Raw genomic sequence first — 43,432 nt, 5'->3', positions numbered from 1 at the left:
ACGACCGAATTCCGCAAGGGTGATGTCTTTGACGATATAGTCCGTGGCCATGGGGCGGTTCCTTACAAATACACTAAACGCGCAATAGCATTCCGAAGCCGTCCCGGCAATCAATCAGAAAATTAGCACCAACGACTGACGACCCTGCCTGGCTTCCGGTTATTGCGCCATACGCAGAGCAGCAGTCACGATCTTCTTGGTGGTATCGCGGAAAATGACCTGTTCCTGCCCACATGTGACAACTGAATCCGTGCCATCCTTACGCACAATCAACTGATCAATGTTATTCCAGTCACTGATATCCAGCACATCATTGGTAAAACCTTCGATGAGCTGCGGCAGCCCGGTTCTTTGCAAGATCAAGGTATTTGTCCCTGCCCCCAGCAAAACGGTATTTGTTCCACCTTCGATCACCACCCGGTTATCACCCCGGCCCGTATCAATAATATTCGCACCCTGACCTGAATGAATTGTGTCATTGCCAATACCGCCATAAATCACAGTGTTGCCACTGCCCCCATGGATCAGATTGCTGCCGGCAACCAGATGCACAGTATCCCGTCCGGTGCTTGCATAGATCTGACTGTCAGAGGCCCCGGCCTGCACAAGACTTTCCCCCGCACCCAGGTGAGCGATCAGATCATCATTCTGAGTAATGATCCGGTCAAACCCGGCCCCGCCTGTGACCTCCAGCAAAAAACGTTTATGTCCGGCGAAGAAATAGATCCGGTTGCCCAGGTCGTTACAGTGAACTCTGAAATGGCTGACACCACCGTTAGAGTCAGACGCAAACAGAAGTTCCCGTACCGCATCAGAAATCTTCAGCGTGCCATCTTCCTTCAGAGTCGCGAAATGCTTGCGGTACCCCGGCGTATCATGGCCGGGCTTAATATCGCCCACGGAAATAATTCCGTCTGCCGGCAGGCTGTCCGGCGTTTCGGCCCCATCAATCAGAGAGGCAAAATGCGCCGCTTCCGTTACCGGATCATTCTGCGTCGCCATAAAGACCCCATAGTCTTTACAGGTCTGCAACAGTGCTGCGCGATGTTCTGCATAAGCCGGATCTATATCGGCGACATTCTGTGTCAGCCAGGGATCCGTTTTCACGTTGTAAAATTCAGAACTGCCGTCCTGATACAGCGTAACCCTGTAATCCCCATAACGCACCGAAGCAGACCCATACCAGAAGGTCGGCACTGCACGGTTATAATAGGGTTCGCCTTCAACCAGCTTACGCAGAGAACGACCAACGGAATGCTGCATCGGACGCGCACCGCTGTAATCCAGAATAGTCGGCCCCATATCTGTCAGAGATACCGGATCATCAATCATCTGCGCCGGGCTATCCGGATCATGCACGATGAAAGGTACGCGGGTGGCTTCTTCCCAGAGAGTGAATTTACGGAATCGGTTTTTATCACCCATGTGATAGCCATGGTCAGAAAAGACCACAACAATCGTGTTTTTCGCATGGGGTGAGGCCTGCAGCGCATCCCAGACCCGGCCGATATGGTGATCTACGTGGCTGAGTGCTGAAAAATAGTTGCGCACAGATTGTTGCCAATATTCCACGGCCTCATCTGTTTCCATATTTTCCTGCATGAATGTGCCAGTAAAGTCCGACAAATCATAACCAAGCTTCCAGTCTTCGGGGCGTATGAAATCCTTGATGTCATACATATCTTTAAAACGCATCGGCGTGCGGAAGGGCGGGTGTGGATGGTGGAAGCCGACTTCGCGGTAAAATGGACCATCCTCCGCGTTCCACGAACTCAGAAAGCGGATCGCATCCTGCGACGACCGATAGTCATAATACAGCTTGTCATCAGCCGGATCCGTTGTACCAGCACCGCCCGTACGTCCACCAACCTTCTTATGAGGAGCATCCCGCTTCGGCCCGAAATGCACCGGGCGGGCAGGATGCGAGTACAGAGTGTTGTGAACCGCAGGTGGCAGAGGTTTATATCCGTGATGGATCTTCCCGGCCGTCGAGCAATAATAACCTTCCTGCTTCAACCGGTACTGCCACATCTGTTCTGGTCGCAGGACTTCAAAGATACTGCTGTAATTGTCAAAAATTCCTGTCTCATATGGCGACAGGCCGGACATAGCGCTGGACCGTGAAGGTCCGCAGACCGGAATCTGACAATAGGCTGCTGTAAAAGCGGAAGATACGTCACAGATACGATCAAGGTTAGGTGTCTTCAGTTCAACCCCAAAGACATGCTTGAAACGCCAGTATGAAAAGGCGTCATCCATGCCGATCAGCAGTATGTTTTTACGATTTTCCATCAGTGGTGACTTTCAAAAATTTTTACAGAGGCCGAAAGTGCATAGCGGCGCAGGATCTCTCCCGGGCAGGTCTTGCTGTCAGCCTGCCAGCTGTCTGTCAACGCCCCCTGATTGGCCAGATGATTCCCTGACCCGTCTGCCGTCTGCCCCCAGGCATAATTCAGGCGCAGATCTTTTCCCTCAGGCTTCTTGTCCAGCACAACCTGCACCTTATCCCCAACCACCCGCACAGAAGCAATTTTCGCCTCGTTTTCACAGCCGGAAATGGTGAAGCCATGCGCGCCGTCCTGCAATTCCAGGCGGCTGAGCGTGCTGAAATCTGCCGTGACCACTTCATCCCTTAAACCAGCATAAATCATTTGCGGGCAATGCCAGGGCCGTCCATCCTGGGTACTGCGCAGTGAAAGCGTTTCCAGTTCAGTGATCTGCATCTGTGCGCGGGCACTGTGTGTTGCGGGCATATCCTCCATCAGCTCAAACGGATAAGCTGGCGTCGCGACGATAACATTCAGCGTCGGGTTATCCAGCGCCAGGCGTGCCTCTGACAAAATCACCTGTGATGTCCCGTCGGTACGCGTGCCTCCGGACTGACAGACAACAAATGCCGGGTAAGCCCCCTGCCCTGTGATCTGGGTCAGATCCCGACGCAAAGCTTTCATAACATCTGAATAATGCTGATCTGCTTCAGCTTCTGTCACCTGTGGTGCAGCAGACAAAAGACGCAATGCGATCCGATCAATGAACAGCGGCTTACCCCAGGGTTCAAGGGCGGCAACCGCAGTTTTCATTCGCGCAAGAAAAGCCTGATAAAAATCGCTTCCGGGCAGAGCCTCTGCCGCAGTAATCCCAGGCTGGTTCTGCGTCAGGGCAAGCACGGTACGCCCGGCAAGTCCGGCATCCCGACATTGCAACATGTCGCAGACCCCGATTGCGCGCGCCCCGTTAAGGGGGCCCGCACCATCAAGGTTTTCATCCACCACATGAAAACGACCATCTTCCGCAAAGGGAAGATCCGGGAAAACCTGACCACCATAAGTAAGCATGCCAAGCGCCACAGGTGGTGTCTGCGCAAGCGTCTTGCCGTTGCGTTCCTCAAATCCAATCACTGTATTTTCATACTGGTCCGACAGATAAGCCAGCCCGCCGTTCTGTTCGGTTATCATCCACGCATTCGCGCGCGTGCGCGGGTAGGCGCCCGTACTGCGGGGCAATGGCGAAACAGACGGTGCTTCGTTTACATCCGGCACCGGGGGAACGGGCGCTGAAGTGGTTTCCGCAACTGTGGCAGTCGCGGGGGCAGGGTCAGATGAAGAGGCTTCAGCCTGCGTACCCTCCGCTGCCAGAACCTGCCGTCGACGCACTTTGAAAGCCCGTCGAAAAGCCGGGATACGATCCGCACGGCCCCGGGCTTCAAGATGACTTTCAAGCACCTTCCGGTAGAACAGAATATTACGGCGTGAACGCATCATCTGGTAGAAGGACGCTTCCGTCAGTTCGCCCGTGATTGCCAGCTTCATGACAGGTTTCAACTGCTCCATCCGGCGCAAAGCAACCGCGGATTTATGGCCACACCCAATAGCATTCAGAGCAATGATCTTGTCCTGAGGCAAGCGATCCGCCTGCGCCTTATCTTCACGCAGAAGCTTGTCATAAATCACATAGACTTTTCCGGCCTGATCCAACCCTTCAGCCGCATCGGAATAAGGCAGTGTCCAGTCACGCACCTGCCCCTTCTGGAACCGCACTTCCCAGGGGACAAGATTTTTATCAAGCGTCGTTTGCGGGCTGAGCGACACAACATTTGCGCCAGGTATAAGCTGTGCGAAAGCCAGGGCCGCAAAACCACCCATTGACGTGCCGATCAGAGTCACACGTTCAAAACGCGTGAAAAACCCATCATCCCGCAACCATTCCAGAAAGCGGATCAATCGCGCATCACGATACCACGAAGGGCCACGTGAATAGACGCCAAGATGGCTCCAGCCATTGTCACGGACAAAATTTTCAGCCCAGGGCTTGATGTCGGTATCAGGGAAACCAGCGTCTGACAGATTGTCGAAAGATATCACCAGTTGATGTTCACCACGATCAACGAAGGAAGCCGCATGTTCACCGAATTTATGAAAAAAGCCGTCCCGGGGACCAGCCGGAAAAATCTCACCATACCATTCCGGAATTTTGTGAGTCACCTGCGTGTCATTATTCAAAACTTTTTCCCTGGATATACTCAATTACAACTGCGGCTGACCATAAGTCATCCCCTGCATATTGTCCATTCGGTGCAGCCATGACGTAGCGCGCGTGACCCTTGTGTCACAACTTGAATCCGGAACTATCCGATACTTTCACAACGACGGGAATCCGGATGAACGGGGCAGAAAAATTTACCGTCGGCAGGATGCAGTTAGCCGAAGCGGGGCCGCGCACTGCACAACATGTCTATGCCCCCATCGGACAGCCACGTTCCACATGCTCATCAGGCTACGCTGTCACCAGCCAATCTCAGCTGCCAAACCATACGGAACGTTTCTATATTCTTAAGCGCTTCCTGCGCAATTTTTCGGTGATGCCCAACAGCGTTCAGGTGCATTTCCTGAAGGGTTTCAATCCGCTTAAACTCTGCGCGACATTCTTTCAGAACAGGCAAAAATCGCTGAATACTGCGATCCTCTACTGTGTTCAGATTGCGTTCCAGCCAATATCCCAACCCTACCTCCCGGTCGCGCCGGTTGGGCAAACCCCGATAAATTTTGGACAGAAAATCTTCCGTGGAACGAAGAGAGTAATGATTAAGTTGCACAAGTGACCCTGAATGAGGCTCATTAATCTTCAGGATGGTGTTTTCCTGCACAACCACCGGATCTCCTGATGCTGTCACCCAATTCGCATCACGACCCTGCTTACGTGGCTTGGGACGGTGCACACCGGGGTGCCCAAATGCCGTACGCCGATAGAGTGTCTTAAAAAAACATTGCCAGTTTGCACGTAAGGCCAAAGGTGCAGCGCGCGTGAACATTTCAAGCGTCAAACCCCCACTTAGCCGGTACCGCCCGTTGCTGCCGAACAACCGCCAGGGCAACATAATCGCATCGGTTTTTTCCGGCATTTCCGCAATCAATCCGCGAAGGCTGGTAAGCGGTTCGGCCAGATTAACAAACTCATCACAATCGATCATCATCACCCAATCCGCCGATTGGTAAGATGGCTGAGTTCGCGCATCTTTCAGTGCCTGCCATTGCACAGATTTATCAGAAGGAACCTCATGGCGGATATGGTGCAGCCAGCCCTCTTCGGCCAGAACATCCAACATCGCATCCGTGCCGTCATCGCAGTCATTCGTGTAGACCAGAAATTCATCAACACCCAATGCACGATGATGGGCGATCCACTCTAACAGATGTGGCCCCTCATTCCGCATAGCTGTGATGCATAAAATCTTCATCGGCCTCCAGACACCGCCATCTGTGTCACTGCGCCCGCTACAAACCACCGCGTTCCTGCGTCACTCATCTTAAAGCCACTACCTGCTGTTCAGCTTGCCTCCGCGCAGCGCACCGCCGGAACATCCGGTATAAGTGTTAGTGCATCCTCGATACCTTGTCCATCCGACGGGGTAATCCTTACCCCACCCGGATGGACAGGCGTCAGCCGGTCCTGCCCGACAATCAGATCCGTGACGTCAGATGTATTCCAGCGATTGTGCACCTGACGGAACCACCCGCCATTTCAATCGTTGGAATTCCCAAAGGCACAGGTTTTGCATGGGCCTGAATACGTGAAATCTGATCACCCGTCAGCGCATCATGAGCCGTCTGCGACAATGCCAATACAGGACCATCGCGCCCCATCAATTCAATCGCATTTCCAGCAAACTGCGCAATTTGTGCATCCGTCAGGTCGATCACATCCCGCCCCGATGCTTCCAGACGTGCAACGACCTCAGCCCGGCGCGCGGGATCTGTGATCATGTCTGTGCTGATCAGCGCATAGCCCGTGCCAATACACATCAGAACATTGGTGTGATAGATCGACGCGCCAGAACTGTCGGCCGCAGCAAAGACCATCGGTTCAAAATTGAAATGCGTACAGAACCGTTCCAGGGCAATCGGATTGGTGCGATCAGATTCCACCGCATAGGCCACCCGCTCGATGTGATCCAGAACCATTGCGCCGGTGCCTTCCAGAAACAACCCGTCCGCCTCAAGCCCGGAATAATCAATGATATCCTGCACCCGGTAATCGGATTTCAGCATCTCAAGGATGTCCTGACGACGTTCCAGACGGCGGTTTACGGCCTTCATCGGATAAACCGCAACATGCCCGCCCGCGTGAGTCGAAAACCAGTTGTTCGGGAAAACACAATCCGGGGTTTCCGGGTTGTCGCCTTCAAACACATGCACTCGCACACCATGGTCGCGCAACACTTCTGCAGCGCGGCTGTGTTCGGCATAAGCCTGTTTTGCGTGGCTTGCATCCGGGGCTACATTGGCCTGAAAGGCGTTGTCAGCGGCGGTTTCCGTATTCACGGTGAAGTGATGCGGGCGCACCATAATCACCGCACCGGGCGCCTGCACAGAAGAGCGGATCATGCCTGATCTGCGACCGGCGTTGCGCGCAGAACCATGCCAAACAGATCGCGGGGATCATCGGGATCTGCCAGTAAGTCAAGCTGCTGGAACAGGCCAGTACCTTCCAGCTGATCACGGATATAGCGCAGGGCAGAGAAATCCTCAGTCGCGAAACCAACGCCATCAAACAAGGTAATCTGACAATCAGAGGTGCGGCCTTTTTCGTCGCCCCGGATCACTTTCCACATCTCTGTCACCGGGAAATCTTCCGGCATGTTCTGAATTTCACCTTCAATGCGGGTTTGCGGGGGGTATTCCACAAAAACATCCGCACGTTTCAGGATATCAGCCTGCAGTTCAGTCTTGCCCGGGCAGTCGCCGCCAATTGCGTTGATGTGGATGCCCGCGCCCACCATATTGTCGTTCAGCACGGTCGCGTTTTGCTTGTCCGCGGTGCAGGTCGTAATGATTTGCGCGCCCTGCACTGCCTCTTCCGCGGTCTTGCAGGGATGCAGTGTCATGCCCAGACCCTGCAGATTGCGCATCAGTTTTGCGGTTGCGGCCGGGTCTGTATCGTACAGGCGCAACGTGTCGATGCCGCAGATCACCTTCATCGCCAGGGCCTGAAATTCCGACTGCGCGCCGTTGCCAATCATCGCCATAGTGCGGGCGTTTGCCGGTGCCAGATGCTTTGCAACCACTGCCGAGGTCGCCGCTGTGCGCAGGGCCGTCAGCACGGTCATTTCGGTCAGAAGCACCGGATAGCCAGTGTAAACATCCGCCAGCAGGCCAAAAGCCGTCACGGTCTGCAGGCCTTCTTTGGTGTTCTTCGGGTGGCCGTTTACATATTTGAAACCATAAGTCGTGCCATCAGAAGTCGGCATCAGTTCAATCACGCCTTCCGTTGAATGCGCGGCCACGCGTGGGGTTTTGTCGAACAATTCCCAGCGTTTGAAGTCTTCTTCAATATAAGCAGCGATCCCGGACAGCATGTCCTCAATGCCAATCCGGTGGATCAGCTGCATCATGTTATCAACGCTGACGAAGGGAACATAGGCGCGTTCAGAAGGGGTTGGGGCAGACATCCGGGTCATCCTTATTCTTACGGTTTCTGCCAGTATCCGCCTTACAGATTGCAGGCGATATATTGTTTCTGTATAAATTTGTGATCCAAACTTATCAAATCGCAGGTCAAACCTGCAAATATTGTACAGGTGATCCCGTGAATCAGCCCGCCAAACACATCTTTGATGATCTTGACCGCACTCTGATCAGTCTGCTGCGACAGGACGGGCGCGCACCTGTATCAAAGCTCGCGCAGATCATGGGTGTGTCGCGCGCCACGGTGCAAAGCCGGATGGACCGGATGTTGGAGACCGGGGCGCTGGTCGGGTTCACGGCACGGGTGCGCGATGATTACGACCAAAGCGCGATCCACGCGGTCATGATGATTGAGGTCATGGGAAAGAACACGTCCCAGGTCATCCGCCGTCTGCGCGGCTTGCGGGAACTGCATATGCTGCACACCACCAGCGGAAAATGGGATCTTGTGGCAGATCTGCGGGTCGAAACCCTGCAGGATTTCGACCGCGTTCTGCGCGAAGTGCGCCTGATTGATGGCGTTATGAACAGCGAAACCAGTATTCTGCTGTCCAGCGTCTGATCAGCCGACGATCATCTGCTTCAACTGCAGGGCTTCGTGTTCAAGTTCACGCAGGCGGAACTGCACCACATCGCCAATTGTCACCATGCCGGTCACTTTGCCATCGGTCACAACCGGCATATGGCGAAATTTTCCGTCAGTCATGCGGCGCAGAACCGATACAAGCCGATCATCCGCCGTGCAGGTTTCAACCGCGCGGGTCATGTTTTCTTCAACGCTTTGCGGCAGGGTCTGACCCGGGGTCTGCGCCAGTTTGCGCACGATATCCCGTTCCGACAGAATGCCCGCAAGGCTGCCATCACCCGCAACAACCGGCAGCGCACCGATCTTATGTTCGCTGAGGATCGCAACCGCATCGGAAATCGTGTTTTCCGGCGTCACGTGATAAATTGTGCGCGCTTCTTTCGCCTTCAGCAGAGTCGCAACCGTGGTCGAATCCTTACTGGTATTGCTTTCTATCGACTGACTGACCGTGCGTTTGTCATCCGCCGACTTGCGTTTCGGTGCCTGAAATGATGCTGGCATATATCGCCCTCCTGCTTGAAACTTACGGACTGTTTATGTCATCAAGTCTAAACGCAGAACGCACGATCAGGGAAATGTTTTATGTCACTTACAGATCTGACACTGCCGCCGACACTGGCGCTGATCCTGTTTGTCGTCGCGATTCTGGCCGGACACAGCTTTCGCCGGGTCTGGAAAGCAGAAGGCGCGCGCTGGCAGTTATGGCTGTTTGGGAGCGTTGCTGCGATCTGCCTGATCACAGTTGGGTTTCTGCCGCTGGATGTGTGATTTCACCAGCGACAGAAGAATTTTCTAAGCAGATTTAAGCCTGCGCGGCTTCTTCAGCCGCCATACGTTCTGCCATCTTCCTGGCACGCGGGCACTGAAGACGTTCACGCAGGGGACTGTTGGGATCAATTTCCTTACTGCAGACCAGGCATTGATCCGCATCGGAAATCGCATTCAGCCCGCCGCAGCTGCCTTTGATCCGTTTGTCCATAAAAATCACACCCAGCGACATGCCAAGCACAACGATCAGAAGAAGACCAAAGGTAAATGCGAAAATTTCCACGGGCTGTATCCTTTATTACGCCTGCAGAGCGGCGAACTGCGCGCTTGCGGTTGTTGTGAATGTATCGCCGGAAGCGTCACGTTCAATAAACATTACCGCGAGGTTCAGTTCCTCAGCCAGTTTCAGACCTTCTTCACGGCCCAGTGTCAGCATCGCGGTGGACCAGGCGTCTGCCATCATCGCGTTTTCAGCAACAACAGTTGCAGACGCAGTCGCGTGATCTACAGGGCGGCCGGTTTCGCCATCCAGGATGTGTGAGAAACGCTGACCGTCCACTTCAAAGAAGTTGCGATAGTCACCAGAGGTCGCCAGACCCATGCCGGAAATGCCCACAACGGACTGAACGCCAAGCGCCAGAACGTCAGGCTTTTCAATACCGACCTGCCATGGCTGACCTTCAGGGTTCACACCTGCGGTAACCAGATCACCACCGATTTCAACCATATAGTCTTTTACGCCCAGATCGTTCAGAGCCTGCGCAACGCGGTCAACACCGTGGCCTTTTGCGATGGAAGACAGGTAAACCTGCGTTTCAGCATTGTTCTTGCGGATGGTATTGCCATCTACTTCAACACCTACACCAACGCCGGCCATCAGGGAGGCAATCAAAGCGTCAGATGGCTGTGTGCCGGTCTGACCAGTTGCACCGAATCCCCATGCTTCGATCAGCGGGCCCAGGGCCACGTCGAATTTTCCGCCGCTCAGAAGGCGAACGTCTTCAGCGGAATTCATCACCTGCGCGAATGCCGGAGAAACTGTCTGTGAATTTGTCGACGCAGAGGCGTTGAAAAGCGACACTTCGGACTGCGAATCCCAGTTGGACATTTCGGCGTGAACCGCCGCCAGGGCCTGATCAATCCCTGCCACAAGCTCTTCACGACCCGCAGTAGCGGAACCGGTCACAGCTGTGATGGAATAGCTTGTGCCCATCGTTTGCCCATTAAAACTAAGGGTTTCACCACCGTTACGGCAGGCGGCCAGAGCGAGAGGGGCGAAGAGGATGGTACGTCGTGTAAGGTTCATTGAATCCGTCATCTTTACAGTGTCCGTTAAGCTTGTGTTCTCCTAAAGGATCGTGGCGGAACACAATCTGAGACAAAACGCCGCACCCCCTGATAACCGACGAAAACGCCGCATGTTGCCCTTTGGTTTACGTCGCAGGAATGCTATTGCCCCCGGAACGATAAAATAGCCAGGGTAAGATACCAGCGTGCATCAGTTTCCTCTCAAAAAAGGGCTGGACCTCCCGATCACGGGCGCACCAGCACAGAGCATCGCCGACGGACCTGCCGTTCAGACAGTAGCGCTACTCGGATCCGATTACATCGGTCTGAAGCCACGCCTCTCTGTTCAGGAAGGCGACACAGTTGCCGCAGGGTCTCCGGTCTTCGCACATAAAGACACACCGGATGTGATGGTGACATCACCTGTTTCCGGCCGCGTGAAAGCCGTCAACCGGGGCGCACGCCGCGTGTTGATCAGCGTAGAAATCGAAGTGGATGACAAAGCCGCTGAACCAGTGGACTTCTCATCTGTCGGAAACGCTGACACCGCAGAAGGCCTGGCGGAACGTCTGGCGGCTGCCGGTCTCTGGACATCTTTCCGCACCCGCCCTTATTCCCGCGTGCCTGCATCTGATGAACGTGCCGCGGCAATCTACGTAACCGCGATGGACAGTGAGCCGCTTACAGCGGACCCCGCCGTGATTATCGCTGAACAGCGTGAAGCTTTTGTGAAAGGCCTTGAGGCCATCGCAAAGCTGTCTGAGGGCAAAACATACCTGTGTCACGCAACCGGCGCAGATGTTCCGGGCGGTGATGTTGCAGGCGTCGAAGTTGCGACTTTCTCTGGTCCGCATCCATCCGGCCTGCCTGGCACGCATATGCATTTCCTCGAAGCACCAACCGGTTCCAAAACCGTCTGGACCATCTGGTATCAGGACGTGATTGCAATCGGCCACCTGCTGCTGACCGACACTGTGAACAGCGAACGTGTGATTGCCCTGTCCGGCCCGCGCGTGAAAGATCCCCGTCTGGTACGTACGGTTGCTGGTGCCTCTATGGATGCGCTGACCGCAGGCGGCGTTGATGACAGCGATCCGCTGCGTGTGATCTCTGGTTCCGTGCTGTCTGGCCGCGCCGGTGAAGGGGCAACCGCTTATCTTGGCCGTTATCACCGTCAGATCACTGTGATCGAAGAAGATCACAAACAGATCCCGATGGGCTGGATCCGTCCGATGTTCAGCAAGTTTTCCTATCAGCCGGTTCTGGGCTCTGCCCTGTCCAAAAAGCTGTATGCGCTGACATCAAACCTGAACGGTGGCCGTCGTGCGATGGTGCCGCTGGGAACCTTCGAAGAACTGATGCCACAGGACTACCTGCCAACCCAGCTGCTGCGTGCAATGCTGGTGATGGATACGGATGTGGCCCAGCAACTGGGTGCGCTGGAACTGGACGAGGAAGATCTTGGCCTCGTTGGTTTCGCCTGCCCGGCTAAATATGAATATGGAATGGCGCTTCGTGATTGTCTTGCCAAAATTGAGCGGGAGGGCTGATCATGGGGTTGCGCAACTTCTTTGACCGCATCGAGCCAAACTTTCTAAAGGGCGGCAAATGGGAACGTTATTTCCCGATGTACGAGATGGTCGAAAGCTTCATCTACACACCTAAGACTGTGACAACGGCTGCGCCGCACGCCCGGTCTTACGTGGATATGAAGCGTATTATGACTTACGTGGTTCTGGCCACGATCCCTGCCATTCTGATTGGTCTGTGGAACACCGGTTACCAGGTGAACACAGCCATGGAAACGCTGGGCGCTTCCGGCTGGCGTGCCTCCCTTCTGGAAGGGCTGGGCATTGGCCTGAACGCGGCAAACCCGTTTGCAAACTTCATGCATGGTCTGCTGTACTTCCTGCCAATCTATATCACCACGCTTGTGGTGGGTGGCATCTGGGAAGTCCTGTTCGCAACCGTGCGTCGTCACGAAGTGAACGAAGGTTTCCTTGTAACGTCCATGCTGTTCGCCCTGATCATGCCGCCGGATGCACCGCTCTGGCAGGTTGCTCTGGGTATTTCTTTCGGTGTTGTCATCGGGAAAGAAGTATTCGGCGGGACCGGCAAAAACTTCCTCAACCCGGCACTGACAGGTCGTGCGTTCCTTTACTTCGCTTATCCTGCGAATATGTCCGGTGAAACCATCTGGACCCCGGTTGACGGGTTCTCTGGTGCGACCAACCTGGCGGTTGCGGCTTCTGATGGCTACCAGGAAATCATCGTACGCGGTGGCTCCTGGATGGACAGCTTCCTGGGCTTTGTTCAGGGCTCCATCGGCGAAACATCAACACTGGCGATCTTCATTGGTCTGGCCTTCCTGCTGATCACCAAAATCGCAAACTGGCGTCTGGTTGTGGGCTGTCTGGCTGGCATGATTGCTTTCTCAAGCCTGCTGAACTTCATTGGTTCCGACACCAACCCGATGTTTAACGTTCCATGGTACTGGCACCTTGTGATGGGCGGCTATGCCTTTGGTCTGGTCTTCATGGTAACTGAACCTGTGTCCGCTTCTCACACCAATATGGGTCGCTTTATCTACGGCGCGCTTATTGGTTTCATGGTTGTGATGATCCGTGTGATTAACCCGGCTTTCCCCGAGGGCATGATGCTTGCTATTCTCTTTGGCAACGTATTCGCCCCGCTGATTGACCATTTTGTAGTGCAGGCGAATATCCGGCGGAGGGCGCGACGCAATGTCTGAAGTAAACGAAAACAAAGGAATGATCCGTCGCTTCCTTGATCTGCCGACGGATTCACTCCCGAAAACTATCTTTGTGGCTGTCATGGTCTGCCTTGTGGGTTCCATGTTTGTATCCGCAGCTGCCGTGGCTCTGCGCCCGATCCAGGAAGTGAACAAACTGCTGGATAAGCAGGTGAACATTCTGCAAGTCGCCGGTCTTTATGAAGATGGTGTCGACGTTGCCGAAGCCTTTGCCCAGTTTGAACCACGTGTTCTGGAACTGGCGACTGGTGAATTCACCGATCAGTTTGACGCCGCATCTTTTGATGACCGCGCAGCAAGCAGTGACCCGGAACTGTCCATCGCACTTGACGATGATCCGGCATCTATCGGTCGTCAGTCCCGCTTCGTGACAGCTTACCTGCTGCGCGACGCAAACGGCGATCTCGACAAAGTGGTTCTGCCACTGCACGGCTATGGTCTCTGGTCCACGCTTTATGGTTTCATTGCGCTGGAAGCGAACGGCAACGATATCTTTGGCCTGCAGTTCTATGAGCACGCTGAAACACCTGGTCTGGGTGCCGAAGTAGACAACCCGCGCTGGAAGTCCCTCTGGGCTGGCAAGCGCTTGGCGGATGAAGACGGTGTACTGCAGATTTCTGTAACCAAGACCGCACCTGCTGCCGGGGCTGACTACCACGTTGACGCGCTGGCCGGTGCAACACTGACAACTGCGGGCGTGCACAACCTTGTGCGCTTCTGGATGGGTGAAGCAGGCTATGCGCCCTTCCTCGCCAACCTTCAGGCAGGAGACATCTGATGGCTCAGACACGTAGAGAAATGCTGATCGACCCTCTTGTCGACAACAACCCGATTACGCTTCAGGTTCTGGGCATCTGTTCCGCGCTTGCGGTGACGTCTTCCCTGCAAGTGGCCTTTGTGATGGCACTGGCGGTGACATTTGTGACCGCGTTCTCATCCATGTTCATTTCCATGCTGCGCAACCACATTCCCGGTTCCATCCGGATCATCGTACAGATGGTTGTGATTGCGTCGCTTGTGATCGTGGTGGATCAGTTCCTGAAAGCTTATGCGTTCCAGATTTCCAAAACCCTGTCGGTTTTTGTGGGTCTGATCATTACGAACTGTATCGTGATGGGCCGCGCCGAAGCTTTCGCGATGAAAAATACACCTGTTGCGTCTTTCATTGATGGCATCGGCAACGGTCTGGGCTATGGCCTGATCCTGATGCTGGTCGGTGTGATCCGTGAACTTTTCGGTTCCGGCAGCCTGTTTGGCATCACCATCTTTGAAACCGTAAACAATGGTGGCTGGTATGTGCCAAACGGCCTGCTGCTGCTGCCACCATCTGCGTTCTTTATCATTGGCCTGATCATCTGGGGCTTCCGGTCCTGGAAACCAGCACAGGTCGAAGAACGTGAATATAAAATTCAGACAGTTGAGGGACACTGATGGAAGGCCTACTTTCTCTTGCCGTAAAGGCTATTTTCGTTGAGAACCTGGCGCTGTCCTTCTTCCTGGGCATGTGTACGTTCATCGCGGTTTCCAAGAAAATCCAGACCGCGATTGGTCTTGGGGTTTCTGTGATGGTTGTGCAGGCAATCACTGTACCTGCAAACAACCTGATCCTGACCTACCTGCTGGCGCCTGGTGCGCTGTCATGGGCCGGTTTCCCGGATGTGGATCTGACCTTCCTGGGTCTGATTTCCTACATCGGTGTGATCGCAGCCCTGGTTCAGATCCTGGAAATGGTTCTCGATAAATACTTCCCGCCGCTCTACAACGCGCTGGGTGTGTTCCTGCCGCTGATCACGGTGAACTGTGCGATCCTTGGTGGGTCCCTGTTCATGGTGGAACGCGACTATAACTTCGCAGAGGCAACGACCTATGGTCTGTCCTCCGGCTTTGGCTGGGCGCTGGCGATCACTGCGATGGCAGGTGTACGTGAAAAACTGAAGTATTCCGATATTCCAGATGGTCTGCAGGGCCTTGGCATCACCTTCATCACTGCGGGTCTGATGGCGATGGCCTTCATGTCCTTCTCTGGCGTGAAACTGTAAGGGGGGCGACAGATGTTAACTTTTACACTTGGTGTTGTCCTTTTCACTGTCATCGTTCTGGCGCTTGTTGCGCTGATCATGGCTGCCCGTTCCAAGCTGGTTTCCACCGGTGACGTGAACATCACCATCAACGGCGAGAAAACCATTTCTGTGCCCGCTGGTGGCAAGCTGTTGCAGACACTGGCGGAACAGAAACTGTTCGTACCATCCGCTTGCGGTGGCGGCGGGACCTGTGCGCAATGTCGCGTGAAAATCCACGCAGGCGGCGGTTCTATCCTGCCAACGGAAGAAGGCCACATCACAAAGCGCGACGCGGCCTGTGGTGATCGCCTGTCCTGTCAGGTTGCAGTCAAGCAAGACATGGAAATCGAAGTTCCTGAAGAAGTCTTCGGCGTTAAGAAATGGGAATGTACTGTACGTTCCAACGACAACGTCGCAACCTTCATTAAGAACCTGGTTCTGGAACTGCCCGAAGGCGAAGACGTGAACTTCCGTGCTGGTGGTTACATTCAGATCGAAGCCCCTGTGCATCAGCTGAAGTACACTGAATTCGATATTCAGGAAGAATACCGCGACGATTGGGACAAGTTTAATCTGTGGCAGTATGATTCCACAGTGAACGAACCAATTGAGCGCGCCTATTCCATGGCGAACTACCCGGATGAAAAAGGCCTGATCATGCTGAACGTGCGTGTGGCCTCCCCGCCTCCGGGTTCCACCGGTATTCCGGCTGGTCAGATGTCTTCCTACATCTTTAACCTGAAGCCAGGTGACAAGGTCACGATCTCTGGTCCGTTTGGTGAATTCTTCGCCCGCGAAACCGAAAAAGAGATGGTCTTTGTTGGTGGTGGTGCAGGCATGGCGCCCATGCGTTCGCATATCTTCGATCAGCTGAAACGCCTTGAAAACCGCGACCGGAAGATCACCTTCTGGTATGGTGCGCGCTCTAAGAAAGAGATGTTCTTTGTTGAAGATTTCGATCAGCTTGCGAAAGAATTCCCGAACTTCACATGGCATGTCGCGCTGTCTGATGCGATGCCGGAAGATGATTGGGGCGGATACACGGGCTTCATCCACAATATTCTGCATGACGAATATCTGAAGGATCACCCGAACCCTGAAGACTGTGAATACTACATGTGTGGACCGCCCATCATGAACCAGTCTGTGATCAACATGCTGCTTGATCTGGGTGTCGACCGTGAAGACATCATGCTGGATGATTTCGGCGGATAAATAAAAAAGGGCTCTGCATCGCAGGGCCCTTTTCGTTTGTGTCTGTCGCCGCTGTCAGCCGTTCTGCACCACAAGCAAAGCCCGCGCGACACCCCCGAGGGCCTGAATGCAATGCGCGTCATCCGCCGGGTAGCGCGCCGTATCTCCGGCAGAGATCTCATCTGACATGGCACCCGCCGTTATGCGCAGCCGCCCTTCAATCACAGTCAGATGTTCCCGTGTGCCCCGGGCGTGGGCGGCGCTGTCCAGCTTACCACCGTCCCGAAACTCAAGGTCATACAATTCCTGACGGCCGGCATCTTCCGGGGCGCTCAGAATGCGAATGTTACATCCCTCCCCACGGTTCTCAATTGTAGGCGTCTGATCGGCACGCAGAACTTCGATCCGCCCGGCCTCCCCGCCGTCTTCCAACAATCCCGCGAAATCAATCTGCAGGGCAGACACCAGGTTCCATAAGGTCGCAATTGTCGGGCTGCTTTCGCCGCGTTCAATTTGACTGACCATAGACCGTGACACGCCGGACAGGCGCGCCACCGCATCTAACGACAGACCTTGTTTGCGCCGCGCCTCTTTCAGCCGCAAAGGCAGAAGGTTCAGAATATCACTTTCAGTGCTCATATACTTCACCTGCCCCCTGCACCGGGTTCTGTCAATAGTGTGTCAGCCCCCCTTTGCACTGATAGCTTCAACTTCAATTTTCCACCTTCACGGATTTATTCCCATATGTTAGATACTCTATCACCAGATAAGGAGACAGAACATGTCGCAAGATTTTGTCAACCACATCAATGCTGCGCTTACTCAGATCGAATCTGAAGGTATGATGAAATCCGAACGCATGATCACCTCCCCTCAAAAGGGGGAAATCACTGTTGAAGATCAGCAGGTTATCAACCTATGCGCCAATAACTACCTTGGGCTTGCAGATCATCCTGATCTGATCCGCGCCGCACAAAACGCGATGGAACCACGTGGCTTTGGCATGGCCTCCGTGCGATTCATCTGTGGCACACAAGACATCCACCGCGATCTGGAACAGAAACTGGCAAAGTTCCTGAAGAAAGATGACGCCATTCTGTTTGCCGCTTGCTTTGATGCCAATGGCGGCTTGTTTGAACCATTGCTTGGGCCGGAAGATGCGATCATTTCTGACAGCCTGAACCATGCATCCATCATCGACGGCATCCGCCTGTGCAAAGCAAAACGCTATCGCTATCTCAACAATGACATGGCCGATCTGGAAGCCATGCTGCAGCACGCCCGCAATGAAGGTGCGCGCCATATTATGATCGCCACTGACGGCGTATTTTCCATGGATGGCACCCTTGCAAACCTGCCGGAAATCACACGACTGGCGCAGAAATATGATGCGATCACCATGGTCGATGACTGTCACGCCACAGGCTTTATGGGGCCAAACGGGGCAGGAACGCCGGATCATTTTGGCGTGGATGTGGATATTCTGACAGGGACGCTGGGCAAGGCACTTGGGGGGGCTATCGGCGGTTATATCGCTGGGCCGCAGCCAGTGATTGACCTTCTGCGGCAGCGCGCGCGGCCCTATCTTTTCTCAAACTCGCTGCCGCCTTCTATTGTTGCAGCCGGGCTGAAGGCCCTGCGCCTGGTTGAAAACGGCGCAGATGACCGGAAGCAATTGTTTGAAAACGCCAAATACTGGCGCGCGGGTCTGGAAAAGCTTGGATTTGACCTGCTGCCGGGCGAACATCCGATCGTGCCGGTCATGCTGGGCGAAGCCACACTGGCCCAGGAAATGGCGCGAAAGCTGTTCGACGAAGGCGTCTATGTTTCTGGCTTTTTCTTCCCTGTCGTGCCTCGCGGGCAAGCCCGCATCCGTACACAAATGAACGCTGCCCTGACCCGCGATGAACTTGACCGGGCGCTTGCTGCCTTTGGCAAAGTCGGTCGGGAACTGGGGGTGATTTCATGAAAAACACCATGAAAGCGCTGGAAAAATCCCATCCTCGCGAAGGTTTGTGGATGATAAGTGCGCCCGTGCCTGAACCCGGCCCGGATGAGGTCTTAATCAAAATCCGTAAAACCGGAATTTGCGGCACGGATATTCACATCTGGAACTGGGATGAATGGGCGGCAGACACCGTGCCTGTGCCGATGATCACCGGGCATGAATTTGCAGGCGAAATCGTTGATTTGGGGCGTGATGTAACGGGGCTGAATGTTGGCCAGCGCGTTTCTGGCGAAGGCCATCTGACAGGGTCCGACAGTCGCCAGATGCGTGCCGGGAAATTTCACCTGGATCCGGGCACGCGCGGCATTGGTGTCGATGTGCAGGGGGCATTTGCGGGCTTTCTGAAACTGCCCGCTTTCAACGTCATCCCTCTGCCCGATGACATCCCCGATGAAATCGGTGCGATCCTTGATCCCCTGGGTAACGCCGTGCATACCGCGCTTAGCTTTGATCTGCTGGGCGAAGATGTTCTGATCGCCGGCGCTGGCCCCATTGGCATTATGGCTGCAACCGTGGCCCGTCACGCGGGGGCACGCAATGTGGTGATCACCGATATCCACCCGGAACGTCTGAAACTTGCAGAACATGTCGCCCCAACGGTGCGCACGGTTAACGTCACCCGGGAAGACCTGAAAGATGTGATCCATGAACTGGGCATGTCTCAGGGGTTTGACGTTGGTCTTGAGATGTCCGGATCACAAATGGCACTTGATCAGATGGTCGATGTGCTGGTGATGGGCGGCAAGATTGCGATGCTGGGCATTCCGCCAGGGCAATCCCCTGTGAACTGGGCAGATATTGTCTTCAAAGCGATCACCATCAAAGGCGTCTACGGGCGTGAAATGTTTGAAACCTGGTATAAAATGATCGCAATGCTGCAAAACGGTCTGGATGTCAGCCGGGTGATCACCCATGAATTTGCCGCTGATGATTTCACCCAGGGCTTTGCTGCAATGAAATCCGGCACATCTGGCAAAGTCATTCTGAACTGGCAATAAAGCAGCCCCGGTCTGCAACGGACCGGGGCCAAACCTGTGTTTATCCCGCCAGGAGTCAGCCTTTCATACGCAGGCCGGACGGATCAAAAGCACAGGCATTCTGCAGACGCACCGGAAAACGCACCCCGGCGATGTCAATTTCCGCATTCACCCCATCTGCATCTTCCGCATGCACATAAGCCAGCGCGATGGGTTTGCCGATGCGATAGCCATAGGTCGCTGTCGTTGTATGGCCAATGATCTTATCCCCTAGGTAAATCGGCTCATGCCCCAAGGGATTGGCACTATCATTCTCAACAATCACCGTCATCAGCCCGCGTTTCACCGTCTTACGCCGCGTGGCCAGGGCATCGGAACCAATAAAGTCTTTCTTCTTTGACACCATCATATCAAGCCCGGCCTCAACCGGGGTCACGTCGCTGTCCAATTCATGCCCCATCGCAGCAAAGCCCTTTTCGACCCGCATGGATGTCTGGGCAAACATGCCCGCAGGCACTGCACCGGCTGCTGTCAGGGCGGCATACACCTTACGTGCATTTTCCGCCCGCATGGTCAGCTCCCACCCCGCTTCACCGACGTAAGACATGCGCACGGCCCGCACATGGCAATCAGCCACATAGGCCGGGCCAACTTTGAAATAGCCCAGTTCATTCAGCTCGGCCGCGCCACATTCCGCAATGATCCGTGCCGCTTCCGGCCCCATCAGGCCCAACACAGCGTAGTCTTCGGTGCTGTCGGTCAGGGTCACATCAAACCCGTCCGAATGGCGCTTAAACCATGCCAGATCACGTTTGATCGCATTGGTGCCGACAAACAGACGATAGTGATCATCCGCAATCCGGTGGGCGGTGATGTCACTTTCATACGTGCCACGCGCGTTCAGCACCGCCGTATAAATCGCGCTGCCCGGGGTTTTCGCCATGTTTGACGCGCAGGTTTTCTGCAAAAATGCCTCTGCATCCGGGCCATGAACCTCGATCTTGCCAAAAGGCGAGGCATCAAAAATCGCGGCTTTCTCATGTGCTGCCATGACCTCGGCCTTCACGTTTTCAAACCAGTCCGGGCGCTCAAATTTCATACGAGGTTCGGCGGTTTTGCCGAAATAGGCCGGGCGTTCCCAACCATACACCTGGGTGAAATGCGCACCCGCTGCCTTATATTCTTTGTCCAGTGGCATGGCGCGCAAGCCCCGGGCGGTTTTCAATTGTTTGCCCGGATAGGCAATGTCGTAATGGGTGCCAAGAATTTCGGGCGCCCGCGCCATCAGGTGATCAAGAGAGTTGTAAATCGGCGCAAAGCGTTTCGCGTCGGCTTCGCCCAGATCATAGGCTGTATGACCATGCACAATACAATGGGCCAGGTTCATCCCTGCCCCGCCGCCCGATGCCAGCCCGACGGAATTCATCCCACAGCCCAGGAACAACCCCTTTGTTTCTGCTGTTTCCCCCAGCATGAACATCCCATCCGGCGTAAAGCTTTCCGGGCCGTTCAGAAGCATCTTTACCTCAGCATGTTCCAGCGCAGGCAGACGATGCAGAGCGTTCATCATCATGGGTTCAAAATGTTCCCAATCCTCGCCCAGCAGCCCAAATTCAAAATTTTCGTCCAACACACCGGGTTTGATCGGCTTGCCCATGGGTTCAAAGCATCCAACCAGCAGCCCGCCGGAATCATCGCGGATATAGAGGTGATTATCATGGTCAGACAGGGTCGGCATATTGCCTGCAATCCCGTCAATTGGTTTGGTCAGCAGATAGAAATGCTCGCAGGCCAGCGCGGGCACTTCTGCGCCCGCCATGGCCCCGGCTTCGCGCGACCACAGGCCGGTGCATAGCGCTATCGTGTCACACATCACCGTACCTTGCGAGGTTTCAACGCCTATAACTTTGGCGTTTTCCGTCAGAATACCGGTGACACCAGTTTCCTCAAAAACCTTGGCGCCCAGGGTTTTCGCGCCTTTCACAAGCGCAGCACAAACATCACTTGGTGACACCCGCCCGTCATCCGGTGACCAGACCGCGCCAATGACATCTTCCGCGTTCATCAGCGGCCAGCGTTCCTTTGCCTCACCAACGCTGATCGTTTCAGCCCGAACACCGTAAGCACGCGCCAGGGCTTCCTGCCGTTTGATATGGGTCAGGCGATCAGGGTTTGTTGCAATCGACAGGCTGCCCTTCTGGATCCAGCCGACATTCTGTCCGGTTTCTTGTTCAAGCTTTGAATAAAGATCTACAGAATACTGGATCATCCGGGTCAGGTTCTGAGAATGGCGCAGCGCGCGTACCTGGGCGGCGGAATGCCAGGTTGTGCCACTGGTCAGCTTGTTGCGTTCCAGCAGGATCGCGTCAGACACACCCATCTTCGCCAGATGGTACAGGGTCGAACACCCCATAATGCCGCCACCAATAACAACAACAGAAGCATGAGAAGGAAGGGTCATAAGCCGGGCCTTTTTTCAGTTTGGCCGATGCTCGCTCAGTACAGAATGTTTTTCAAATCCAACATTAAGAACATATGTTCTTTTTTCAAATACAAAAAAGCGCCACAGAATCGCGGCGCTTGATTGATCTTGCTTGTCTTCCGCAGGCCATAGCCAAACTGGAAGAGCCGTTATCACATGATAACAAACCAGGAGTGTACGCCAATGAAAAGCGCAGTTGCAGCGACCAGTACGCCAACACCCATGATATCTTTTGCAGCCTGTGCCATCTTCAAGGTTCCTTCGAACAAAATCAGTTTCGATAGCTGCCAGATAGGTGGGAAAAACCGACTCGTGTACCACCTGTTTCTGCAAAACCGGTTTGATCTGTGCGCATAGCGCCCTATCGGCGGACTTTCGGCAGCTTCGCCTGCCAATACGCCCCGCTGTCTTCACGCAGTTCCTCATAGCTGGTAATCCTGTTTCGCACCTCATCGCCACCCTGGCGGATCAGATGATGCAACAGCCCTTCCAGCACCACCATCGCACCTGAAAAACAAGGGAAGAAATGCTGTGACTGTGCGGCAGCCTTCAGAAACAGATCGGCCGTGATATTGGGCGCGATCAGTTCTGAATCTGAAATCAAAATGACCCGCGCGCCGTTTTCTTTCGCCAGACGCAGCGCCCGGATGGTTTCCGCGCTATAGGGCGCAAATGTGATCGCCAGCAAAACATCCCCCGGCCCCACATTCATCATTTCATCCACCGGGCTGCCCATATGACGTGGAATCAACTGCAACCCCGGTAAGGCCATTCGCCCGACATAGTGAAAATAATAGGCAAGGGAATAGCTGGCCCGTGTGGCGGTGACATAAGCGTTCTGTGCCCCTGTCAGCATCTCAACCGCCTGTTGCGCCTGATCGGCTGTGAATTGGCGCAAAGACTGCCCGGTAATTTCCATCTCATTGCGGAGGCTCAGTGCATGTTCGGAACCAAAGCCCCCTGCCCCGGACACACGATCAATCCACCCCAGCCCTTCACTGGCATCATACCTGGCGGTCAGCGCCGCCCTGAAGGGCGCACGCAGAGCATCAAAGCTGTCAAACCCCAGATGGTCCGCCAACCGGACCAGAGAATTAGCCCCAATTCCGATTTTCCGTGCCGTTTCCCGGATCGGGTCCATGCCAAATGCATGACTGTGATCCACGATGTATTTCGCCGCCAGCTGCAACCTGGGAGGCAGATCCTTCGTCTCTGCAATCAACCGCTGCACAATCCGCGCTTTATCCTGTAGTACCATATCGCCCCCAAAACAGATGTTTGGGAAAATGCTACACCAGAACAGATGATCCGTCAGGATACAAAAAACCGGCCACAGTTTCCTGCGGCCGGTTCCAAATCAGTCAATCTGCGTTCAGATCAAAAGTGAACAGATTTCACGTCCAGCGGCTTTTGCAGCGGCGGGGCGAATTTGGTCAGGTTAATGCCTTCCACAGCGGCTTTATATTCCGCAAGTGTTGGAGCGCGGCCCAGGACTGCAGCCAGAACCACAACCGGGGTGGATGCCAGCAGGGATTCACCCTTTTTGTCAGCTGTATCGGCAACAACGCGGCCCTGGAACAGGCGGGTGGATGTGGCCAGAACTGTATCACCCTTGGCGGCTTTTTCCTGGTTGCCCATGCAAAGGCTACAGCCAGGACGTTCCAGATACATGATGTTTTCATATTCCGTACGGGCCTGGGCCTTTGGGAACATGTCATCAAATTCAAAGCCGGAATATTTCTGCAGAATATCCCAGTCGCCTTCGGCCTTCAGTTCATCAATGATGTTGTAGGTCGGGGCGGCCACCACAAGCGGTGCGTTGAATTCAACTGTGCCGTTCAGCTTTTCGATATTGCGCAGCATCTGGGCGACGATTTTCATATCGCCTTTGTGTACCATGCAGGATCCGATAAAGCCCAGATCCACCTTCTTGTCGCCGCCGTAATAGGACACGGGGCGGATGGTGTCATGGGTGTAGCGCTTAGAGACATCATCGTTGTGAACGTCAGGGTCGGCGATCATCGGTTCAACGATTTGGTCCAGATCAACCACAACTTCGGCGAAATACTTCGCGTCTGCATCAGGGGTCAGCGCAGGCACTTCACCAGATTTGATTTCTGCGATACGGGCATCCGCCAGTTTGTTCAGGTTGGCAAGAACGGCTTTCTCGTTGTCCATACCCTTGTCGATCATGATCTGAATACGGGATTTCGCCAGTTCCAAAGAGCCGATCAGCGTTTCATCGTTGGAAATACAGACAGAAGCTTTCGCTTTCATTTCCGCAGTCCAGTCGGTGAAGGTGAAGGCCTGGTCAGCCAGAAGGGTGCCAATGTGAACTTCAATGATGCGGCCCTGGAAGACGTTGTCATCATGTTGATCCAGCATCTGGGCTTGGGTTGCATGTACGACGTCACGGAAATCCATGTGATCGGCCATTTTGCCTTTGAAGGTCACTTTGACCGATTCCGGGATCGGCATCGCAGCTTCGCCCGTCGCAAGCGCCAGCGCAACAGTGCCTGAATCCGCGCCAAATGCCACGCCTTTGGACATACGTGTGTGGCTGTCGCCACCAACAATGATCGCACGGTCATCAATGGTGATGTCGTTCAGAACCTTATGGATAACATCCGTCATTGCGTGATATTCACCCTTTGGATCACGCGCGGTGATCAGGCCGAAATCATTCATGAATTTCATCAACTTAGGGATATTGGCCTGGGCCTTTTTGTCCCAAACGGATGCTGTGTGACAGCCGGACTGGTAACCAATGTCAACAGATGGGGAAATCACGGTCGCGGCCATGGCTTCCAATTCCTGCGCGGTCATTGGGCCGGTGGTGTCCTGGGAACCCACAACATTCACCTTCACGCGCACGTCTGAACCTGCGTGCAGGGTTTTGCCCGGTGTGGTGCCAAGCGCATTGCGGTTGAAGATTTTTTCAACGGCTGTCAGGCCCTGACCGTCAACAGACACCTCTTTGGAAGCAGCGAATGCTGATTTCAGTTCCTGACCCAGGGTCGCGGCCGCAAATGTTTGCAGCTTCTTACCAAATACCACAGCATAGGAGCCGCCAGCCTTCATGAATTCCATCTTCTGCGGGGTGAAGGCAGCGGACACGTCTTTCAGAACAGTGCCGTCTGCATCCGACAGGGTTTTGGATTTGGTGTTGATGGTCAGAACTTTTCCACTTTCAACGGAATAGGTCTGTTCCAGAACCGCTTCGCCATCTTCGTCTTCAACAACATCGCCGTTTGCATCCAGCGTTTTGACCCAGTTATCAAGGTCAATGCCAATGCCGCCGGTCACATCAACCGTGGTCAGGAAGATCGGGGAAATACCGTTGGTGCCCGCAACAACAGGGGCGATGTTGATGAACGGCACGTAAGGGGACGCCTTCTTACCAGTCCAGAGCGCCACGTTGTTCACACCGGACATGCGGGAAGATCCAACACCCATGGTGCCTTTTTCCGCGATCAACATCACGCGCGCGTCCGGGTGCGCCGCCTGAAGCGCCTGAATTTCTTTTTGCTGTTCCGGGGAACACATGCATTGGCCGTGCAATTCACGATCCGCACGGGAATGCGCTTCGGCACCTGGGGACAGAAGGTCAGTGGAAATGTCCCCAATACCAGCGATATAGGTCACAACTTTGATCTCTTCTTCCAGCTCAGGCAGCTTGGTGAAGAATTCGGCCTTGGCGTAGCTTTCCAGCATCTCTTTCGCGATGGCGTTGCCAGCCTTGTAAGCTTCTTCCAGACGATCGGTGTCGGCTTCATACAGGAAGACCTGGGTTTTCAGAACTTCAGCGGCCGGTACGGAAACCGCAGCGTTGTCACCAAGCGCCAGATCCAGCAGAACCTCAACAGATGGGCCGCCTTTCATGTGGGACAGCAGTTCAAACGCGTAATCGACAGAGATTTCCGCAACTTCAGCAGCGCCCAGGATGATGTCCTTCAGGAAGGCTGCTTTCACACCCGCCGCAGACGTGGTACCTGGCAGCGTGTTGTAAATGAAGAAGTTCAGGGACGCTTCGCGATGTTCATTGCCGCCGTCTTTGATCTGTTCAATGATCTCAGCAACAAGGGCACCGTCCTCAATAGGTTTCGGGTGCAGATCCTGCGTTTTGCGGGTCTCGATCTCACTCAGATAGTCGGTATAGAGGCTCATGATATTTCCGGCGCTGTTGTAACAGATATAGCCCGATACCGGTCTCAGAATCGTCTCTGGCGGGCCGGTCAGGCTTGCTGTATGCGATTGTATACATTGTGACGACGAAATGCAAGACGCCATCCGTTCACACCATTTATACATGCTGTGAAGTTAACTCAACGTATGCCTGACCAAAGCCGCAGAGAATTCTCTGCCGATCAACCCATTCAGGTCAAAATTGCGATGGAAATCAGGGGGATAATTCGAAACGGCAAACAGGCGTTCGCCAAAAACCCCCTCCACCCGATTTCAGGCGGAAGGGGAATGATGGTTATACAGGCAACAGTGCGTCTGGCAGGTTCTGGTAACATACCGGCCGCAGGAAGCGGCGGATGGACATTGTACCAACAGAGGTTGCACCGAAGTTGGTAGACGCCGGGTAAGGGCCGCCGTGCACCATGGCATCAGCAACTTCGACACCGGTTGGGAACCCATTGGCAAGGATCCGGCCTGCTTTGCGTTCCAGCACCGGCATCAGGCGTTGTGCAGCTTCGGTATCAGCATCATCCATATGCAGAGTACAGGTCAACTGACCTTGCAGGCTGCGGGCGATCTGCTGCATTTCATCCGCGTTTTCAGCGGTGACAATCACCCCAAGCGGACCAAAGACTTCTTCCGCAAGCACTTCGTTTTCCAGCCAGTTGGCGGCGGTGGTGCGATACAGATATGGGGTTGCGTCGCGCTGGTCGCACATGGTTGTCAGCACATCCTGCACACCCGCGATTTCCGCGATCCGACGCTGGCCGGATTGATAGGCGCTGGCGATCCCGTCGGTCAGCATGGTTTGCGCGCCGAATGCGCCCAGAGCTTCCTGGGCCGCATTGACGAAAGCTTCGCCTTTTTCACCGGCCTGCACGATGGCAATGCCCGGGTTTGTACAGAACTGGCCTGCGCCCATGGTCAGAGAACCGGCCCAACCCGCAGCGATGTCAGTACCGCGATTGTTTAGCGCGTTATCCAGGATAAACATCGGATTCACGGAACCGAGTTCACCAAAGAATGGAATGGGTTCCGGACGCTGTGCGCAAAGATCGAACAATGCGCGACCACCGGCAAGTGACCCTGTGAAACCAACCGCTTTGATCAGCGGGTGTTGCACAACGGCAGCGCCGACTTCGCGGTTGCCGCCCTGGATCAAGCTGAAGACGCCAGGGTGCAGATTGCAGGCTTTGATTGCGGCATGCACGGCTTCGGCGATGATTTCACCGGTGCCGGGGTGGGCGCTGTGGCCTTTCACAACAACCGGGCAGCCAGCGGCAAGCGCAGCGGCGGTGTCACCACCCGCAGTAGAGAAAGCCAGCGGGAAGTTTGAGGCACCGAAGACGGCAATCGGGCCAACCGGGCGCTGGATCATTTTCAGATCAGGGCGTGGCAGAGGTGCGCGATCAGGCAGGGCCTGGTCGTGGCGTGTGTCAAGGTAGTCACCCTTGAGGATATGTTCCGCGAACAGGCGGATCTGGCCGGTGGTGCGGCCGCGTTCGCCCTGAAGGCGGGCTTCGGGCAGGCCGGTTTCCTGGGTGCCGATTTCGGTGATGGCGTCAGCGCGGGCTTCGATTTCATCCGCGATTTTGTTGAGGAAGGCGGCGCGATCTGCGCGGCTTGTGTAACCAAAGGACCAGAAGGCTTCTTCCGCGGCTTCACAGGCGGCGTTCACGTCGGACACGCGACCGATGGAATAGGCGTGCGCCGGGCCGTGGGCCGGGTCGGAGTTGAAAGTTTCGTCACCCGCCAGCCATTGGCCAGCGATCAGGTGTTTGCCGTGAGGGGTGAAGGTCATGGGCGTCTGAGGCTCCGTCTGAGTGGGATTTTGAATTTGTGGATATTGTATCCAATTATTCACAGAATGCAAGCCCGACCCAGTGGCTAACCGTGTCACGATGGGGGGTTATTTTACCTCAGCCTCGCGGCGCTTCTTCACCATTTCCAGCAGCTCATCCCGAGTGCGACGGATGTGCTTCTGCAAAAGCGCGCAGGCGGCATCAATATCCCCGGCTTTGGCATAGGCCAGTAGCTGTCGGTGTTCGTCCTTAGCAGGTTCACGCTGTTTCATCACGCTAAGGTGCATGCGGATATAACGATCCGACTGCAGGCTGATCCGGTTCAGAAGTTCCGACGTCAGCCCGCGATCAGAAGCGGCGTAAAGCGCGGCGTGATAATCATAGTTCAACTCGCCCCACTGGCCGACATCATCGCCGTTGTAAGAGGTTTCCATCTTTGCCATCAGTTCTTCGCAGCGGGCGAAATCTGTGGTGGTCATATTGGGGATCGCGCGGCGGAACAGATCAATTTCCAGCAGTTCGCGCAGATCAAAAATTTCAGCGATCTGGCTGATGGAATGGCGGGTGACGGACCCCCCGCGATTGTTCGCCCAATCCACAAGGCCTTCGGCAGACAGGCGCTTCAGGGCTTCGCGGATCGGCATGCGGGAGACATCATATTCCGCCGCCAGAGCTTCCTGACGGATCGCTTCGCCTTCCTCCAGTTCGCCGGAAAGAATGCGTTCTCGCAGATCATTTGCGATGATTTCCGGCAGGCTTTGCTTTGCCACCGCCCGTTTGCCTGCCATATTCAACCCCGGATGTGCACTTTGGATACATATTTACTTTCCCTGCATATTAACAGGGAAAGCGGGGATTTGAATGGGTAATTTATACGGGCGCGGCGTAAAGGATGATTGTATCCAATATGGTTTATGCACCCCATGTGTCGCTGAGACGATACCCACCGGGCCATGGATCGGATGGATCCAGCATGTGCTGGTGAATGCCGGTGATCCAGCCACGACCAGAGATTTCAGGGGTGATCGCCGGGCGACCGTTCAGATCAATCTGCTCCACGATGCGGCAGCGGAATTCACTGTCGATGATGGAACGTGCGTAATACCGGTCGGTCGCCGCCATCTGCCCTTTGGCCAGCAGCATCGCCATACGCGCAGACGCCCCGGTGCCGCAGGGGGATCGATCCAGTTTGCCGGGTTTAATGGCAACGACGTTCTTACCTGTCAAAAGATCCCCTTCACGGGTCAGCGGGCCTGCGATCTGACAGAATGAAATATGGTTCCAGTCGCCATCAGGATGGTTAAAGCCCAGCTGTTCATTGGTCGCGTCGGTAATGCGCGCACCCATACGGGCCAGGTCGCCCGCCTCATCCGGGGTGATGGAAAAACCCAGATCCTGCGCATCAACAATGACAAAACTGTCGCCACCAAAGGCAGTATCCACCCGCAGGGAACCGACGCCTTCGACCTCAATCATTGCATCCAGTTTATCCGCGAAGGACGGCACGTTTTGCACGGTGATGCGCTCGGCTTTGCCGTCTTTGCAATCTGCTTTCACACGAACAAGACCACCGGGCGCTTCCAATGTCATATGGGTGACGGGTTCTTGCATCGGGATAATGCCGCCATCCAACAGAACGGTGGACACACACATGGAATTGGACCCGGACATAGGGGGCGTGTCTTCCGGCTCCATGATGATCCAGGCAGCGTCCGCTTCGGGATTTTTGGGTGGCACCAGAAGGTTCACATGGCGAAAGACACCACCGCGTGGTTCGTTCAGCACAAAATTGCGCAGGGTCTGATCTTCGGCAATGAAGGTTCGCTGATCCCAGACGGTGTCACCTGGGGGCGGGGCGACGCCGCCGACGATAACATCGCCAACTTCGCCTTCGGCATGGGCGGAAATCACGTGGATGGTTTTGCTGCTGCGCATGTCTCTCTCCCGTTCAGAAACGTGTGGGTCGATAGGGGGTTGTGTCGATGGGGGCAGGTTTGCCCTGCACCATAGTCTTGACGATTTCGGCGGTGGCGGCGGCCTGGGTCAGGCCCAGGTGGCCATGACCAAAGGCGTAAATCACGTTCTGCGCCTGTGGGGCGGTGCCGATCACTGGCAACGTATCCGGCAAAGAAGGGCGGAAGCCCATCCATTGCGTGCCGCCTTCTGTGTTCAGGCCAGGCAGGAAGCTGGCGGCTTTCTTCAGCAGGATGTCAGCACGTTTGTAGTTTGGTGGCAGGTCCAGTCCGCCAAGTTCCACAGCACCACCAACCCGCGCGCCGCCGTTGATCGGCGTTACCACGAAACCGTGACCACTGAAGGTCAGATGGGTGCGCACATCAAACGCGCCTTTGGGCAGGGTGGTGTTATAGCCGCGTTCGGTTTCCAGCGGGAATTTATCCCCAAGGGTTTTCGCCAGATGATGGGACCAGGCCCCAGCGGCGACAATGGCTTTGGTGGCGTGAATTTCACCGCCGCTGTAGGTCAGGCGCACGCCACCTGCAGTATGGCTGAGGTTGTGAATATCGCGTTTCTCGATCACACCGCCAAGTGCTGTGAAGGCCGAGGCCAGGTGTTCCACCCAGGTTTTCGGGTCAACGGTGTTGATCCAGTCCGGCGTATAGCCGGCATGGGTGAAACGCGGGTCAAGGCCGGGTTGGATCCTGGCGATGTCTTCCGGGGTTTCGAACAGTTCATAGCGAATGCCCTGTTCGCGGCGAAGTTCCCATTGGGGCAGGCTTGCGCGAAATTCTTTTTCGCCCTCATACAGCTGCATCTGCCCCTGACGCAGGATCAGGCTTTCGCCGTCAGTGCTGGTGATCTGTCGTTCCAGTGCTTCTTTTGCCAGAGACATCAGCGCAGTCTGCGCCTCAACCGAATGGTGATAGCGATCCTTCCAGCTGGCGCGCCAGAACCGCAGCATCCAGGGCGCAATTTTCAGGGCGTAACGCAGTGGGATCGACAGGGGGCCAAGCGGATCCAGCAGCCATTTCGGGGCTTTGCGCATGATGCCGGGGGTGGCCAATGGCACAATATCGGTGAAGGCAAAGGCCCCCGCGTTGCCCTGAGACGCCCCCGCCGCCAGACCTTCACGGTCCAGCACACGCACGGAATAGCCTGCGCGCACAAGTTCCAGCCCGATTGAGATACCGATCACACCGGCACCAATCACTACGATTTCATCCGTCTTGCTCACTGCATGTTCCTACAGATAAATCCCGTCTTTAAACGGGTCAGTTGTGTCAAAGAACAGCGTCCCTTCGTTCATGATCCAGGCCTGACCTGTCAGGGTCGGGATCACGCCGTTTTGGGTCGGCTGGTAAGAGACACGGTAGGAACTTCCGATCACGCTTTCCAGTACAATTTCATCCCCTGGCCCAAGTCTTTTGCGGGCCGCAAGGCAAGCCATATAGGCAGAGCTGCCGGTGCCACAGGGCGAACGGTCATATTCATCATCCGGGCACAGCACAAAGTTACGGCTGTGCGCGCCTGTGTCCGGGTTGGGACTACGTAGAATGACGTGATCAATCGGCTGTCCCTCCGGCCCGCCGATGCCATTTGCGTTGCAGACCTGGCGCATGGAAACCGCGAGTTCTGTCAGGGCAGGGATGTTCGTCGTGGTGACGGGCAGGGGGCTGGGATCTACAATAAAGAACCAGTTGCCGCCATAAGCGACATCCCCCACTACAGAGCCAGAGGGAAGGGTGACTTCAGCGCCAGCGGTGATCAGACGACTTTCAATATTGGTGACAGACACGGTGTTGGCATCGTGCAATTCAACCGTGACGACGCCAGCCGGTGTTTCAAACTTATGCGTGCCAATGCCGATGCGCCCCATGTGATGCAGGGTCACAGCCAGGCCAATGGTGCCATGGCCACACATGCCAAGCACGGCTTCTGCATCAAAATAGATCACACCGGTGACGCAATCCGGATCAACCGGTTCCACCAGCAGCGCGCCAACCATTCCGGGCTGACCGCGGGGTTCCAGCATGACGGATTTGTAGAAAGCTTCGTGTTCTTTGGCGAGCTTTGCGGCCCGCACATCAAGAGGTCCGGACCCAAGATCCGGACCGCCTTGCGGGATAACCCTTGTGGGCATCCCGCCGGTATGGCTGTCGATTACATGCATTCAGCGATGATCCCGCCCTGTTTTGACCAGTCTGCAAACCAGGCATTAAACAGTGCGTATTGGGTCTCGCAATAGTTACGCTGCGCGTCGGACAGTTCGTCTGTTTCATAGAAATGCAGACGGTATTCTTCTTCGCCGTTCAGAACCAGCAGGTGCTTGTAGTACAGCACAAGGTCAGTGCCTTCGTCGAAGCTGGCCAGAACGCCAAAGGCTTCTTCCAGTTCAAGCGCGCGACGGCGGGCTTCCGCGTTGCCTTCAGCCGCTTTCTTGGACAGGGCTGCCAGCAGCAGGGCTTCTTTTGGCAGGGCGGTGCCGATGCCGGTGATGGAACCGGTGGCGCCACAGTTGACGAAACCGTGGTACACTTCGGTGTCAACGCCAACCATCAGGGTCACGTCGTCGTCCTGGCTGGTGATATGTTCTGCGGCATAACGCAGATCGTCCTTGCCGCCGAATTCCTTGAAGCCGATCAGGTTTTTATGTTCCGCGCGCAGGGCAAAGAACAGATCCGCTTTGGTGGCGAAGCCATAAACCGGGCTGTTGTAGATGATCGCAGGCACGTCTGGAGCGGCTTCCAGGATTGCTTTGAAGTGGTTTTTCTGTGCAGCTGGGGAAGAGCCACGGGACAGAACACGCGGGATCACCATCAGGCCAACAGCGCCGACTTTCTGGGCGTGGCCGGCATGCGCCACAGCGGATTTTGAATTGATTGCGCCGGTGCCGACAACCACAGGAATGCCTGCTTCCACCAAACGTTCGACGCCGGTCATACGTTCGCTGTCAGACAGCAGCGGCCAGTCCCCCATGGAACCACAGTAAACCACCGCGGACATGCCGGCTTTGATCATTTCGTGGCCCTTTTTCACCAGTGCATCGTAGTCTGGCGTGCGGTCATCTTTGCAGGGGGTCATGAGGGCGGGCATTGTGCCCTGGAAAACATTTTCAGACATGGGATCTTCCCTTGTTACGTGTCAGTTGGCGCATCTGCAGGGCAGTTGCGGTTCATCCATCTTCCGGGTGATTCATCCCGGGGAAATCGGTTTGTAAATTCTGACTACAGTAATTGGATCCAAAATCCAATATTTTTCTGAACCGCACAAAAAAGCCGCCACGGATGACCCGGGCGACTTTAATACATGAGATGAAACTATATCAGTTCGGCTCAGATTTCAGGTCATCGGGCCCCACACGATCCAGGACGAAAAGCATCAGCTCAAGTGTCTTCTTTTCATTTGGGGTGATGACGGGTTTTTCAATCAACCGCACGATTCTATTACGCTCGGATTGCCAGTGATCAAAAAAATCCACTAAATCTCTGACGGGTTCTTGTTGTGGCATAATGTCTCCACCTCAGCTTCGGGTGGAACAAAATTACACCTGATAGCCGGTTCCGGGGCTGTGAAAATACTGTGAAGTACTTGGTATGAGCAAATTTCTGGTGCTAAGATTTATTGACTGGGGAGTAAAATAAATGGATGTTTGCCTGGAGGTTTCTCTTTTTGGCACATGCGCTGTGTGTTTGCAGGACCGTCCGCCGCGTGAAATTCGTGGGGCGAAACATAGGGCGTTGATTGCGATCCTTGCGACGGCGCCTTTGGGGCGGCGGACGCGGACCTATCTTCAGAATACATTGTGGGGTTATGCCGGCTATGACAGCGGCCATCAGAACCTGCGCCGGGCCCTGTCTGATCTGCGCAAACTGTTTGGCGATTATTTTGACACGCTGTTTCGCACCACAAATACCGACATTGAGCTTGATCTGGCCCATGTGCGGTTCACCGGCGATCCGGGGCAAGGGCTGTTTCTGGAAGATCTGAACGTGCGGGAAGCCCCATTTCAGGAATGGGTGGACAGCATTCGCGCGAACCCGGATCAGATCTTTGCGCTGTATCGTCATGCGCCTGTGTCCAGTCTGCGCCGCCCGCGCCCCTGTGTGACCATGCTGCCCCTGCGCCAGATGGGCAATGATCCGGGACTGTCAGCACTTGGGGACTGGATCAGTGAACATTGCTGCCGGATCCTGTCGCGATCGCGCTTTATCAATGTGATTTCGCATCTGTCAGGCCGTGCCGCCGGGGCGGCCAATACGCCGATCACCACGCTAAGCGAAACCCTGGGGGTGGATTACCTGACCACCGGTTTTCTGCGCCCGTCACGTCAGGGGTTTATCTGTGATGTGGATTTCATCGAAGCGGCCAGCGGCCAGATCATCTGGAGCCGTAGTTTTGAGGCCCGCAGTTTTGCGGATCTGACGGAAACCGCGCTTGAGATTGATAACATCGCCCGGGGTGTTGCCCGCTCTATCGCGGATTCAGCGATTGAAACTGTGCGCAGTCAGCGCATTGATGAGATTTCAGATCACAATCTGATTGTTGCCGGCGTGTCGATGATGCACCGCGCCACCATGCGTGATTTCCTGAAGTCGCGGGAATATCTGCTGGAAGCCAGCGAACGCCTGTCCCATTCCGCAGATGCCCATGCCTGGCTGGGGAAATGGTATGTTCTCAATGTGATGAAAGGCTATTCCATTGATCTGGCCCATGACACCCAGCGAGCAGTTGATTGCACGGCGCGGGCACTGGATACAGACCCGGAAGCAAGCCTTGGCCTGACCATTGATGGCTTTGCGAATAACAACCTGCTGAATGACTTTGAGACCGCAGAAAAACGGTTTGATGCGGCTCTGGATATCAACCCGAATGAAAGCCTGGCCTGGCTTTTGCGGGGGTCGTTGAAGGCGTTTAAGGATGAGGGTGAAGAGGCTGTACGTTCCAGCGAACAGGCGCGGCGCCTGTCCCCGATTGATCCGTTTCTTTATTATTACGACAGCCTGGCCAGCACCGCCTATATCGCGGCGGATCAGTTTGAAGAAGCTCTGAAACATGCGGAACAGTCGCTGGCTGTGAACAACCGACATCTGTCGACGCATCGGGCGCGCATTACCGCGCTGCATTTTCTGGATCGTCCGGAAGAAGCAAAGGCCGCCGCGCAGGAACTTCTGCGCTATTGGCCAGGATATGATTTATCAAAATACCGGAGCAACCATCCGGTATCTCAACACAAACTGGGGCGGCGTGCGCTGACGGCCATGTCTGCTTCCGGCATTTCTTAAAACAACAATCTAACTATAGGGAAAAAGTTTATGGCACAGTCAGGTGGTATTGGCGGAATCGGCGGCATTGGTGGAATAGGGGGCATTGGCGGAATCGGTGGAATGACCGGCCTGGGTGGTTTCCTGGGCGCGGGTGATACCGGTGGCTATGATCCGATCACCACCGTCGGTCTGCAAGGCACTGCGGAAAGCCTGCTGCACCGTGTTGGAAATGGCGGAGTGCCTGCGGGCAATGATCTGAAATATGATGACACAGAAAATAACAATCGCTGGGCGGCCTGGGTGCGGGGTTCACTGTATCTCAGCGAATTTCTGTCTCAGGTGGGTTATTCAGCCGGGCCGAATAACGCGAAATCCATCACCCTGACTTTTGCAGGCAATGATCTGGTAAAGCTGGATCGCCCGGATGACAGCCTTCTGGCGGATCAATGCGTGCTTGTGCAGAACTACGCGGACCTGCGGGCAGATCGCACAGCTGAAATTATCTCGCAATTGGGCTTTCCAACCGAATATTTTGCCATGATCCTGGGGCTGCACGCGGGACAGCATGAAAAAACTTTTGAACTGATCACGGTCACCCAGGTGATGGCGGCGCATATGGCGATGATTGCGAAACATGCGCTGGCGATCCGCCGCCCGGATCAGCTGGACGGGCGTATTCAGCCGATGATCCCGACGCCGGGCCACGGCAGTTTTCCATCCGCCCACGCGACCGAAGCCTATGCCGTGATGACCGTGATGGAAGGGCTGACCAAAAGCTGGGACAGCTTTAAGGATCAGGCCGATCGCATGAAGATGTTGCGTGGGCTGGCGGAACGGATTGCGGTGAACCGCACGGTCGCCGGTGTGCATTTCCCGATCGACAGCTGGGCCGGCGCTGCACTTGGCACGGCTTTGGGGCAGGTGGTTCTGCAGCTTTGCGGTCAGACCGGTGCCGATGCGGTGACGTCGCTGCAATACACTCCGGGCAATGATGATTTCAGCGATTATCAGTTCACGCAGCAAGGCGCGCAACATGGGTTGCAGACAGGCACGACGTTTAGTGTTTCCGCGACAGATCACTTCAGCTGGATCTGGGAAAAGGCCCTGGCTGAAACTCAGAAAGTCTGAGGTGTATCATGTCTGTTTTATCTGACCATGGCCCGACAGAAGGGCCATATGAGCGCTGGGTTTTTTCAGAAACCCATGGGCGGCCCTGGGCTTTCCCGTCGATTGCGGCGGGCGGTACGGGGATTCATTCCGCCCTGATGGAGGCGGGCGGCAACCCTGCTGATCTGAATTACGCCGATCTGCGGATCCCGCCGCTCTGGAAACCTGGTGGTGTGCAACCTGAAATCACTCCTTTTGCCTTTCGCGATGCCGTTACACCCGCCACCCCAGGTGCCGGTCTGCGCTATCGTCTGAACTTTCCGGTGCCGGTTGAGACCTGGACTGCGGATTACCAGGTAGCGGATGACCCTGAGGATTGGGTTGCGCCTGCGGTGCAGCCGCGCGCGATTGTTGCGGTGATTGATGATGCAATCCCCTTCGCCAACCGGGCTTTCCTGGGAAGTGACGGCAAAACGCGGATCAGCCATTGCTGGTTGCAGGCGGGGGTCGCAAAGGCCCGTGCGCCGGTGCCGTTCGGCCGGGAATATACCAATGGGACGATTGATCAGCTGCGCCTGGACAACCCGTCTGATGAAAACCACCTGTATCAGGATGCCGGGGCGGTTGCGCCGGATATGGTTGAGCTTGGCGGTCATCTGAAGCGGCACGGCACCCATGGCAGCCATATTCTGGGGCTTGCGGCGGGGAATACATCGCTGTTCACCGGCGATACCCAGGGTGATGACATTCAGATCATCGCCGTGCAGATGCCCAATACCATCGCCTGGGATACATCCGGGTTTGGTAAGGAAATGTATATGCTGTCGGCGTTGCATTACGTGTTTGAACGCGCGCGGCGGATTGCGGATCACTTTGGCGTTGATGAACTGCCGCTGATTGTGAATTTCTCTTACGGCTGGGGCGCGGGGCGTCACGACGGGCAATCACCGATGGAAATCGCGATTGAGGATCTGCTTGCAAAACGCCAGGCGTTGCAGTCGAAAACCGCGATTGTCATGCCTATGGGCAATGGCTTTGCCGATAAGATGCATGCGCGGATCAGTGAGGCGGGTTTTGGCGGTAAGAAATACAACATCGGCTGGCAGGTGCAGCCTGATGACAATACGTCAAGCTACCTGGAACTGTGGTTTCCCGAAGGGTTTGATCCGGCGAAATACAGGCTGATCCTGAAACCACCGCCCGGATATCGCCTGGATCAGAAAGCTGTGCTGAGAATCCGGGGCAGTGATCCCGTTCAATTCACGGATATTCACATGGATGGGCAGATCGTCGGGCAGATGTCTGCGGATCACAGCCGGGGCAATCGCTGGCGTTTTATGCTGGCTCTGATCCCGTCGACCTATTGTGCGAATCAGTCCCGTCGCGCCCCTGCCGGGCGCTGGACGGTGAAACTGCGCCGTAAAGGCCATGCGCCGGAGATCCCACAAGGGGATGACCTGTTGATCTGGGTACAGCGTGATGATGATCCGGCGATGTTGCAGAGCCGTGGACGACAGAGCTATCTGGTCAAACCGCGTAAAACGGGTTCCGAGACAACACAGCCACCCTATCAGAAATATAAGGATGAGATCCCGGGGATTTCTGGTTTTGGTTCCGTGAATGCGGTGGCGTCCTCTTCGCACACCACGCGGGTCAGCGGTTATGTGCAACACAACAAGCGGCCTGCCGACTATGCGGGCAGTGGTCGTCTGCATGTGCAGGAGAACCAGGATCCGGCACCTGTGGGTGCGCAAACCCTGATCGTCGCCTGTTCTGATCAAAGCCCATCCCGTCCCGGCATTCCGTCAACCGGTGTTCTGTCGGGGTCACGCACGCGGCTTGTGGGCACAAGTGCCGCGGCCCCGGCCGTGGCGCGGCTGATGGTGCTGAATGCGGCCGCGGGGCGTGATCTGACCGATGGGCTTGACGGGATGGCCGCGCTTCACAGTTCGGAAAAGGACAATGGAAATACCCAGACGCAACACAAAGCCCGGATGGGGGATTTCACGGCACCACCTGTCACGCGGTAATCGTTTAAACTCTTGTTTACAAAGGCCCGTCAAAAAATGGCGGGCCTTTTTGCATCTGGGATATGTGACTTGGATATCCTGTGAATACAAAATTTCACAGGTATTTCACTCTCAGCCCCTGCAGAAACTGACGTATAGTTAACTCAGATCCGAAGTGTTGATCTCTTCCTCTTCACCCGGGTTCGCCGGCCAGAATATTTACTGTCCGGGTGCTATTTAAATTCACCATGCGTGGTGCTTTTCATCATCTGCCTGCTTGTTGGGGCGCATATATAGATCGAAGTGTTTGGCACAAATTTATTATATCTCCTGGTGGCTGCTCCATCCCATACTCCGGCAGCCACCAGTCAATTCCGTCACGAGTGAGACCGCAGGTTCTATGATCCTGCGGTCTTTATCACGTCGCGGATCTGATCCAGCACGTCTGTTGCGACATTCACCCCGTCCTGCATCGCGCGCGTGCGCATTTTCAGACGACCATCGCCGGGAATGCGTGCGTCACCATTGTCGGTGATTTCGGCACTGATGCGGTTGATGTACTCATTGAACATCGGGTTGCCGAAACGGTTGGGATCAATCGCGATTACGGTAGATCCGCCTTTGATGTTCAGCGCGCCATGGGCTTCGCGATCCTGGTTATCAACGGAAAGCGTGCCACCTGCCAACGCCGCCCCCAGAACTTCGACCAGGAAAGCAATCGCCGCGCCTTTATGTTCGCCGAAGGGCAGCAGGCTGCGGGTATCAAGGATTGCGTTGGGGTCGATGGTTTTGCTGCCATCGGGGGCAAGTCCCGCTGGGTAGGGCAGGGGGTGACCTTCGGCGGCGGCCATGCGGATGTCCATCAGCGCGACCATGGATGATGCCTGATCCCAGACGATCGGTGCCTGGCCTTCACGTGGGCAGGCAAAGGCCATGGGATTGGTGCCAAAGACCGGACGCGTACCGCCCTGGGGCACAACCATGGACAGGGAATTGATCACGCCAATCGCAACCAGCCCGGCTTCGGCCAGGGGTTCCACATCAAAACGCAGTCCGGCCAGATGGTGACAGTTTTTGCAGGAAAAGGCGGCGATGCCGTTTTCCCGAGCCATTTCAATCAGCTGATCATGGGCGAGGCTGGCGGCGTGCTGATAATACCCATTGTCCGCATCCCCCTGTAAAGCACCACTTGCCGTGCGGGTGATCACAGGTTTTGCTTCAGGGTTGGCATAGCCCGAGGTGAAGCTTTGCGCATAAACCGGCAGCATCCGCAGACCATGGCTGCGCGGACCATCGCGTTCAGACCGGGTGACGATGTCAGCAAGAACTACACATGCTTCATCGCTGACACCGCAGGCGCGGAAGACTTCATTTGCTAGTTCCCGCACCTGATCCAGGGAAAGATTTTCTGTGGCCTGATCGCCCATTCTGACACCTCTGGGGTTTTACGCGCTGTATTCAGCCCGTTTCTTCGCGACAAACTCATCCAAAGCGCCGCGCTGGTCAACGGGCATCGGGGGTTGGACGTAATTATCAAGGATACGTTTGGCTTCGATATTGCCGACGACTTCAGCGATTTTGGCGCCTTCGGCTTCCCATTGTTCAAAACTGTCGTTGTTTTGCAGCATATTCATATGCAGCGGATGTTCGCGGGTGTGATCGGTGCCAAGGAAATGCCCGCCCGGGCCAACGTTTGCGATATCATCCAGAAGCGCGTCGAGGTTTTCTTCCTGAAGGCCGGTGAAGAAACGGTGGAAGTTTTCCAACTGCGCCGAATCCTGCACCCATTTCGCGTAGCTGACGCCAAGCGCGCCCTCAAGGAAGCCCGCGGAATGCACGATGTAGTTGCAGCCACCCAAAAGCACAGGCCACATGCTGTTCGCGGTGTCATATCCAGCCTGAAGGTCTGGGGATTTTGAACCGGTCCACATGGTACAGCTGCGCCACGGCACCTTATAGAACCGCGCCATCTGTCCGACGATCAGGTTCATGAGCCCTGGTTCGGGGGACCCCATCATGGGTGCCCCGGTTTTCATAGAAACGCCCATAATCGCCACACCCAGAACCATCGGACAACCTTTGCGAATGATCTGTGAATAGGCCATGCCTGCAAGGCTTTCGGCAATCAGAAGCGCAACGCCGCCTTGCGGTGAAGCAGGTGTGCTGGCGCCCGCAAGAACGAAGGGCGACAGAAGACAAGGCTGGTTCGCAGACGCATAAACACGCAGACTTTCCAGCATGGTTTCATCCCAGACAAGCGGTGTGTTGCAGTTCAGCAGGGATGTCAGAACGACATTCTGATCAACGAATTCCTCGCCAAAAACAATCTGTGCCATTTTCACGGTGTCACGCGCAGCGGTTTCGGACAGAACGGACCCTTTGATCGGTTTATCTGTCAGGGTCAGGGCCGCATGAACCAGTTCCAGGTGGCGTTCTGGCACGGGGATGTCCTGAGGTTCGACCGGCAGAATGCCAGGCACATGCATGGCTTGGCTCATTTGACCAAGCTTGAAGAAATTATGCGCGTCGGCCAGTTGTGACGGGCGGCGGGTGCCGTCGAGATCATAGACAAAAGGCGCGCCGTAAGCATTGGCGAAGATCGAATTTTTGCCGCCGACGTCTACTGTGCGATCACCGTTGCGGGCGTGCAGTGTGTAGCTTTCCGGCACAGATGAAATCAGATCCATCAGCATATCACGGCCAATGCGCACCCGTTCGCCCTGAACATCGGCCCCGGCGCGTTTCCAGTCGGCCAGTGCTATTGGGTCGCGGAATTCAATGCCGGTGGTTTCCAGGATCGTCATGGCAGCGTTGTGGATTTTCTCCACACCTTCGGGGCCAAGCAGATCAATCGGGCCAACGGCACGGTTCAGGGTTGGCAGATATACCGGTGCGGGATTGGTGCGGGCAGCGACCCGGTTGGCGCGGCCACCGCGTTTACGAGGTTCAGACATGGTTTTCTCCTGAAAACAGACGGTTACGCGCGCGCACGGGCGCTGGAGGGATCATGGGCGCAGATGTCGATGACTTCGGCGTCGCGCATTTCATTGTGAATTTTGACCTGCATTTTCGTGCCTGGGGCGGTCATATCCTGCGGAACCAGCGCCATTGCGATGTCGTGGTTGCAGTAATATGAGAAGCCACCAGAGGTCACACGCCCAATGAGATTGCCGTCGCTGTAAACGCCTTCGTCAAACATCACAGATGTATCGCAGAAGGGCAATTTCAGGGTGACAAGCACCGGATGATCACCTTTTTCCTTCTGGGCAATCAGGGCATCTTTGCCGATGAAGTCGCGGCCTTCCAGGGCAACGAAACGGCCGAGATCGGCCTCATATGGTGTCAGATCCTTACAGATTTCGCGGTTAATGGCGCGGTAGGATTTTTCCAGACGCATGGATTCGAGCGCCTCAAGGCCAAAGGGTTTCACACCTGCTTTCAGCAGCAGATCAACCAGGTGGCGGTTGTAGCCGACGGGGTGGTGGATTTCCCAGCCAAGTTCGCCGGTATAGCTGACGCGCAGCAGATGCACGTCTTTAGCATATCCAACCTCACCCATCTGGGCGGACAGCCAGGGGAAGGCGGCGTTGGACAGATCATTGTCTGTCAGCGGTTGCAGGATCTCGCGGGCTTGTGGGCCGGCAAGGGCAATGACACCCATGTTTTCTGAGATATCATCAAGGATCACAGAGCCATCGCGGGGCAGAAGCCGTTGCAGCTGATCCCAGTTATAAGACCGCCAGTTCGGGGTTGAGATCAGATAGAAATCATTTTCGCCGTAACGTACCACGGTATATTCCGCATCCATCCCGCCGTTGTCATTCAACAGCAGAGACAGGGTCATGCGCCCGGTTTTCGGCAGCTTATTGGCCATAATCCCATCCAGCCAGACGGCAGCCCCAGGGCCACGCACGGTGAATTTCGTCATGGGCGACATTTCGATGAATCCGGCCTCTTCGCGTGTGCGCCGGACTTCTTCCTGCACAAGTTCCATGTGGTCCGTGCGGCGGAAACTGTGTTCGGGGATGGCCTCTTCCGGCGTTTTTGCGAACCAGCGCGGGAATTCATACCCATTGAAGCTGGTCCAGACCGCGCCTTGTGCCGTCAGCAGATCATAACTGCTGACTGTTTTCATCGGGCGGGCTGCTGGGAAATCTTCGCCGGGCACATGGGCGTCCATATGGGTGCCCCAGGTTTCGCGCACCTTATCCATGGTCCAGCGTTTGGACGCGTAATCAGAGAAACGGCGCGGATCGAGTTCGGACATATCCATGCCTGGATCACCATTGATAATCCATTTGGCCAGCCGGTTCCCAACCGTACCACCCCAGAGGATCCCGCCCGGCATGCCTTCCGCCAGCCAGAGGTTATCATGCCCGGGCGCGGGACCGGCCAACGGCAGTTCATCCGGGGTCATCTGGAAGGGGCCGCGCGTGTTGGCTTTGATCCCGACTTCACCAAGCGTTGGCACCCGCTCAATGGCGCGTTCCCACTGGGTTTCCACGGCGTCAAAATCTTCGGGCAGCAGGTCAGCCCCGAAATCCGGCGGCACACGATCTTCGGCGAAGAGTTTCAGATCTTTGGTGAATTCATAAGGGCCGAACTGAATGCCGCCGACATCTTCGCGCAGGTAAGCGCCGTAATCTTCATCCCGTAGAATTGGGAATTCCGGCAGACCTTCGGCCTTGCGTTCCTTCAGCAGGGGCACGGTTTCTGTTGTCCAGTACTGGTGCACAATCGGGATGCAGGGCAGATCCAGCCCCACGCGGCGGGCGTTTTCACGAGCGTAGTTGCCGGTGGCGAAAACCAGATGTTCACAGGTGATTTCGCCCTGATTGGTCACAACCTTCCAGTGACCGTTTTCCAGTTTCTCATAGCTCTGGGCTTCGGTGTTCTGGTGAATTTTGGCACCACCGTCACGGGCAAGTTTCGCAAGACCCATGGTGATATCAGCTGGGTTCACATAGCCATCTTCAGTGTGCAGGATACCGCCACGGATATCATCGCTTT

At 55.4% G+C, this 43,432-nt stretch carries 35 protein-coding genes (1 of these 35 only partly in view); 13 read left to right on the top strand and 22 right to left on the bottom strand.

The window, feature by feature from the left end; all coding sequences use genetic code 11:
• Positions 1 to 159 precede the first annotated feature (159 nt).
• From H1D41_RS15540 to H1D41_RS15520, 5 genes are all read right to left on the bottom strand, one after another.
• The gene (locus H1D41_RS15540) at positions 160 to 2,292 is read right to left on the bottom strand and encodes a sulfatase-like hydrolase/transferase (protein ID WP_228849774.1); all 2,133 of its coding nucleotides are present in this window, start codon (positions 2,290 to 2,292) and stop codon (positions 160 to 162) included.
• A complete protein-coding gene (locus tag H1D41_RS15535) occupies positions 2,292 to 4,481 on the bottom strand; it encodes an alpha/beta hydrolase (protein WP_228849773.1) in 2,190 nt (729 codons plus the stop codon). The genes H1D41_RS15540 and H1D41_RS15535 overlap by 1 nt, the downstream gene beginning before the upstream one ends.
• A 287-nt stretch (positions 4,482 to 4,768) precedes the next feature.
• Positions 4,769 to 5,734 (bottom strand): glycosyltransferase family 2 protein, encoded by a 966-nt coding sequence (locus H1D41_RS15530; RefSeq protein WP_267473720.1) that lies wholly within the window; start codon positions 5,732 to 5,734, stop codon positions 4,769 to 4,771.
• Between the two features lie 223 nt (positions 5,735 to 5,957).
• Entirely contained in the window at positions 5,958 to 6,881 is a 924-nt protein-coding gene (gene ctlX, locus H1D41_RS15525) for a citrulline utilization hydrolase CtlX (RefSeq protein WP_228849772.1), read from the bottom strand.
• Positions 6,878 to 7,945: an ornithine cyclodeaminase gene (locus H1D41_RS15520; RefSeq protein ID WP_228849771.1), complete on the bottom strand. Its 1,068-nt coding sequence runs from the start codon at positions 7,943 to 7,945 to the stop codon at positions 6,878 to 6,880. The genes ctlX and H1D41_RS15520 overlap by 4 nt, the downstream gene beginning before the upstream one ends.
• A gap of 137 nt (positions 7,946 to 8,082) precedes the next feature.
• Here H1D41_RS15520 and H1D41_RS15515 point away from each other — a divergent pair, with 137 nt between their 5' ends.
• Positions 8,083 to 8,523 carry an Lrp/AsnC family transcriptional regulator gene (locus H1D41_RS15515; protein WP_228849770.1) on the top strand — a complete coding sequence of 147 codons (441 nt, stop codon included), beginning with the start codon at positions 8,083 to 8,085 and terminating at the stop codon, positions 8,521 to 8,523.
• On the opposite strand, the gene H1D41_RS15510 is transcribed toward H1D41_RS15515, so the two are convergent.
• Complete coding sequence (locus H1D41_RS15510) at positions 8,524 to 9,048, bottom strand: CBS domain-containing protein (RefSeq protein WP_228849769.1); 525 nt, start codon at positions 9,046 to 9,048, stop codon at positions 8,524 to 8,526.
• Positions 9,049 to 9,129: 81 nt separating this feature from the next.
• Between H1D41_RS15510 and H1D41_RS15505 the strand changes: the two genes are divergently transcribed.
• Entirely contained in the window at positions 9,130 to 9,315 is a 186-nt protein-coding gene (locus H1D41_RS15505; protein WP_228849768.1) for a hypothetical protein, read from the top strand.
• Between the two features lie 34 nt (positions 9,316 to 9,349).
• Here the strand turns inward: H1D41_RS15505 and nqrM are convergent, their stop codons facing one another.
• Positions 9,350 to 9,547 carry a (Na+)-NQR maturation NqrM gene (nqrM, locus tag H1D41_RS15500; RefSeq protein WP_228849779.1) on the bottom strand — a complete coding sequence of 66 codons (198 nt, stop codon included), beginning with the start codon at positions 9,545 to 9,547 and terminating at the stop codon, positions 9,350 to 9,352.
• Positions 9,548 to 9,613: 66 nt separating this feature from the next.
• Positions 9,614 to 10,633, bottom strand: coding sequence for an FAD:protein FMN transferase (locus H1D41_RS15495; RefSeq protein WP_228849767.1), 1,020 nt, complete (start codon positions 10,631 to 10,633; stop codon positions 9,614 to 9,616).
• 175 nt (positions 10,634 to 10,808) lie between these two features.
• Between H1D41_RS15495 and H1D41_RS15490 the strand changes: the two genes are divergently transcribed.
• Genes H1D41_RS15490 through nqrF form a run of 6 tightly spaced genes read left to right on the top strand, consistent with a single transcriptional unit; the run spans position 10,809 to position 16,650 of the window.
• Complete coding sequence (locus H1D41_RS15490) at positions 10,809 to 12,152, top strand: Na(+)-translocating NADH-quinone reductase subunit A (protein ID WP_228849766.1); 1,344 nt, start codon at positions 10,809 to 10,811, stop codon at positions 12,150 to 12,152.
• A 2-nt stretch (positions 12,153 to 12,154) separates the two neighbouring features.
• Complete coding sequence (locus tag H1D41_RS15485) at positions 12,155 to 13,354, top strand: NADH:ubiquinone reductase (Na(+)-transporting) subunit B (RefSeq protein ID WP_228849765.1); 1,200 nt, start codon at positions 12,155 to 12,157, stop codon at positions 13,352 to 13,354.
• Entirely contained in the window at positions 13,347 to 14,153 is an 807-nt protein-coding gene (locus H1D41_RS15480) for a Na(+)-translocating NADH-quinone reductase subunit C (protein ID WP_228849764.1), read from the top strand. The genes H1D41_RS15485 and H1D41_RS15480 overlap by 8 nt, the downstream gene beginning before the upstream one ends.
• On the top strand, positions 14,153 to 14,806 hold the full coding sequence (locus H1D41_RS15475; RefSeq protein WP_107496992.1) for an NADH:ubiquinone reductase (Na(+)-transporting) subunit D: 654 nt from the start codon (positions 14,153 to 14,155) through the stop codon (positions 14,804 to 14,806). Before H1D41_RS15480 ends, H1D41_RS15475 begins: the two co-directional genes overlap by 1 nt.
• Positions 14,806 to 15,414, top strand: a complete 609-nt coding sequence (gene nqrE, locus H1D41_RS15470) for an NADH:ubiquinone reductase (Na(+)-transporting) subunit E (protein ID WP_107496993.1) — start codon at positions 14,806 to 14,808, stop codon at positions 15,412 to 15,414. The genes H1D41_RS15475 and nqrE overlap by 1 nt, the downstream gene beginning before the upstream one ends.
• Positions 15,415 to 15,426: 12 nt before the next feature.
• Positions 15,427 to 16,650: an NADH:ubiquinone reductase (Na(+)-transporting) subunit F gene (gene nqrF / locus H1D41_RS15465; protein ID WP_228849763.1), complete on the top strand. Its 1,224-nt coding sequence runs from the start codon at positions 15,427 to 15,429 to the stop codon at positions 16,648 to 16,650.
• A gap of 54 nt (positions 16,651 to 16,704) precedes the next feature.
• Here nqrF and H1D41_RS15460 read toward each other — a convergent pair whose 3' ends face one another.
• A complete protein-coding gene (locus H1D41_RS15460; protein ID WP_228849762.1) occupies positions 16,705 to 17,268 on the bottom strand; it encodes a helix-turn-helix domain-containing protein in 564 nt (187 codons plus the stop codon).
• Positions 17,269 to 17,410: 142 nt separating this feature from the next.
• On the opposite strand from H1D41_RS15460, the gene H1D41_RS15455 reads away from it, so the two are divergent.
• Together H1D41_RS15455 and tdh are read left to right on the top strand one after the other, a co-directional pair.
• Entirely contained in the window at positions 17,411 to 18,598 is a 1,188-nt protein-coding gene (locus H1D41_RS15455) for a glycine C-acetyltransferase (protein ID WP_228849761.1), read from the top strand.
• 8 nt (positions 18,599 to 18,606) lie between these two features.
• Positions 18,607 to 19,635, top strand: a complete 1,029-nt coding sequence (tdh, locus tag H1D41_RS15450; RefSeq protein ID WP_228849778.1) for an L-threonine 3-dehydrogenase — start codon at positions 18,607 to 18,609, stop codon at positions 19,633 to 19,635.
• Between the two features lie 55 nt (positions 19,636 to 19,690).
• On the opposite strand, the gene H1D41_RS15445 is transcribed toward tdh, so the two are convergent.
• From H1D41_RS15445 to H1D41_RS15400, 10 genes are all read right to left on the bottom strand, one after another.
• Positions 19,691 to 22,075 (bottom strand): GcvT family protein, encoded by a 2,385-nt coding sequence (locus H1D41_RS15445; protein WP_228849760.1) that lies wholly within the window; start codon positions 22,073 to 22,075, stop codon positions 19,691 to 19,693.
• Between the two features lie 382 nt (positions 22,076 to 22,457).
• A complete protein-coding gene (locus tag H1D41_RS15440; protein WP_228849759.1) occupies positions 22,458 to 23,354 on the bottom strand; it encodes a MurR/RpiR family transcriptional regulator in 897 nt (298 codons plus the stop codon).
• Between the two features lie 119 nt (positions 23,355 to 23,473).
• On the bottom strand, positions 23,474 to 26,263 hold the full coding sequence (locus H1D41_RS15435; RefSeq protein ID WP_228849758.1) for a bifunctional aconitate hydratase 2/2-methylisocitrate dehydratase: 2,790 nt from the start codon (positions 26,261 to 26,263) through the stop codon (positions 23,474 to 23,476).
• Between the two features lie 313 nt (positions 26,264 to 26,576).
• Entirely contained in the window at positions 26,577 to 28,082 is a 1,506-nt protein-coding gene (locus H1D41_RS15430) for an aldehyde dehydrogenase (NADP(+)) (protein ID WP_228849757.1), read from the bottom strand.
• 108 nt (positions 28,083 to 28,190) lie between these two features.
• Positions 28,191 to 28,871, bottom strand: a complete 681-nt coding sequence (locus H1D41_RS15425; RefSeq protein WP_228849756.1) for a GntR family transcriptional regulator — start codon at positions 28,869 to 28,871, stop codon at positions 28,191 to 28,193.
• A 124-nt stretch (positions 28,872 to 28,995) separates the two neighbouring features.
• Positions 28,996 to 30,018 carry a trans-3-hydroxy-L-proline dehydratase gene (locus H1D41_RS15420; protein ID WP_228849755.1) on the bottom strand — a complete coding sequence of 341 codons (1,023 nt, stop codon included), beginning with the start codon at positions 30,016 to 30,018 and terminating at the stop codon, positions 28,996 to 28,998.
• Positions 30,019 to 30,031: 13 nt separating this feature from the next.
• Positions 30,032 to 31,276 (bottom strand): NAD(P)/FAD-dependent oxidoreductase, encoded by a 1,245-nt coding sequence (locus H1D41_RS15415; RefSeq protein WP_228849754.1) that lies wholly within the window; start codon positions 31,274 to 31,276, stop codon positions 30,032 to 30,034.
• Positions 31,277 to 31,285: 9 nt separating this feature from the next.
• Complete coding sequence (locus H1D41_RS15410) at positions 31,286 to 32,212, bottom strand: 4-hydroxyproline epimerase (RefSeq protein WP_228849753.1); 927 nt, start codon at positions 32,210 to 32,212, stop codon at positions 31,286 to 31,288.
• Positions 32,203 to 33,162 (bottom strand): dihydrodipicolinate synthase family protein, encoded by a 960-nt coding sequence (locus tag H1D41_RS15405; RefSeq protein WP_228849752.1) that lies wholly within the window; start codon positions 33,160 to 33,162, stop codon positions 32,203 to 32,205. Before H1D41_RS15405 ends, H1D41_RS15410 begins: the two co-directional genes overlap by 10 nt.
• Before the next feature lie 202 nt (positions 33,163 to 33,364).
• Positions 33,365 to 33,550: a hypothetical protein gene (locus tag H1D41_RS15400; RefSeq protein WP_228849751.1), complete on the bottom strand. Its 186-nt coding sequence runs from the start codon at positions 33,548 to 33,550 to the stop codon at positions 33,365 to 33,367.
• A 133-nt stretch (positions 33,551 to 33,683) separates the two neighbouring features.
• Here H1D41_RS15400 and H1D41_RS15395 point away from each other — a divergent pair, with 133 nt between their 5' ends.
• Genes H1D41_RS15395 through H1D41_RS15385 form a run of 3 tightly spaced genes read left to right on the top strand, consistent with a single transcriptional unit; the run spans position 33,684 to position 38,443 of the window.
• Positions 33,684 to 35,324, top strand: coding sequence for a hypothetical protein (locus tag H1D41_RS15395; protein ID WP_228849750.1), 1,641 nt, complete (start codon positions 33,684 to 33,686; stop codon positions 35,322 to 35,324).
• Between the two features lie 30 nt (positions 35,325 to 35,354).
• The gene (locus H1D41_RS15390; protein WP_228849749.1) at positions 35,355 to 36,434 is read left to right on the top strand and encodes a phosphatase PAP2 family protein; all 1,080 of its coding nucleotides are present in this window, start codon (positions 35,355 to 35,357) and stop codon (positions 36,432 to 36,434) included.
• 8 nt (positions 36,435 to 36,442) lie between these two features.
• Positions 36,443 to 38,443: a hypothetical protein gene (locus H1D41_RS15385; protein ID WP_228849748.1), complete on the top strand. Its 2,001-nt coding sequence runs from the start codon at positions 36,443 to 36,445 to the stop codon at positions 38,441 to 38,443.
• Positions 38,444 to 38,820: 377 nt separating this feature from the next.
• Here the strand turns inward: H1D41_RS15385 and H1D41_RS15380 are convergent, their stop codons facing one another.
• The 3 genes in view from H1D41_RS15380 to H1D41_RS15370 are tightly spaced (at most 23 nt apart) and all read right to left on the bottom strand, a layout consistent with a single transcriptional unit that may run on beyond the window.
• Positions 38,821 to 39,849 (bottom strand): Ldh family oxidoreductase, encoded by a 1,029-nt coding sequence (locus H1D41_RS15380; protein WP_228849747.1) that lies wholly within the window; start codon positions 39,847 to 39,849, stop codon positions 38,821 to 38,823.
• An 18-nt stretch (positions 39,850 to 39,867) separates the two neighbouring features.
• Positions 39,868 to 41,376, bottom strand: a complete 1,509-nt coding sequence (locus tag H1D41_RS15375; RefSeq protein ID WP_228849746.1) for a trimethylamine methyltransferase family protein — start codon at positions 41,374 to 41,376, stop codon at positions 39,868 to 39,870.
• 23 nt (positions 41,377 to 41,399) lie between these two features.
• A protein-coding gene (locus tag H1D41_RS15370; RefSeq protein WP_228849745.1) for a GcvT family protein crosses the window boundary here: on the bottom strand, positions 41,400 to 43,432 show its 3' portion. Its footprint extends 397 nt past the window's final position; 2,033 of the gene's 2,430 nt are visible here — the last part of the coding sequence; its start codon lies off the right edge, out of view; the stop codon is at positions 41,400 to 41,402.

It is taken from the genome of Halocynthiibacter styelae (assembly GCF_016123485.1).
GTDB classification, from domain to species: domain Bacteria; phylum Pseudomonadota; class Alphaproteobacteria; order Rhodobacterales; family Rhodobacteraceae; genus Halocynthiibacter; species Halocynthiibacter styelae.
Note: the sequence above shows the minus strand (reverse complement) of the source record. Positions and strands in the feature narration are given on the sequence as shown.

Coding starts and splice junctions, on each gene's coding strand:
- ctlX (WP_228849772.1), bottom strand. CDS start 6,881: ATGATCCGCTCTTCTGTGCAGGCGCCCGGTGCGGTGATTATGGTGCGC.
- H1D41_RS15385 (WP_228849748.1), top strand. CDS start 36,443: ATGTCTGTTTTATCTGACCATGGCCCGACAGAAGGGCCATATGAGCGC.
- H1D41_RS15480 (WP_228849764.1), top strand. CDS start 13,347: ATGTCTGAAGTAAACGAAAACAAAGGAATGATCCGTCGCTTCCTTGAT.
- H1D41_RS15395 (WP_228849750.1), top strand. CDS start 33,684: ATGGATGTTTGCCTGGAGGTTTCTCTTTTTGGCACATGCGCTGTGTGT.
- H1D41_RS15510 (WP_228849769.1), bottom strand. CDS start 9,048: ATGCCAGCATCATTTCAGGCACCGAAACGCAAGTCGGCGGATGACAAA.
- H1D41_RS15435 (WP_228849758.1), bottom strand. CDS start 26,263: ATGAGCCTCTATACCGACTATCTGAGTGAGATCGAGACCCGCAAAACG.
- tdh (WP_228849778.1), top strand. CDS start 18,607: ATGAAAGCGCTGGAAAAATCCCATCCTCGCGAAGGTTTGTGGATGATA.
- H1D41_RS15375 (WP_228849746.1), bottom strand. CDS start 41,376: ATGTCTGAACCTCGTAAACGCGGTGGCCGCGCCAACCGGGTCGCTGCC.
- H1D41_RS15455 (WP_228849761.1), top strand. CDS start 17,411: ATGTCGCAAGATTTTGTCAACCACATCAATGCTGCGCTTACTCAGATC.
- H1D41_RS15495 (WP_228849767.1), bottom strand. CDS start 10,633: ATGACGGATTCAATGAACCTTACACGACGTACCATCCTCTTCGCCCCT.
- nqrE (WP_107496993.1), top strand. CDS start 14,806: ATGGAAGGCCTACTTTCTCTTGCCGTAAAGGCTATTTTCGTTGAGAAC.
- H1D41_RS15460 (WP_228849762.1), bottom strand. CDS start 17,268: ATGAGCACTGAAAGTGATATTCTGAACCTTCTGCCTTTGCGGCTGAAA.
- H1D41_RS15520 (WP_228849771.1), bottom strand. CDS start 7,945: ATGTCTGCCCCAACCCCTTCTGAACGCGCCTATGTTCCCTTCGTCAGC.
- H1D41_RS15410 (WP_228849753.1), bottom strand. CDS start 32,212: ATGCATGTAATCGACAGCCATACCGGCGGGATGCCCACAAGGGTTATC.
- H1D41_RS15530 (WP_267473720.1), bottom strand. CDS start 5,734: ATGAAGATTTTATGCATCACAGCTATGCGGAATGAGGGGCCACATCTG.
- H1D41_RS15540 (WP_228849774.1), bottom strand. CDS start 2,292: ATGGAAAATCGTAAAAACATACTGCTGATCGGCATGGATGACGCCTTT.
- H1D41_RS15440 (WP_228849759.1), bottom strand. CDS start 23,354: ATGGTACTACAGGATAAAGCGCGGATTGTGCAGCGGTTGATTGCAGAG.
- nqrM (WP_228849779.1), bottom strand. CDS start 9,547: ATGTCGCTGGGTGTGATTTTTATGGACAAACGGATCAAAGGCAGCTGC.
- H1D41_RS15400 (WP_228849751.1), bottom strand. CDS start 33,550: ATGCCACAACAAGAACCCGTCAGAGATTTAGTGGATTTTTTTGATCAC.
- H1D41_RS15380 (WP_228849747.1), bottom strand. CDS start 39,849: ATGGGCGATCAGGCCACAGAAAATCTTTCCCTGGATCAGGTGCGGGAA.
- H1D41_RS15485 (WP_228849765.1), top strand. CDS start 12,155: ATGGGGTTGCGCAACTTCTTTGACCGCATCGAGCCAAACTTTCTAAAG.
- H1D41_RS15505 (WP_228849768.1), top strand. CDS start 9,130: ATGTCACTTACAGATCTGACACTGCCGCCGACACTGGCGCTGATCCTG.
- H1D41_RS15425 (WP_228849756.1), bottom strand. CDS start 28,871: ATGGCAGGCAAACGGGCGGTGGCAAAGCAAAGCCTGCCGGAAATCATC.
- nqrF (WP_228849763.1), top strand. CDS start 15,427: ATGTTAACTTTTACACTTGGTGTTGTCCTTTTCACTGTCATCGTTCTG.
- H1D41_RS15445 (WP_228849760.1), bottom strand. CDS start 22,075: ATGACCCTTCCTTCTCATGCTTCTGTTGTTGTTATTGGTGGCGGCATT.
- H1D41_RS15430 (WP_228849757.1), bottom strand. CDS start 28,082: ATGACCTTCACCCCTCACGGCAAACACCTGATCGCTGGCCAATGGCTG.
- H1D41_RS15405 (WP_228849752.1), bottom strand. CDS start 33,162: ATGTCTGAAAATGTTTTCCAGGGCACAATGCCCGCCCTCATGACCCCC.
- H1D41_RS15420 (WP_228849755.1), bottom strand. CDS start 30,018: ATGCGCAGCAGCAAAACCATCCACGTGATTTCCGCCCATGCCGAAGGC.
- H1D41_RS15390 (WP_228849749.1), top strand. CDS start 35,355: ATGGCACAGTCAGGTGGTATTGGCGGAATCGGCGGCATTGGTGGAATA.
- H1D41_RS15475 (WP_107496992.1), top strand. CDS start 14,153: ATGGCTCAGACACGTAGAGAAATGCTGATCGACCCTCTTGTCGACAAC.